The 48,153-nt window shown below is 60.3% G+C and carries 46 protein-coding genes and 1 pseudogene (1 of these 47 cut by a window edge); 23 read left to right on the forward strand and 24 right to left on the reverse strand.

The features are described 5' to 3' along the window. The 15 genes from tssC to ACQ4OB_RS21855 form a co-directional block, all read left to right on the forward strand. Positions 1-991: the 3' portion of a type VI secretion system contractile sheath large subunit gene (gene tssC, locus ACQ4OB_RS21785; RefSeq protein WP_430956424.1), read on the forward strand. It extends 485 nt beyond the left edge of the window; 991 of the gene's 1,476 nt are visible here — the last part of the coding sequence; its start codon lies off the left edge, out of view; its stop codon occupies positions 989-991. A gap of 12 nt (positions 992-1,003) precedes the next feature. After that, positions 1,004-1,411 carry a type VI secretion system baseplate subunit TssE gene (gene tssE, locus ACQ4OB_RS21790; RefSeq protein ID WP_074872010.1) on the forward strand — a complete coding sequence of 136 codons (408 nt, stop codon included), beginning with the start codon at positions 1,004-1,006 and terminating at the stop codon, positions 1,409-1,411. Between the two features lie 19 nt (positions 1,412-1,430). Then, complete coding sequence (tssF, locus tag ACQ4OB_RS21795) at positions 1,431-3,218, forward strand: type VI secretion system baseplate subunit TssF (protein ID WP_430956425.1); 1,788 nt, start codon at positions 1,431-1,433, stop codon at positions 3,216-3,218. Next, positions 3,182-4,189 carry a type VI secretion system baseplate subunit TssG gene (tssG, locus tag ACQ4OB_RS21800; protein WP_074872007.1) on the forward strand — a complete coding sequence of 336 codons (1,008 nt, stop codon included), beginning with the start codon at positions 3,182-3,184 and terminating at the stop codon, positions 4,187-4,189. Before tssF ends, tssG begins: the two co-directional genes overlap by 37 nt. A gap of 13 nt (positions 4,190-4,202) precedes the next feature. Further along, positions 4,203-6,851, forward strand: a complete 2,649-nt coding sequence (gene tssH / locus ACQ4OB_RS21805; RefSeq protein WP_430956426.1) for a type VI secretion system ATPase TssH — start codon at positions 4,203-4,205, stop codon at positions 6,849-6,851. Positions 6,852-6,861: 10 nt separating this feature from the next. Then, positions 6,862-8,382: a sigma-54 interaction domain-containing protein gene (locus tag ACQ4OB_RS21810; RefSeq protein ID WP_074872003.1), complete on the forward strand. Its 1,521-nt coding sequence runs from the start codon at positions 6,862-6,864 to the stop codon at positions 8,380-8,382. A gap of 270 nt (positions 8,383-8,652) precedes the next feature. Further along, the gene (locus ACQ4OB_RS21815) at positions 8,653-8,793 is read left to right on the forward strand and encodes a type VI secretion protein (protein WP_430956427.1); all 141 of its coding nucleotides are present in this window, start codon (positions 8,653-8,655) and stop codon (positions 8,791-8,793) included. A gap of 17 nt (positions 8,794-8,810) precedes the next feature. After that, complete coding sequence (gene tagH / locus ACQ4OB_RS21820; protein ID WP_074872001.1) at positions 8,811-10,007, forward strand: type VI secretion system-associated FHA domain protein TagH; 1,197 nt, start codon at positions 8,811-8,813, stop codon at positions 10,005-10,007. Positions 10,008-10,012: 5 nt separating this feature from the next. Further along, positions 10,013-10,513, forward strand: a complete 501-nt coding sequence (gene tssJ / locus ACQ4OB_RS21825) for a type VI secretion system lipoprotein TssJ (RefSeq protein ID WP_074871999.1) — start codon at positions 10,013-10,015, stop codon at positions 10,511-10,513. A 2-nt stretch (positions 10,514-10,515) separates the two neighbouring features. Next, the gene (gene tssK / locus ACQ4OB_RS21830; protein WP_430956428.1) at positions 10,516-11,847 is read left to right on the forward strand and encodes a type VI secretion system baseplate subunit TssK; all 1,332 of its coding nucleotides are present in this window, start codon (positions 10,516-10,518) and stop codon (positions 11,845-11,847) included. Positions 11,848-11,852: 5 nt separating this feature from the next. Next, complete coding sequence (gene icmH / locus ACQ4OB_RS21835) at positions 11,853-12,722, forward strand: type IVB secretion system protein IcmH/DotU (protein WP_430956429.1); 870 nt, start codon at positions 11,853-11,855, stop codon at positions 12,720-12,722. A gap of 13 nt (positions 12,723-12,735) precedes the next feature. Then, positions 12,736-16,239 (forward strand): type VI secretion system membrane subunit TssM, encoded by a 3,504-nt coding sequence (gene tssM / locus ACQ4OB_RS21840; RefSeq protein ID WP_430956430.1) that lies wholly within the window; start codon positions 12,736-12,738, stop codon positions 16,237-16,239. Continuing rightward, positions 16,239-16,967, forward strand: coding sequence for a PP2C family protein-serine/threonine phosphatase (locus ACQ4OB_RS21845; RefSeq protein WP_430956431.1), 729 nt, complete (start codon positions 16,239-16,241; stop codon positions 16,965-16,967). The genes tssM and ACQ4OB_RS21845 overlap by 1 nt, the downstream gene beginning before the upstream one ends. Beyond that, entirely contained in the window at positions 16,964-17,989 is a 1,026-nt protein-coding gene (locus ACQ4OB_RS21850) for a serine/threonine-protein kinase (protein WP_430956432.1), read from the forward strand. Before ACQ4OB_RS21845 ends, ACQ4OB_RS21850 begins: the two co-directional genes overlap by 4 nt. Before the next feature lie 298 nt (positions 17,990-18,287). After that, positions 18,288-18,677, forward strand: a complete 390-nt coding sequence (locus ACQ4OB_RS21855) for a helicase (RefSeq protein ID WP_134098462.1) — start codon at positions 18,288-18,290, stop codon at positions 18,675-18,677. Between the two features lie 266 nt (positions 18,678-18,943). On the opposite strand, the gene ACQ4OB_RS21860 is transcribed toward ACQ4OB_RS21855, so the two are convergent. The 6 genes from ACQ4OB_RS21860 to exbB all read right to left on the reverse strand — a co-directional run bounded on the left by ACQ4OB_RS21860 (position 18,944) and on the right by exbB (position 25,875). Continuing rightward, positions 18,944-20,344 carry an aminoacyl-tRNA deacylase and HDOD domain-containing protein gene (locus ACQ4OB_RS21860; RefSeq protein ID WP_430956433.1) on the reverse strand — a complete coding sequence of 467 codons (1,401 nt, stop codon included), beginning with the start codon at positions 20,342-20,344 and terminating at the stop codon, positions 18,944-18,946. 78 nt (positions 20,345-20,422) lie between these two features. After that, positions 20,423-22,498, reverse strand: a complete 2,076-nt coding sequence (gene recG / locus ACQ4OB_RS21865; RefSeq protein WP_430956434.1) for an ATP-dependent DNA helicase RecG — start codon at positions 22,496-22,498, stop codon at positions 20,423-20,425. Positions 22,499-22,507: 9 nt separating this feature from the next. Continuing rightward, entirely contained in the window at positions 22,508-23,437 is a 930-nt protein-coding gene (locus ACQ4OB_RS21870; RefSeq protein ID WP_008150125.1) for a hydrogen peroxide-inducible genes activator, read from the reverse strand. A gap of 276 nt (positions 23,438-23,713) precedes the next feature. Continuing rightward, on the reverse strand, positions 23,714-24,463 hold the full coding sequence (locus tag ACQ4OB_RS21875) for a TonB family protein (RefSeq protein ID WP_074871982.1): 750 nt from the start codon (positions 24,461-24,463) through the stop codon (positions 23,714-23,716). Further along, positions 24,460-24,888, reverse strand: a complete 429-nt coding sequence (exbD, locus tag ACQ4OB_RS21880) for a TonB system transport protein ExbD (RefSeq protein WP_074871980.1) — start codon at positions 24,886-24,888, stop codon at positions 24,460-24,462. Before exbD ends, ACQ4OB_RS21875 begins: the two co-directional genes overlap by 4 nt. A 6-nt stretch (positions 24,889-24,894) precedes the next feature. After that, positions 24,895-25,875, reverse strand: coding sequence for a tonB-system energizer ExbB (gene exbB / locus ACQ4OB_RS21885; RefSeq protein ID WP_430956435.1), 981 nt, complete (start codon positions 25,873-25,875; stop codon positions 24,895-24,897). Positions 25,876-26,064: 189 nt separating this feature from the next. On the opposite strand from exbB, the gene ACQ4OB_RS21890 reads away from it, so the two are divergent. Continuing rightward, positions 26,065-26,922, forward strand: a complete 858-nt coding sequence (locus tag ACQ4OB_RS21890) for an SDR family oxidoreductase (RefSeq protein ID WP_430956436.1) — start codon at positions 26,065-26,067, stop codon at positions 26,920-26,922. A gap of 51 nt (positions 26,923-26,973) precedes the next feature. Here ACQ4OB_RS21890 and ACQ4OB_RS21895 read toward each other — a convergent pair whose 3' ends face one another. The 7 genes from ACQ4OB_RS21895 to ACQ4OB_RS21925 all read right to left on the reverse strand — a co-directional run bounded on the left by ACQ4OB_RS21895 (position 26,974) and on the right by ACQ4OB_RS21925 (position 33,079). Further along, positions 26,974-27,708, reverse strand: a complete 735-nt coding sequence (locus ACQ4OB_RS21895) for a hypothetical protein (RefSeq protein ID WP_074871974.1) — start codon at positions 27,706-27,708, stop codon at positions 26,974-26,976. 77 nt (positions 27,709-27,785) lie between these two features. Next, the gene (locus ACQ4OB_RS21900; RefSeq protein ID WP_074871972.1) at positions 27,786-28,526 is read right to left on the reverse strand and encodes a hypothetical protein; all 741 of its coding nucleotides are present in this window, start codon (positions 28,524-28,526) and stop codon (positions 27,786-27,788) included. 57 nt (positions 28,527-28,583) lie between these two features. After that, entirely contained in the window at positions 28,584-28,964 is a 381-nt protein-coding gene (locus tag ACQ4OB_RS21905) for a RidA family protein (RefSeq protein WP_003229509.1), read from the reverse strand. Positions 28,965-28,989: 25 nt separating this feature from the next. After that, entirely contained in the window at positions 28,990-31,095 is a 2,106-nt protein-coding gene (gene spoT, locus ACQ4OB_RS21910; protein ID WP_033059343.1) for a bifunctional GTP diphosphokinase/guanosine-3',5'-bis pyrophosphate 3'-pyrophosphohydrolase, read from the reverse strand. Between the two features lie 56 nt (positions 31,096-31,151). After that, entirely contained in the window at positions 31,152-31,415 is a 264-nt protein-coding gene (gene rpoZ, locus ACQ4OB_RS21915; protein WP_007894670.1) for a DNA-directed RNA polymerase subunit omega, read from the reverse strand. A gap of 167 nt (positions 31,416-31,582) precedes the next feature. Further along, positions 31,583-32,203 carry a guanylate kinase gene (gmk, locus tag ACQ4OB_RS21920; protein ID WP_076029287.1) on the reverse strand — a complete coding sequence of 207 codons (621 nt, stop codon included), beginning with the start codon at positions 32,201-32,203 and terminating at the stop codon, positions 31,583-31,585. Between the two features lie 12 nt (positions 32,204-32,215). Then, complete coding sequence (locus ACQ4OB_RS21925) at positions 32,216-33,079, reverse strand: YicC/YloC family endoribonuclease (RefSeq protein WP_008150145.1); 864 nt, start codon at positions 33,077-33,079, stop codon at positions 32,216-32,218. 269 nt (positions 33,080-33,348) lie between these two features. On the opposite strand from ACQ4OB_RS21925, the gene rph reads away from it, so the two are divergent. After that, positions 33,349-34,071 carry a ribonuclease PH gene (gene rph, locus ACQ4OB_RS21930; RefSeq protein ID WP_074871968.1) on the forward strand — a complete coding sequence of 241 codons (723 nt, stop codon included), beginning with the start codon at positions 33,349-33,351 and terminating at the stop codon, positions 34,069-34,071. Positions 34,072-34,099: 28 nt separating this feature from the next. After that, positions 34,100-34,468 (forward strand): DUF4870 domain-containing protein, encoded by a 369-nt coding sequence (locus tag ACQ4OB_RS21935; protein WP_074871966.1) that lies wholly within the window; start codon positions 34,100-34,102, stop codon positions 34,466-34,468. Positions 34,469-34,649: 181 nt separating this feature from the next. On the opposite strand, the gene ACQ4OB_RS21940 is transcribed toward ACQ4OB_RS21935, so the two are convergent. Next, entirely contained in the window at positions 34,650-35,429 is a 780-nt protein-coding gene (locus ACQ4OB_RS21940; RefSeq protein WP_007934608.1) for an exodeoxyribonuclease III, read from the reverse strand. A gap of 82 nt (positions 35,430-35,511) precedes the next feature. On the opposite strand from ACQ4OB_RS21940, the gene pyrE reads away from it, so the two are divergent. Beyond that, the gene (gene pyrE / locus ACQ4OB_RS21945; RefSeq protein WP_074871964.1) at positions 35,512-36,156 is read left to right on the forward strand and encodes an orotate phosphoribosyltransferase; all 645 of its coding nucleotides are present in this window, start codon (positions 35,512-35,514) and stop codon (positions 36,154-36,156) included. A gap of 157 nt (positions 36,157-36,313) precedes the next feature. Here the strand turns inward: pyrE and ACQ4OB_RS21950 are convergent, their stop codons facing one another. The 7 genes and pseudogenes from ACQ4OB_RS21950 to coaBC form a co-directional block, all read right to left on the reverse strand. Beyond that, on the reverse strand, positions 36,314-36,697 hold the full coding sequence (locus ACQ4OB_RS21950) for a hypothetical protein (RefSeq protein ID WP_074871962.1): 384 nt from the start codon (positions 36,695-36,697) through the stop codon (positions 36,314-36,316). Beyond that, complete coding sequence (locus ACQ4OB_RS21955; protein ID WP_430956437.1) at positions 36,684-37,256, reverse strand: hypothetical protein; 573 nt, start codon at positions 37,254-37,256, stop codon at positions 36,684-36,686. Before ACQ4OB_RS21955 ends, ACQ4OB_RS21950 begins: the two co-directional genes overlap by 14 nt. 18 nt (positions 37,257-37,274) lie before the next feature. Beyond that, complete coding sequence (locus tag ACQ4OB_RS21960; protein WP_074871958.1) at positions 37,275-37,487, reverse strand: hypothetical protein; 213 nt, start codon at positions 37,485-37,487, stop codon at positions 37,275-37,277. 191 nt (positions 37,488-37,678) lie between these two features. Next, a complete protein-coding gene (gene argB / locus ACQ4OB_RS21965; protein ID WP_074871956.1) occupies positions 37,679-38,584 on the reverse strand; it encodes an acetylglutamate kinase in 906 nt (301 codons plus the stop codon). 25 nt (positions 38,585-38,609) lie between these two features. After that, positions 38,610-39,986, reverse strand: a pseudogene (locus tag ACQ4OB_RS21970) (phosphomannomutase/phosphoglucomutase); the annotation flags it as partial. A 350-nt stretch (positions 39,987-40,336) separates the two neighbouring features. After that, on the reverse strand, positions 40,337-40,792 hold the full coding sequence (gene dut, locus ACQ4OB_RS21975) for a dUTP diphosphatase (protein ID WP_007894692.1): 456 nt from the start codon (positions 40,790-40,792) through the stop codon (positions 40,337-40,339). 5 nt (positions 40,793-40,797) lie between these two features. Beyond that, positions 40,798-42,006, reverse strand: coding sequence for a bifunctional phosphopantothenoylcysteine decarboxylase/phosphopantothenate--cysteine ligase CoaBC (gene coaBC, locus ACQ4OB_RS21980; RefSeq protein WP_074871951.1), 1,209 nt, complete (start codon positions 42,004-42,006; stop codon positions 40,798-40,800). 136 nt (positions 42,007-42,142) lie between these two features. Here coaBC and radC point away from each other — a divergent pair, with 136 nt between their 5' ends. Then, the gene (gene radC / locus ACQ4OB_RS21985) at positions 42,143-42,817 is read left to right on the forward strand and encodes a RadC family protein (RefSeq protein ID WP_074871949.1); all 675 of its coding nucleotides are present in this window, start codon (positions 42,143-42,145) and stop codon (positions 42,815-42,817) included. Positions 42,818-42,944: 127 nt separating this feature from the next. On the opposite strand, the gene ACQ4OB_RS21990 is transcribed toward radC, so the two are convergent. Beyond that, positions 42,945-44,531, reverse strand: a complete 1,587-nt coding sequence (locus ACQ4OB_RS21990) for an ABC transporter substrate-binding protein (protein ID WP_430956438.1) — start codon at positions 44,529-44,531, stop codon at positions 42,945-42,947. Between the two features lie 445 nt (positions 44,532-44,976). Here ACQ4OB_RS21990 and rpmB point away from each other — a divergent pair, with 445 nt between their 5' ends. Together rpmB and rpmG are read left to right on the forward strand one after the other, a co-directional pair. Continuing rightward, entirely contained in the window at positions 44,977-45,210 is a 234-nt protein-coding gene (gene rpmB, locus ACQ4OB_RS21995; protein ID WP_007894701.1) for a 50S ribosomal protein L28, read from the forward strand. 11 nt (positions 45,211-45,221) lie between these two features. Then, positions 45,222-45,377: a 50S ribosomal protein L33 gene (gene rpmG / locus ACQ4OB_RS22000; RefSeq protein ID WP_008150173.1), complete on the forward strand. Its 156-nt coding sequence runs from the start codon at positions 45,222-45,224 to the stop codon at positions 45,375-45,377. Between the two features lie 84 nt (positions 45,378-45,461). On the opposite strand, the gene ACQ4OB_RS22005 is transcribed toward rpmG, so the two are convergent. Both ACQ4OB_RS22005 and ACQ4OB_RS22010 read right to left on the reverse strand, forming a co-directional pair. Next, positions 45,462-45,746: a hypothetical protein gene (locus ACQ4OB_RS22005; RefSeq protein ID WP_074871946.1), complete on the reverse strand. Its 285-nt coding sequence runs from the start codon at positions 45,744-45,746 to the stop codon at positions 45,462-45,464. 185 nt (positions 45,747-45,931) lie between these two features. Next, complete coding sequence (locus ACQ4OB_RS22010) at positions 45,932-46,294, reverse strand: cupin domain-containing protein (RefSeq protein WP_076029296.1); 363 nt, start codon at positions 46,292-46,294, stop codon at positions 45,932-45,934. A 237-nt stretch (positions 46,295-46,531) separates the two neighbouring features. On the opposite strand from ACQ4OB_RS22010, the gene ACQ4OB_RS22015 reads away from it, so the two are divergent. Next, positions 46,532-48,025 (forward strand): aldehyde dehydrogenase, encoded by a 1,494-nt coding sequence (locus tag ACQ4OB_RS22015; RefSeq protein ID WP_074871942.1) that lies wholly within the window; start codon positions 46,532-46,534, stop codon positions 48,023-48,025. The last annotated feature ends 128 nt before the right edge of the window (positions 48,026-48,153 follow it).

The raw sequence follows: 48,153 nt of genomic DNA on the forward strand, positions 1-48,153 counted from the left end.
CTTCATGTCTCCAAGCTCGCCGGACGTGAAACTGATGCAGTACGTCTCCAGCGTTGCCTGCATGTCCCACGCGCCGTTCATCGCCGCGGCCGGCCCGAAGTTTTTCGGCCTGGAAAGCTTCACCGGCCTGCCGGACCTGAAGGATCTGAAGGATCACTTCGACGGCCCGCAATTCGCCAAATGGCAGAGCTTCCGCGAGTCGGAAGACTCCCGTTACGTTGGCCTGACCGTGCCACGTTTCCTGCTGCGTAACCCGTACGACCCGGAAGAAAACCCGGTCAAATCGTTCGTGTACAAAGAAACCGTCGCCAACAGCCACGAGCACTACCTGTGGGGCAACACCGCCTACGCATTCGGCACCAAGCTGACCGACAGCTTCGCCAAATTCCGCTGGTGCCCGAACATCATCGGCCCGCAGAGCGGTGGAGCGGTTGAAGACTTGCCGTTGCACCACTTCGAAAGCATGGGCGAAATCGAAACCAAGATTCCGACCGAAGTATTGGTCAGCGACCGTCGTGAATATGAACTGGCCGAGGAAGGCTTCATCTCCCTGACCATGCGCAAAGGCTCCGACAACGCGGCGTTCTTCTCCGCCAGCTCGGTGCAGAAGCCGAAGTTCTTCGGCATCAGCGCGGAAGGCAAGGCCGCAGAGCTGAACTACAAGCTCGGCACCCAATTGCCGTACATGATGATCGTCAACCGCCTGGCTCACTACTTGAAAGTGCTGCAGCGCGAGCAACTCGGTTCGTGGAAAGAACGTACCGACCTCGAGCTGGAACTCAACAAGTGGATTCGCCAGTACGTGGCCGACCAGGAAAATCCGAGCGCCGAAGTGCGCGGCCGTCGCCCACTGCGCGCCGCCCAGATCATTGTCAGCGATGTTGAAGGCGAGCCGGGCTGGTACCGCGTCAGCCTGAACGTGCGCCCGCACTTCAAGTACATGGGGGCCGATTTCACCCTGTCGCTGGTTGGCAAGCTGGACAAAGAGTAAGCGGAGCGACTCATGACCGGATACGGCAGCCTTTTCGAACGCCTGGGTGGCGATGCCGACAAACGCGTCGGCTGGAGCCTCGAGGTCTGCGCCATGGCGTCCGTGGCTGCCCATCTGGCCAAGATGCTCAGTACCCGGGCGGGCAGCGTGCAAACACTGTCCGATTACGGGCTACCCGATCTCAATGACATGCGCCTGAGCCTGCACGACTCCCTGAGTCAGGCCCGTTTGGCCATCGAAAAATTCATCGAAGCCTACGAGCCACGCCTGAGCAATGTGCGTGTCATTTCCCTGCCGCGTGACCACGATCAGCTTCGCCTGTCCTTCAGCATCGAAGGCCTGCTGGAAGTCGATGGTTTCAAGCGTCAGGTCAGCTTCGCCGCGCGCCTGGATGGCAGCGGTCAAGTCAACGTCAGTTAACGACAAACAGGTATTGCGCGTGTCCTTTAACCACTACTACCAAAGCGAACTCACCGCACTTCGCCAGTTAGGTCGTCGATTCGCCGAGCGTAGCCCGGCGTTGGCGCCTTTCCTGGGTCAGTCCGGGCGGGATCCGGACGTGGAGCGGTTGCTGGAAGGCTTTGCATTCCTGACCGGCCGCCTGCGTCAGAAACTCGATGACGAGTTGCCGGAACTGAGCCATTCGCTGATGCATCTGCTGTGGCCCAACTACATGCGGCCGCTGCCGGCGTTCAGCATTTTGCAGTTCGATCCGTTGACGCGATCCGGGCCTGCGGTAATGGTCGAGCGCGACACGCCGGTCGAGAGCATGCCGATCGATGGCGTGCGTTGCCGTTTTCGCACCAGTTATCCGACTGAGGTGTTGCCGTTGGATCTGGCCGCGCTGACTTACTCGGTGAAGGGTGACGGTTCGCTGTTGAGCCTGCGTCTGGAGATGAGTGCCGACGGTCATCTCGGCGAGCTGGAACTGAGCCGTCTGCGTCTGCACTTCGCCGGTGAGCGCTACATCAGCCAAATGCTGTACCTGAGCCTGTTGCGCAACCTGGAAGGCATCGAGCTGATTCCGCTGGACGGCTCCGGCACACCAGTCAACGGCGTGAACGGCACGCCGATGGCATTCAAGATGCCGGGCGACTGCGTGCAGCCACTGGGTTTTGCCGAAGAAGAAGCATTGATCCCGTATCCGCTGAACACCTTCCGTGGTTATCGCTACCTGCAGGAGTATTTCGCCTTCCAGGACAAGTTCCTGTTCGTCGACATCAACGGTCTGGACCTGCTCAAGGCCCTGCCGGAAGACACGCTCAAGCAGATGCGTGGGCTGGAGTTGCGCTTCGATATTCGCAAAAGCGGCATTCAGCGCCTGCGCCCGACGCTGGACAATGTGAAGCTCTACTGCACACCGATCGTCAACCTGTTCAAGCACGATGCGTTGCCGATCCGTCTCGACGGCACACAGGACGAATACCTGCTGCTGCCGGCCAAGTTCGACTTGGAAAACTGTGGCGTGTTTTCGGTGCAAACCGTCACCGGCTGGAAGCCAGGCGGCGTCGGTTATCAGGAATACGTGCCGTTCGAATCGTTCGAGCACGACCCGAGTTTTGACGTGCCCAACAGCCGTCCGCACTACAGCATCCGCCAGCGTTCGTCCTCGTTGCACGATGGCCTCGACACGTACCTGAGCTTCGGCATTCGCCACACCGAAGGCCACGAAACCCTGTCGATCGACCTGATGTGCACCAACCAGAACCTGCCGCGCAAGCTCAAGCTCGGCGACATCTGCCTGGGCTGCGAAGAGACGCCGGAGTTCCTGCGTTTCCGCAACATCACCCCGGCCACCACAAGTTATGCGCCGCCGCTGAACCGTGACTTCCTCTGGAAGCTGATCAGCAACATGTCGCTCAACTACCTGTCGCTGGCCGACGTCAATGCGTTGACGGTGATTCTCGAAACCTACGACCTGCCGCGCTACTACGACCAACACGCGGAAAAAGTCAGCAAGCGCCTGCTGGGCGGGCTGAAGTCGATCAAACACCAACACATCGACCGCTTGCACCGAGGGTTGCCGGTACGCGGGTTGCGCACCGAGCTGACTATCGACCCCCAGGGGTACATCGGCGAGGGCGACCTGTTCGTTTTCGCTTCGGTTCTCAATGAGTTTTTCGCGCTTTACGCCAGTCTCAATTCGTTCCACGAGCTGCGGGTAAAAAGTACACAGGGAGAGGTGTACCAATGGACACCACGCATGGGCCTGCAGCCCCTGCTTTAAGCAGGCTGACCCGGGTAATACGCGAATATTCGCTGTTTCAGGCTGTTTTGCTGGTAGTCGACCGGCTACGCGAGGCGCACCCGTGCCTCTGCGAAGACGATCTGTACGACCAGCTGGAATTCCAGGCCAATCCGAGCCTGGGTTTCCCTGGCAGTGACGTCGATCGCGTGGAGTTTTTCGAAGAGCACGGGCAAATGCGTGCGCGTTTGCGTTTCAACCTGATTGGCCTGGTGGGTTCCGGCTCGCCACTGCCGGCGTTCTACGGCGAACAGGCCCTGGGCGATAGTGAAGACGGCAATCCGACCCGCAACTTTCTCGACCTGTTCCACCATCGCCTGCAACGGCTGATGCTGCCGATCTGGAAAAAATACCGTTACCGCGCAAGCTTCCAGAGCGGCGCCCTCGACCCGTTTTCATCGCAGCTGTTTGCGTTGATCGGCCTCGGCGGCGAAGAGATCCGCAAGGCTCAGGAACTGAACTGGAAACGCCTGTTGCCGTACCTCGGCTTGCTCAGCTTGCGGGCGCACTCGGCGGCGTTGATCGAAGCGGTGCTGCGTTACTACTTCAAGCACGCCGAACTGACCATCGAGCAATGCATCGAGCGCAGCGTCGAAATCCTCGACGAGCAGCGCAATCGCCTGGGGCGCGCCAACAGCGTGCTCGGCGAAGACCTGGTGCTGGGCGAACACGTGCGTGATCGCAGCGGCAAATTCCGTATTCACATTCGCGAGCTCGACTGGCAACGCTTCCACGAATTCCTGCCGATCGGTTTCGGCTACCAGCCGCTCTGCGCGCTGGTGCGGTTCACCCTGCGTGACCCGCTCGATTACGACATTCGCCTGGTGTTGCGCCAGGAAGAAATCCGCGAACTGCGCATCGGCGAGCAGAACGCCTGCCGCCTGGGGTGGACCAGTTGGCTGGGCCGCGAACAAGCGGACGGTGTGGTGACCCTGGGCAGCAAAATTCATTAAGGACAGATGACCAATGATCAACGTAGACCTGCAACAACTTATCCAGGCGCTGGACGCCGAAACCCGTCGTGACCTGGAAAGTTCGGCCGAACGCTGCGTCGCCCGTGGCGGCAGCAAGATCCTCGTTGAAGACTTGCTGCTGGGCTTGCTGGAGCGCCCGCAAGGCTTGCTCGCCCGAGCGTTGCAGGATGCTGAAGTGGATGCCGGCGAACTGAGCGCCGCGCTGCAATCGCGGGTCGAGCACAGCGCCTCGCGCAACCCGGTGTTCGCCCCGGAGCTGGTGCAGTGGCTGCAAGACGCCTTGCTGGTGGCCAACCTCGAATTGGGTCAGAGCCAGGTCGAGCAAGCGGCGTTGATCCTCGCATTGCTGCGCAATCCCATGCGCTATGCCGGCAGCCGCTACCAGTCGTTGCTGGCCAAACTGAACATCGATCGCCTGAAAGAGTTCGCCCTGTCGCAGCAAGAACAACCAGCCACCGGTAAGCCCGCCGTGCCCGGCGAATCGCTATTGCAGCGCTTCACCCACAACCTGACCCAACAAGCCCGCGACGGCAAACTCGACCCGGTGTTGTGCCGCGATGGCGCGATTCGGCAGATGGTCGACATCCTCGCCCGTCGCCGCAAAAACAATCCGATTGTGGTCGGTGAAGCCGGCGTCGGTAAAACCGCGATTGTCGAGGGCCTGGCCTCGCGCATCGCGGCGGGCGAAGTGCCGCAAGTCTTGAAAGGCGTCGAGCTGCTATCGCTGGACATGGGCCTGTTACAGGCGGGCGCCAGCGTCAAAGGCGAGTTCGAACGTCGCCTCAAAGGCGTGATCGATGAAGTCAAAGCCTCGCCGAAACCGACCATTCTGTTCATCGACGAAGCTCACACACTGATTGGCGCGGGCGGCAATGCCGGCGGTTCCGACGCGGCCAACCTGCTCAAGCCAGCCCTGGCCCGTGGCGAGTTACGCACCATCGCCGCTACCACCTGGGCGGAGTACAAGAAGTACTTCGAAAAAGACCCGGCCCTGGCCCGTCGTTTCCAACCGGTGCAACTGCACGAACCGACCGTCAGCGAAGCGGTGACCATCCTGCGTGGCCTGGCTCAGGTCTACGAGAAGAGCCACGGCATCTATCTGCGCGATGACGCGGTGGTTGCGGCGGCCGAGCTATCTGCGCGTTATCTCGCGGGTCGCCAGCTGCCGGACAAGGCCGTTGATGTGCTCGACACCGCCTGCGCTCGCGTGCGCATCAGCCTCGCCGCTGCACCGGAAAGCCTTGAACGCCTGCGGGGTGAACTGGCTGAAGGTGGCCGTCAGCGTCAAGCCCTGCGTCGGGATGCCGAAGCCGGCTTGCTGATCGATCACGAAGCGCTGGACGCTTTGGAAGATCGCCTGGCTGCCGCCGTAGAGGAAAGCGCCGCGCTGGAAACCCTTTGGACCGAGCAGAAAGAACTGGCCGAGCGCCTGCTGGAGCTGCGTCAGCAACTGGCCCAGGCCCGCGAAGCTGCTGCGGTCGAGCCCACTGTCACGGTTGAAGAAGATGCCGAAGGCCGCGTGATCGAAACGCTGGCAGTGGACGAAGTGCAAAACGTCGAAACGCTGGAAAGCGCACTCAACGAAACTCACAACGCGCTGACCGAACTTCAGCTCAAAGAGCGCCTGGTGAGCTTCGAAGTTTGCCCGCGCCTGGTCGCCGAAGTGATCAGCGCCTGGACCGGCGTTCCACTGACGCAATTGGCCCGTGAGCACAATTCCAAGGTCGCGAGTTTCGCCACCGACTTGCGCACCCACATCCGTGGTCAGGAGCAAGCCATTCACGCATTGGATCGCTCGATGCGCGCCACGGCAGCCGGCCTGAACAAACCGGATGCGCCGGTCGGCGTGTTCCTGCTGGTCGGCCCGAGCGGCGTCGGCAAGACCGAAACTGCGCTGGCCCTGGCGGACTTGCTGTACGGCGGTGATCGTTTCATCACCACCCTCAACATGTCTGAGTTTCAGGAGAAGCACACTGTTTCGCGTCTGATCGGCGCGCCGCCGGGCTACGTCGGTTATGGCGAGGGCGGCATGCTCACCGAAGCCGTGCGCCAGAAACCGTACTCGGTGGTGCTGCTCGATGAAGTCGAGAAAGCCGACCCGGACGTGCTCAACCTGTTCTACCAAATCTTCGACAAAGGTGTGGCCAACGACGGCGAAGGGCGCGAGATCGATTTCCGCAACACGCTGATCCTGATGACTTCGAACCTGGGCAGCGAGCGCATCGCCGAGCTCTGTGAAAACGGCGCGCGGCCGTCGGCCGAAGTCCTCGAAGAAACCATTCGCCCGGTGCTGAGCCAACACTTCAAACCGGCGCTGCTGGCGCGGATGCGCGTGGTGCCTTACTACCCGGTGGGCGGCCCGGTGTTGCGCGAGCTGATCGAAATCAAACTCGGGCGTTTGGGCGAGCGCCTGAACCGTCGTCAGCTGGATTTCACTTACTCGCAAGACCTCGTCGATCACCTGGCAGATCGCTGCACCCAGAGCGACAGTGGCGCGCGCCTGATCGGCCATTTGCTCGACCTGCACGTGCTGCCGCTGGTGGCTGACCGTTTGCTCGATGCGATGGCCATCGGCGAAAGCCTCAAGCGTGTCCACGCGACGCTCGACGGCAACGCCCGCGTGATGTGCGAGTTCGCCTGAGTTGGGTGTGATGTTCACTCAGATGCCGCAACCGCTGGTCTACGCCGAAGCCTTGTTGGCGCAGTTCGCCAGCTTGTCGCGCGCCGCGGACGGTGCCGCGCTGCTGGGTGACTTCGTCCGCGGTCTGGCCGAGCTCAGCGGTTGCGAGTTGACGCAGTTGTACCTGCTGGACGCGACTCACACGTGCCTGGGGATGAACGCCGAATGCCTAAACGGCATCCTGCAGCCCCGGGAAGCGGCGAGCCTGCCGGCGGACTACAACGGTGAGCAACTGCTGCAATTCGCCCTGTGCCAGAACCGCGTGGTGTGTCTCAGCGAGCTGAGTGGCAGCTTGCACGAAACCAGTTTCCTGCCGCCGCAGGCCATGCCTTGGCAATCGCTGCTGTGCGTGCCGCTGGTCAATCAGCAGAAAGCCGTCGAAGGCTTGCTGCTGTGCGCCACTCGCCGGCACATCGACCTGCAAGGCTTTGCTGATTCTCTCGGCCAACTCGGCTCGTTCGTGCTCGGCCAACTGCGTTTGTTGCAGCGTTTGCGTCAGCCAATCGGTGATGCACGACTGGCGAAAGTCAGCGTCCCGAGCGCCAGTGGTTACGGTTTGATCGGCAAAAGCTCGGCCATGCGCCAGACCTATTCGCTGATCAGCAAAGTCCTGCACAGCCCGTACACCGTGCTGCTGCGCGGCGAAACCGGTACCGGCAAGGAAGTGGTGGCGCGGGCGATTCACGATTGCGGCCCGCGCCGTTCTCAGGCGTTCGTCGTGCAGAACTGCGCGGCGTTCCCCGAGAACCTGCTGGAAAGCGAACTGTTCGGCTACCGCAAAGGGGCGTTTACCGGTGCTGATCGCGACCGTGCCGGGCTGTTCGACGCGGCCAACGGCGGCACCTTGCTGCTCGATGAAATCGGCGACATGCCGTTGTCCCTGCAAGCCAAGCTGTTGCGGGTTCTGCAGGAAGGCGAGATCCGCCCGCTGGGTTCCAACGACACCCACAAGATCGACGTGCGCATCATCGCCGCGACTCACCGGGATTTGTCGGTGCTGGTCAGTGAAGGCAAATTCCGTGAGGACTTGTACTACCGCCTCGCGCAGTTTCCGATCGAGTTGCCGGCCCTGCGTCAGCGCGACGGCGACATCCTCGACCTGGCCCGGCACTTCGCCGACAAGGCCTGCTCGTTCTTGCAGCGCGATGCGGTGTGTTGGTCCGATGCGGCGCTGGATCACCTGTCCGGTTATGCCTTCCCCGGCAACGTGCGTGAACTCAAAGGCCTGGTCGAACGCGCGGTGTTGCTGTGCGAGGGCGGTGAGTTACTGGCCGAGCATTTTTCCCTGCGCATGGAGGCCATGCCGGAAGACAGCAACAACCTGAACCTGCGCGAACGCCTGGAACAGGTCGAGCGCAGTCTGCTGCTCGATTGCCTGCGCAAAAACGACGGCAACCAGACCCTCGCCGCCCGCGAACTCGGGCTGCCCCGGCGCACGCTGCTGTATCGCCTCGGGCGCCTGAACATCACTTTGGGTGACTTCGATGGTTAACCCAATGCCGAGTCATGCACGGCCTGTGGCGAGGGAGCTTGCTCCCGCTGGGCTGCGAAGCGGCCCCAAAACCATGTGCCTCGGAGCCTCAGTCAGGCCGCATCCACTGATTTACGACTGCTGCGCAGCCGAGCGGGAGCAAGCTCCCTCGCCACAGGGGGTTGTGCCAAGGCCGCTGACTAGAGCGCTCGGCTTCACCTCATTCGCTTTTGATAGCGCCGCCCAACCGGGTCGGCGCTTTGCACTTTGTCTACCCTTGGAGACCCTCTGATGCCTGTTCGTCACTGGCAAGCCGTCCTGCTGGCCCTCGTCGTTCTATGCGGCCTCGGCGGCTGTAGCGGCAATTACAAATACAACGACAACACCTATCGCCCATTGGGTGATCCGCAGGCGGTCAATCGCGGCAAGTGACCGCAAGGAGTCTCACCATGGAACTGGTTTTCGACATGCTCGGCACCCAGCAGTTCGTGCCCACGGGTTTGCGCAGCAAAACTTTCAAACAGGCCGGTGGCGTGATCGGGCGGCGCAAGGATTGCGACTGGATCATTCCGGACCGCAAGCGTCACCTGTCCAACCACCACGCCTTGATCAGCTACCACGAAGGCACGTTTTTCCTGACCGATACCAGCAGTAATGGCATCCGGGACAGCGAAAGCGGTGCGAACCTGCGCAAGGGCACAGCGACGCGCATCGAGCACGGCAGTGTCTACGTGCTGGGTGGCTTCAAGATCCGTGCGCGACTGGTAAGCGACCCGGCGACATTCGACGTTGAAGTCGGCCGTCCGCAGGCAGCCGGCAGCATCATTCCGGACAACGCGTTTCTCGAACTCGATCCGCTCAATGCCCTCGATCAGCAAGAGCGCGTGTTTTCGGAAATCGACGAACTGATCTCCCCGAGCACGACCCTCTCAGACTCCCGCCAGCGTGCCGACTATGCACGCATCGACATGGAAAGCCTGATAGTGCCGGAGCTGATCAACGCCCCGGCAGAGCCAGCCCCCGCGCCACTGCCCGAAGTGGTCGAGCATCAGAGTGAAGGTTTCTGGGAGCACTTCGGTGCCGCGTTGGGCGTGGACCTCAAAGGCCTCGATCACGACGCCCGCGAAGCGCTGGCACTGAACGCCGCGCGCCTGCTCAAGCAAAGTGTGGGTGGTTTGCAGCAGAGCCTGCGCACCCGCAGCGAACTGAAAAACGAACTGCGCCTGGCTCAAACCACCGTGCAAGGCACTCACAAGAACCCGCTGAAATTTGCCGTCGATGCCAGCGAGGCGCTGGGCATTCTGTTGCAGCCGAGCAAGCCGGGTCAGTGGCCGGCCGAGCAGGCAATCTCCCGTGCGTTCCGCGATTTGCAGGCGCATCAGGTGGCGTTGCTCACCGCCAGCCGCGCTGCCGTTCGCGGCACCCTGGAGCACTTCTCGCCACAGCAATTGACCCTGCGTTTCGAGCGCGACAACAAGCCGTTGCTCGCCACGTCCGGCAGTCGCTGGAGAGCTTACGGGCGTTATCACCAGGCCCTGCGTCAGGACGATGACTGGAGCGAACGCCTGCTGGCCCGCGACTTCGCCCAGGCCTACGAAGAACAGATTCGTCTGATTTCCACCCTTCACACCGACCACCAAGGATGATGCGCATGTCTCGCTGCTCGACCGCTTTTTTCAAAACGCTGACGGCCTTCGCGACCCTGGTGCTGCTGGCCGGTTGCTCGTCGCTGTCGCCGTATTCTCATGTCACCAAGCTCAACCTGAAGCTGACCGCCAGCGATCAGCTGAACCCGGACCTCAACGGGCGTCCGTCGCCGATTGTGGTGCGTCTGTTCGAGCTCAAGCATCCAGTGACGTTCGAGAACGCTGACTTCTTCAGCCTTTACGAGCGCGCCAAGGAATCCCTGGCCCCGGACCTGGTGGCCAGCGAAGAAATTGAGCTGCGTCCTGGTGAAACCGTGGAGATGAAACTCAGCGTGAAGGAGGGCAGTCGCTACGTCGGCATCCTCGCCGCCTATCGCGATCTGCCGGAAACCAGATGGCGCTACACGGTGCAAGTCAGCCCGATGGAAGTCACCCACGCTGATCTGACACTCGACCAGGCCGGTATTCGCAAAAGCAACGGAACGCTCGCCAGGGCGGATGACTGATCATGAATTCCCATAAAGTGATTTGGCAGGAAGGCATGCTGCTGCGCCCGCAGCACTTCCAGCACAACGATCGTTACTACGACCACCAGATGAAGACCCGTACCCGGTTGCTGGGCAGCTACATCTGGGGCTTCCTCGACCTGGACATCGACTTGCAGTTTCTCAACATGGGCAAGTTGGTGATCAGCCAGGCCTCGGGGATTCTGCCGGACGGCAGCCTGTTCGACCTCGGCGGCAACACCGAGCCGTTGGCCCTGGACGTGCCGCCGAACACCGGTAACACGCCGATCTACCTGGCACTGCCGCTGGTCACCGGTAATCACATCGAGTCCCGTCGTCCTGAGCAGTCCGACGTGCTGGCGCGTTACACCGCGTACGAAGCGGAAGTCGCCGACTCCAACGCCGGCGACAATTTTGCCAGCCAGGTCAGCTGCGGTCGCCCGGACTTCAAACTGTTGCTTGGTGAGCAGCAGAGCGACCAGGCCTACGTGAAACTGAAGATCTGCGAAGTGCTCGACACCACGCCCGACGGCGTGATCAGCCTCGACCCGGACTTTGTGCCGACCTACATTCAGGCGCATTCGTCCAGTTATCTGCTGTCGTGCCTGAAAGAAGTGATCAGCATGCTTGGTCACCGGGGCGACACCATCGCCGAGCGGATCGGCTCCAATGGCAAGGTCGGTGGCGCGGAAATCGGCGACTTCATGATGCTGCAGTTGATCAACCGCACCGAAATGCTGCTACGCCATTACCTCGGTCTGGAACAGGTTCACCCGGAAGCGTTGTATCGCACGTTGCTGACCATGCTCGGCGAGCTGGCGACGTTTTCCAGCGAGAGCAAACGCCCCCGTCTGGACAGCCGTTACCAGCACAGCGATCAGGGCGCGAGCTTCCGCAAGCTGATGGAAGCGATTCGCCAGGTGCTGTCGATGGTGCTCGAACAGCACGCCATCGAACTGGTCCTGCAAGCCCGTCAGTACGGGATCATCGTCTCGCCATTGCACGATCACAAACTGTTGGGCTCGGCCTCGTTCGTGCTCGCCGCCAGTGCCAACTGCGACTCCGAAGAACTGCGCCATCGCTTGCCGGCGCACCTCAAGGTCGGTCCGGTGGAGCGTATCCGCCAACTGGTCAACCTGCATCTGCCGGGCATCAAGGTCAAACCATTGCCGGTGGCCCCGCGGCAGATCGCGTTCCACTCCAACAAAACCTATTTCATCCTCGAACTCAATTCCGAAGACCTGGCGCAACTCGAGCGCTCCGGCGGCTTTGCGTTCCACGTGTCCGGCGAATTCGCCGAGCTTGAACTGAAATTCTGGGCCATCAGGAACTGACCGACATGACCAAGGACATGGAACAAAATCAGGACGACAAAACTGTTCTGCTCGACCGTCAGGGCAACGGCCCGGCGTCGAGTCCGCTGACGGACTCCACGGCACCGCCGCGTATCGAACAGTTGGAACAACGGATGATTTACGCCGCGCGTTTGCGCCCGGCCGAAGTGTTCAACATCAGCCTTAATTCACTGGTGTCGGCGGCGTCCGACTTGCTGTCGGAAGTGGTGCGACTCAAGCACAGCGGCAACCGCGAAGACCTGTACGCGCTCAACGAGCGACTGACCGCCAGGCTCAAACTGTTTGAAGTACAAGCGCTGCGCAACGGCGCCGAAAGCAGTCAGATGATGGCCGCGCGTTACGTGCTCTGCACCGTGGCCGACGAAGCCGTCGTGACCACATCGTGGGGCAATAAAAGCGAGTGGTCGCAGATGAGCCTGCTCAGCAGCTTCCACAACGAAACCTTTGGCGGCGAGAAGTTTTTCCAGCTGCTGGATCGCCTGTCGAAAAACCCGGCCAAGCACCTGCCAATGCTGGAGCTGATGTACTTGTGCCTGTCCCTCGGTTTTGAAGGCAAGTACCGGGTGCAAGCCCGCGGCGTGCTCGAACTCGAAGGCCTGCGCGACGCCTTGTATCGGCAGATTCGTCAGTTGCGCGGCGACGTGCCGCGCGAACTGTCGCCCCATTGGGAAGGCTTGAATGATCAGCGCCGCAACCTGGTGCGCATCGTGCCGGCGTGGATGGTGGTGCTGTTCACCGTGGTTTGCCTTGCGGTGATGTATTCAGGCTTCGCCTGGGTACTGGGCGAACAACGCGAAACCGTTCTGCAACCCTATCAGCCGCTTGATTCGGCGGCGGTTCAGCCGCAGCTGTAAATAGAGACCTGTGATGAAAAAGCTTTTCAAGAAAGTCGGCGCATTCTTGCGCCAGACCTGGGTTTGGACCTTGCTGCTGGTGCTGTTTATCGCGCTGCTGGTGTGGTTTGTCGGGCCGCTGCTGGCGGTCGATGATTACAAATTCTGGGAAGGCTCGACTTCGCGCTTGCTGACCAGCAGTGTGCTGTTCCTGGTCTGGGGCCTGACCATGGTCTTCGTCAGTTGGCGCGCTGGCGAACGCAAGAAAGCCTTCGAAGGCAGCGAAGCCGGTCAGGTTCGTATCCGCCGTGACGAGTTGATCGACAAAGACCGGAAAGAGCTTCACCTGCGCTTCAAGGATGCGTTGCAAACCCTGAAGACTTCGAGTCTCTATCGCGGTCGCAGTGAACGCTGGCGCAGTGATTTGCCTTGGTACTTGCTGATTGGCCCGCAGGGCAGTGGCAAGACCAGCCTGTTGGACTTCTCGGGCCTTGAGTTTCCGATCAACAGGATCGATCGACTGTCCCGCAACTCCCAGGGCACTCGGCATTGCGACTGGTATTTTGCCGACCACGGTGTACTGATCGACACCGCCGGGCGTTACCTGACCCAGGCGGATGCCGAAGTCGATGGCAGCGCCTGGAGCCTCTTGCTCGACCTGCTACGCAAGCGTCGGCGCAATCGCCCTTTGAACGGTGTGCTGGTGACCATTCCAGTAGAAACACTGCTGGACAATACCGAGGACGAACTCGACTCCCTGGCTCGGCTGGTGCGTGTGCGTCTGCAAGAGGTGCATCAGAAACTGCACGTCGATTTGCCGGTGTATCTGGTGTTGAGCAAGGCTGACAAGCTGCTCGGTTTCGACGAGTTCTTCGATCAACTGACCCGCGAAGAAAGCGATCAAGTGCTCGGTACCACCTTCGGCAAAGAGCAGGGCGACGCCGACGTAGCCGTCCTGCGCGGCGAGTTCGAAGCGCTGCTGCATCGCCTGAACAGCCAGGTGATCATGCGCATGCACCAGGAGCGCAACACCCAGCGCCGCGGTCGTATCCTCGACTTCCCGCATAAACTGGGGCAAATCGGCGAGCGTCTGTGCCTGTTCGTCGATAAGGCGTTCACTGGTAACCGCTACCAGCGTTTCAGCCAGTTGCGCGGTTTCTACCTGACCAGTGCGCCGCGCCTGACTCAAGAGATGGACCAGACTACCGCTGACGTACTACCGACCTTGCACAGCGGCCGTTCGCGCTTCATTCATCATCTGTTCAGCCGGGTGATTTTCCCCGAGGCCGATCTGGCCGGTCTGGACAAGCGCGAGCGCCGCCGCATCCATTGGGGGCAACGTGCCCTGTACGTGGGCGCATTGGCGGCACTGGTGCTGTTTGGCATGCTGTGGGCGGGCGGCTTCTCAGCCAACTACGAGCGCCTGGAAAACCTGCGTAACCTGACGCAACACTGGACCCAACAACGCTCGGCCCTGACCGCGCGTGATGATTCCATGGCGGCGCTCAAGACCCTCGACACCCGTTACGCGGCGACTCAGGTCTTCCCGAAAAAAGGTGACGTGTCGTACCACGAACGGGGTGGTCTGTACCAAGGCGAAGAGGTCAATCCGGTGGTCGAGGAGGCCTACGAGCGTGAGCTTGAAGCGCAACTGTTGCCACGGGTCGCGACGCTGCTGGAAGGGCAGATCCGCGCCAACATGAAGGACCGCGAACGCTTGCTCAACAGCCTGCGTGCGTACCTGATGCTGAACATGAAAGATCGCCGCGATGCGGACTGGCTCAAGACTTGGGTCGCCACTGACTGGTCCCTGCGTTACGCCGGCAACACGTCAGTGCAGAACGGTTTGAATACGCACTTCGAGCGTTTGCAGCAGCAGCCGTTTATCTACCCGCTGGACGATCGACTGGTGGATCAGGCGCGTCAGGTGTTGCGCAGCGAGTCGCTGGCCAATGTGGTTTACCGGATGCTGCGCGAGCAGGCCCGCCATCTGCCGGACTATCGTTTGAGCCAACACATAGGCCCACAAGGTGCGCTGTTTGTCGGCACCGAATACGTGATCCCGGGTTTCTATACGCAACAGGGTTATCAGCAGTATTTCTCGATCCAAGGCACTGCGCTGATCACCGATATCCTGCGTGACAACTGGGTGCTGGGCGAAGGCTCGGGCATCAGCGGCATGGACTTGCGTCGCCTGATGGTCGAACTGGAGCAACTGTACTTCCGCGACTACGCCAACTTCTGGAGTGAAGCGGTCGGCCAGGTTGCCTTGCCACCGATCAACGACGCCGGTGAAGGCGCCGAGCAATTGGCGAGCCTGACCTCCGCCAACTCGCCAGTGCTGCAGCTGCTGGTGGAAGTGCGCGAGAACACCCGTTTTCCTGTGCTCGCCGACAGCGCCGGTGACGCTGTTGAGTCGGCTGGCAAACTCGGCGAGAAGGGCGGCAAGCTCGGAAAACTCGCAGCAGCTGCGGCTGGCAAAGCCGCAGACATGACCGCTCATATGGCAAAGCAGCTGCCCGACACCGCGAAAAAATCCCTGCAACGCCGTTTCGAACCGCTGCACCGTTTGCTGGATGACAACAATGGCCCGGCCGCTGATTTGGCCCCGGCCCTGGCGGCACTCAACGAACTGCAACTGCAACTGGCGAGCCTGGCGCGTGCCAGTGCGCCGGAACAGGCTGCATTCGAAATGGCCAAGACCCGCATGAGCGGCCAGCGTGATGCGCTGAGCAACTTGCGCCATGCGTCTAACCGTCTGCCGCGCCCGGTCAGCGTGTGGTTCAACGTGCTGGCCGAAGACAGCTGGCGCCTGGTGCTCAACGATTCCTACCAGTACCTGAACCAGCGTTATCAGAGCGAGCTGTACAGCTTCTATGGCAAGGCGATCAACAAGCGCTATCCGTTCAGCGCCCACAGCACCAGCGATGTTGCGATCAGCGACTTCCGCGAGTTCTTCAAGGCGCAGGGCATCAACGATCGCTTCTTTGATACGTACATGCGTCCGTTCGTGAGTGGCGATCCAGGCAACTACCGTCTGCGCAGCATCGACGGGCACAGCATGCCGATCTCCAAGGTCTACCTCGACCAGATGGCCGCGGCAAAAGTGATCCGCCAGAGTTTCTTCTCGATCAATCCGGCCGAGCCGCAAGTGCAATTCAGACTGGAGCCATACACCCTCGACCCGGCCGTCAGCCGTTCCGAGTTCAAGTTTGGCGACAAGACCATCGAATACCGTCACGGCCCGATCGTGCCGGTGTCGTTCAAATGGCCGACCGATGCTGAAGACGGTCGCACCAGCCTGGTCCTCGACAAAATGGCTGGCCGCCCGATCGGCATCGAGAAAAACACCGGTCCATGGTCGCTGTTCCGTCTGTTCGACTTGATGCAGACCGAGTACCTGAGCGGTCGCGACGTGCTGGTGCTCAAAGCTGACGTGGGCGGCCTGCGCGCCAATTACTTGCTGTCGAGCCAGCGCACGCCGAACCCGTTCGACATGGGTGTGCTGCGTACTTTCCGTATGCCGGTGCAACCCTGATGCGGGTTGCCAGCCCCTGGCGCAGCGCTGCGAGTACCGATCCGGGCAAGGTTCGGGCGCGCAACGAAGATGCTTTTCTCGACTGTCCGCAGCAGGGGCTGTGGGTGGTCGCGGACGGCATGGGCGGTCATCAGGGGGGCGACATCGCCAGCCAGTTGATCGTCGCCAGCCTGGCGGAACTGCCCGTGCAAGACGACTTCGACGAACGACTCAACGGTATTCGCCAGTGCCTGCACTGGCTCAACCGTCGCTTGGGCCAGGAGTTGACCGTCACCGCCGGGCGCCACGACAGCATCATGGGCAGCACCGTGGTGGCGCTGCTGCTGGAAGGCAATCGCGCGGCGTGTATCTGGGCCGGCGACAGCCGTTGCTACCTGTGGCGTGGCCAGCGTTTGTATCAGCTGTCCAAGGATCATTCGCTGCAACAGCAACTGATCGACGAGCAAAACATGAGCATCGAAGACGCCCGCGCGCATCCTTCAGCTCATGCGTTGACCCGCGCGGTCGGGGCTGCCGAGCAGCTGACGCTGGAGGTGTTGGAACTCGAGGTTTATCCCGGCGATGCGTTTTTGTTGTGCAGCGACGGCTTGTATCAAGGGCTGACCAGCGATGCCATTGGCAACGCCCTGAGCCTGACCGCGCCGCACGTTGCGCTGGAACGTCTGTTCGACGCGGCTCTGCGTGGCTCGGCCCGGGACAATCTGACGGCGGTGGTGATCCGCCAATGACTGAATTCATGTCACCGACCGATGACCTGCTGGTGAGCGAGGAAGAAGCCAATAACCTGACTTACTTTGCGTTCGCCAAGCCTCTGAACGCAAAGCCGCATAAGGCCGTGCCGGCGCAGTCCCGGGCCAGGGTCGGTGAACTGCCCGACGTACTCGCAGGCCGTTACCGCATCGAGCGCCTGCTGGGTGCTGGTGGCATGGGTGCGGTTTACCGCGCACGGGATTTGCTGAGCGAACAGTTCGGCGACCCCGACCCTTACGTCGCGTTGAAAATCCTCAGCGAAGAATTTGCCGAATCGCCGGACGCCAGTGCCTTGCTCTACAGCGAGTTCGCCCTGACCCGACGACTGCGCCACGACAACGTGCTGCGTTTGCACAGCTTTGAAGTGGACACCGACTGCCAGCGGGCCTTCATCACCATGGAATTCATGCGTGGGCTGACCCTGGACAAACTACTCTGCGAGCGGCCCCTGGGCCTGCCGTGGAAAGAACTGCGCGACATCGCGCTGCCGCTGCTCGACGCGTTGGCCTACGCCCACGCTCGCGGCGTGTTGCACGGCGACATCAAACCGAGCAACGTCATGCTCAGTGAAGAAGGCGTGCGCCTGTTCGACTTCGGTCTGGGCCAGGCCGAGGAGGGCATCCTGCCCGGCCTGCCGCACCTGAGTCGCAACCGCTTCAACGCCTGGACCCCCGGCTACGCTGCTCCCGAACTACTCGAAGGCCAACCGCTGTCGGCCCGTGCGGATGTGTACGGCGTGGCCTGCGTGTTGTACGAATTGGCGGGCGGCAAACACCCGTTCCGCCGCTTGCCCTCGACCGAGGCCCGCGATGGCCACCTCGACCGCCAGTTGCACGCCCCCGGGAATCTCCCGAAACATTGCTGGCCAGCCCTGCGAACGGCGTTGGCTTTCGATGTGGCAAAGCGGACCGTTACTGCCGCGCAACTGCGTGACACATTCGCGCGCACCGCCATGGGCGGCATTTCGCCTTGGCTGCAACGTCTGCGACTGCGGGCGTAATGGCTGACTGCGCGTGGCGTGTTGAAGGAAATGTCCGAGAGGTTTGGGGGGATCAAGGATTGGGCTTCTTCAGGTGTAGGGACGGTATCGGGAAGTGACGCGGAGCGTCACGGGATGCATTCCCACGCGGGAGCGTGGGAACGATCTGGTACGCGGGGGGCGGTGGTTGGAAAATGTGACTTGGCGGTCATCATGCGGGAAAAGTAGTTCATCTTCTTCTAACGTAAGCAGATAGTGGCGTTCTTGCATGAAGCCGCTACACTGCGCCGGCCGTTCACTTTTCTCTGAGGCTGTGCGCATGAAATTTCGTTTTCTTCTGTGGATGCTGGGTTTGTTGATGGGTAAGGCCAGTCGGACTAATCCTGCGTTTCAGCAGCAGTTGGGTGATAAGGAGCTGGTGTTTCAGCTACAGACCCTGGATGGGAAAGTGGCGCGGCATTTCTTTGTGAAGGATCAGCGCATCACCAGCAAGTCCGGCGTGTATGCCGAGCCAGCGTTTGCGATTGCCTTTAAAGATGCGGCATATGGCTTTGCCACGATGCAGGCGAAGAACAAGCAGTTGGCGTTCATGACGGGGATTCAGGACAAGTCTATCCAGATCAAGGGTAACCCGGCGCTGGTGATCTGGTTCCAGGGGTTGACCAAGTATTTGAAGCCGAGGAAGGCGAAGGCTAAAACCAAGGCTTGAGGTTGATGATTAACCCTGTGGCGAGGGGACTTGGCGAAGCGTCGCACCGCCCCGTTGGGCTGCGAAGCGGCCCTGAAGCCTGAGACCTTGGGTGTATCTGACATACCGTGTTGGCTGGGTTTGCGACTGCTGCGCAGTCGAACGGGGACAAGTCCCCTCGTCACAGGGGTTGGTGGTCAGTTAGACCGAGGTGGATTCATCGCGGGCAAGCCTCGCTCCTACAGGGTTTTGGTGATCCGTAGGAGCGAGGCTTGCCCGCGAAGCTTTTAGGCTTGGGAGAACTGCGAAGCCAATTCCCGCAGCAGCACTTCTGCTTCCAGAACCTTGCTGACCACGTCGTTGGCCTTGTCGCGCGTCAGCCCCACACGCTCCAGCAACGCATCCGGGATGTCTTCATCCGGCCCGGACCCGACTCCGCGACTACGCAGCAAGCGCACCGCCAGGCACACGAGGTTCGGGTACTCGGCGTAATCGCCGTCGTAACTCGGGTCGTGCTGGAAGCGCAGCGCGGTGGCCAGTTCGTCGGGCATGTCCCAGTAGCGCATCAGCCACGAGCCGATCTGTTCACGGCTGATACCCAGCAAGTGCTGCTCGACGTAGCTGTGGCACAGGTGCGGGTTGACCTCCAGGTGGCGGCAGATCAGCGAGAAGTGCGGTGGGAACACGTGGGCCAGCAGCAAGTAGCCGAAGTTGTGCAGCAGGCCGGCGAGGTAGGTCAGGCCGGCTTCCGGGCGCTGGGCGCGGGGCATGGCGCGGGTCAGGCCTTCGATGACGGCGGCGGTGTAGATCGATTGCTGCCAGTACGGCGTGGTGTGTTGCGGATGGTCTTTTGGCAGGCTCAGGGTTTTGCCCAGAGCCAGGCCCAGCGCCAGGTTGATCACCAGGTCGAAACCCAGCACCCGCACGATGGCGTCTTCTACTGAACGAATCTTGCCCGGCGACGCGTAGTACGGCGAGGCTGCCCAGCTCACGACTTGTGCGGCCAGGGCAGGGTCGGTTTCGACGACGCCGGTGATGTCGTCGATGGTGGCGTTGGGGTCGACGCGCAGTTTGATGATTTTCTGCGCGGTCTCGGCCAGCGGCGGAATTTCGATGGTCTCTTCCAGGCGTTGCTGGATGCGTCGCGCGGTGAACGCTTGAACGGCCTGGGTGATTTCCTCGCGGTCATCGTGAGGGCGGTCCAGGTTCGGGCGAATGCTGGTCAGGGCTTCGCCGAAGTTGGCGGCGCTGGCCTTGGTGAGCATGGTCTTGAAGTCTTCGCTGGTGATCTCCAGCAACACGCCCGGCTCGCCCGAGTTGATCAGCAACTTCGGCTCGCGCAGCAGGCATTCTTCATACAGGCACGGTGTACTGGTAAGCGCCGGCATGCCGGGCAGCAGGCTCAGATTGTGTTTGCCGAGCATTTTTACCAGCCGTTCGGTCGACACGGCGGTGAGGCGGCGGCCCGTCAATTCAGCGAGGCTGTTGAGGTCCAGCAATTGGTTCTGCGGGAACAGCACCATGAGGGTGCCCACGGCGTCATCGAGCAGAACAGCCTGCACTTTGCGTGCGGCGTTCAGGCCGTGATGGTCGATGACTTCTTCGTAGGCGATACCCAATTTGCCCAGCATCAGCCGAATAACCGACGGAGCGTGCGGGGTGGCGGGTGCGAGGGCAACTTCGGTCATGGTCTGTATCCGTTGTAAAACAATGGCAGGAGTATAACCAGCTTGCTCAGAACGGTGGTTCAGAAACTGCGACGGTGCTCACACTTGGCCGTATTGCTGCCCATGACGTAGCCAGCGGTCGAGCAGCGGGCTGACGTGATCCGGCCAGCGCTCCAGCAACGCCTGGGCGGCGTCGCGCACGGCGGGCAGCAGATCGGCGTCGCGCATCAGGTCAGCGACCTTGAATTGCAGCAGGCCGGTCTGGCGCGTACCGAGCATTTCGCCGGGGCCGCGCAGCTCAAGGTCTTTCTCGGCGATGACAAACCCGTCGTTGGTTTCGCGCATGATGCCCAAACGCTGACGACCGATCTGGGACAGCGGCGGATGGTAAAGCAGCACGCAATGACTGGCCGCGCTGCCCCGACCGACACGACCGCGCAGCTGGTGCAATTGCGCAAGCCCGAGGCGTTCCGGGTTTTCGATGATCATCAGGCTGGCGTTGGGCACGTCGACGCCGACTTCAATCACCGTGGTGGCGACCAGCAGTTGCAGGTTGCCGGCCTTGAATTCGGCCATGACCGCGGCTTTCTCGACAGGCTTCATGCGCCCGTGGATGAGCCCGACCTTCAGCTCGCCGAGGGCGGCGGTGAGGTCTTCGTAAGTAGTTTCGGCGGCCTGGCAGGTCAGCTCTTCCGACTCTTCAATCAGCGTGCACACCCAATAGGCCTGGCGCCCTTCAGCGCAAGCGCTGCGTACCCGCTCGATGACTTCGACGCGCCGGGTATCGGTGATCAGCACGGTGTTCACCGGCGTCCGGCCGGGCGGCAGTTCGTCGAGGATCGAGGTGTCGAGGTCGGCGTAGGCGCTCATGGCCAGCGTTCGGGGAATCGGTGTCGCGGTCATGATCAGTTGGTGCGGACACATCCGCCCGCCGACGCCTTTCTGCCGCAATGCCAGGCGCTGCTGCACGCCGAAGCGGTGCTGTTCGTCGATGATCGCCAGCGCGAGGTTTTTGAACTGCACTTCGTCCTGAAACAGCGCGTGGGTGCCGACCACCATGGGTGTGCCGTTGGCAATCTGCTCCAGTGCGGCCACGCGGTTCTTGCCTTTGAGCTTGCCGGCCAGCCATGCGACTTCAATGCCCAGCGGTTCGAGCCAGCGCTTGAAGGTGATGAAGTGCTGCTCGGCGAGGATTTCGGTGGGCGCCATCAGCGCCACTTGATATCCGGCCTCCAGCGCCTGCAACGCGGCGAGGGCAGCGACCACGGTTTTACCCGCGCCGACGTCGCCCTGAATCAACCGCAGCATCGGCTCGTGCTGACTGAGATCGTAGGCGATTTCGTTGCCGACCCGTTGCTGAGCGCCGGTCGGAGTGAAGCCAAGGTTGGCCAGATACTGCGCCGGCAGCCGGGTGGCTTTTGGCATCGCCGGCGCGCGCAGGGAGCGCATGCTCTCGCGCAGGCGCTGCTGGGACAGTTGATGGGTCAGCAGTTCTTCAAAGGCCAGACGGTGCTGCGCCCAGTGATGACCGAGGGCGAGTTCGTCGACATCGGCATCGGCCGGCGGGTGGTGCAGGTAGCGAATCGCATCGGCCAGCGGCGCCAGTTGATAGTCACGCGCCAGTTCGGTCGGCAGCCAGTCGGGCAGGCTGGTGGGGCCGAGCATCGTCAGGGTTTGCATGCACAATTGGCGCAAGCGCTGTTGAGTCAGGCCTTCAGTGAGCGGGTAAACCGGGGTCAGGGTTTCATCCACCGGCGGCGGCTCGTCGCCGGTGATGGCGCGGTATTCGGGGTGGTAGATTTCCAGCCCCGATGCACCGGGCCGTGCTTCGCCGTAGCAGCGAATGCGCGTGCCGCGTTTGAGGCCTTCTTTCTGGGCGTTACTGAAATGGTAGAAACGCAGGCTGAGCCCGCCAGTGCCGTCCTGCAGGCGCACCACCAGGCTGCGGCGGCGGCCCATGACCACGTCGGCGCCGCTGACGGTGCCTTCGATCACGGCGTCTTGCCCGGGACGCAAATGGCCGATCGGAACCACGCGAGTGCGGTCCTGATAGCGCAGCGGCAGGTGGAAAAGCACGTCCTGGAGATTCTCCAGGCCGACCTTGGCCAACTTCTCGGCCATGGCTTCGCCGACACCCTTGAGTGCCGTCACCGACACTTGCGACAACTCGGTCATGGCAGCGACTTAGGCCGCAACCACCGGTGCTTGCGGCTTGGCCACCGAGCACAGGCGAATGGAGTCAGCGAGGATTTCAATCGCCTTCGGCCGCGGAAAGCTCGCGCGCCAGGCGATGGCCACGGTGCGGAACGGCACCGGCGGCGTCAGTGGGCGCACTTCGATCACACCGGGAGCGTAGTGATGGCTGTCCACCGCCGACAGCGGCAGGATCGAGATACCCAGGCCGGACGCAACCATGTGGCGGATGGTTTCCAGGGAGCTGGATTCCACCGTGGTGTGCTTGGCGCCGTCATTGCCTTTGGCCAGGGTCGGGCAGGCTTCCAGCACTTGATCGCGGAAACAGTGGCCTTCGCCGAGCAGCAGCAGGCTCTTGTCGTTGAGCAGGGCGGCGTCGATGGATTCTTTTTGGGTCCACGGGTGCTGGGCCGGCATCAGGACGTAGAACGGTTCGTCGTAGAGCTGGAGGGTCAGCACGTCGGCTTCGTTGAACGGCAGGGCGATGATGATCGCGTCGAGCTCGCCGTTGCGCAGTTTGTCGCGCAGCACGTGGGTGAAGTTTTCTTCGATGTACAACGGCATCTGCGGGGCGACCCGGTGCAGTTGTGGAATCAGGTGCGGAAACAGGTACGGGCCGACGGTGTAGATGGCGCCGACTTTCAGCGGTGCGGTCAGCTGGTTCTTGCCGGCCTGGGCCAGTTCGCGAATGCCTTGGGCCTGTTCCAGCACTTTCTGCGCCTGGGCGACAATGCCTTCGCCGACCGGGGTCAGGCGCACGGCACTCTTGCTGCGCTCGAAAATCAGCACACCGAGTTCGTCTTCAAGCTTTTTCACGCCCACCGACAGGGTCGGCTGGCTGACGTGGCAACGCTCGGCGGCGTGGCCGAAGTGCTGCTCTTGGGCGAGGGTAACGATGTAGCGTAATTCTGTAAGAGTCATAGCAAGCGTCCATGAAGTTGCGGGCCAAGCATACCGGCTGCAATCGATAGACGCACGTTATCAGACTGAGTGCGTTGAGTGACACAGGGCAAAGCAGGTTTGCCGCTGGCGGATATGCAAAAGGCACCTTTCGGGTGCCTTTCACAGATATTCCTGCTGCCGGAGATCTCTGTGGGAGCGAGCCTGCTCGCGAAAGCGGTGTATCAGTCAACATGGATGTTGGATGTGATGGCCTCTTCGCGAGCAGGCTCGCTCCCACAATGGTTCGGCGGTGGTTTAACGCCGGCGTTTTTCCAGCGAGTAAACAAACGGTGCAACGATTTCGATGGCGCCGTTGGTCAACATGTCCGCCGGTGGCTTGGGCAGTGGCTGGGCGCGGCGGATCATTTCCAGGGTCGCCCGGTCCAGATCGGCAGTACCAGAGCCGCCCACCAGTTCGAACGACAACACGTTACCTTCCCCATCCACCACGAAGCGCAGACGGTTCATGCCTTCCTTGCCCCGCGCCTGCGCACTGGCCGGGTACTTCTTGTACTTGGCCAAGTGAGCGAGCAGGGTGCCTTGCCAGCTGGCCTTGGCCGCTTGCTGCGCCGGTGATGGGCCCGGTGCCGGCTGAGCGGATTTCTCCGTTGGCGCCCGAGTCGGTTGCGCGTCGCTCGGTTTTTCCTCGGACGGCTTCTCTTTAGGCGGCTCCGGCTTTTTCTCCACAGGCTTGGGCGGTTGAGGCTTTGGCTTGGGTTTGACCGGTTTCGGCACCGCGATCTCCGCCTTTGGCACTTCAGCCAGCTTCGGTATCGGCAGTTCTTCCACCGGGGCGGGTGGCTGTGGCGGCGTTATCACCTTCGGCGGTGCCGGCGGTGGCGGGGCCGGAACCGGCGCCAACTCGACCATCATCGCCTGCGGCGGCAGCTCGATCGGTGGGCGCGAGGTCCAGTTCAGCGCCAGCGCAACGGCCAGCGCATGGACGCCCAGCACCACGGCCAGGCTCGTGCTGTAACGCGTCAACTTTTGGCGCGTCGTGATCATTTCTTGACTGCCGTCTCGAGTCCGACCAGACCCACCTTCAGGTAACCGGCAGCGCGCAGGTTGTCCATCACGCTCATCAAGTCGCCGTAATCCACGCCTTTGTCAGCCTGGAAGAAGATCGTCGTGTCTTTCTTGCCTTGGGTCCTGGCGTCGAGGGTGGCACCGAGTGCTTCGGCCTTCACTTCGTCTTCGCCGAGGAACAGGCGCTGGTCAGCCTTGACGCTGAGGAACACGGGTTTCTCTGGTCGTGGCGCCGGTTTGGCGCTGGAAGCAGGCAGGTCGACCTTGATGTCCACGGTGGCGAGCGGGGCCGCCACCATGAAGATGATCAACAGCACCAGCATCACGTCGATGAACGGTGTGACGTTGATTTCGTGGTTCTCGGCCAGATCGTCGTCTGCGCCTTCTTTCAAATGCAAGCCCATGGCTGATTACCCTACTTTGACCATGTGGGGTTGCACGGAGCGCTCGGTGGTCGGCAGGTGATCGAGGTCACGGCTAACCAGCAGCAGGACTTCAGCCGAGGCATCGGAGACTTGTGCCTTGTAACCGGCAATCGAGCGGGCAAAGACGTTGTAGATCACCACGGCAGGAATCGCTGCAACCAGACCCAGCGCGGTTGCCAGCAGGGCTTCGGCGATGCCGGGAGCCACCACGGCGAGGTTGGTGGTCTGGGTTTTGGCGATGCCGATGAAGCTGTTCATGATGCCCCACACGGTACCGAACAGGCCGACGAACGGCGCGGTGGAACCGATGGTGGCGAGTACGCCGGTGCCGCTGCTCATGTTGCGACCGCAGGCTGCAACCAGGCGCTCGAGACGGAAGGCAACGCGTTCCTTGATGCCTTCTTTCTCGCGACTGTTGACCGACAAACGCATCTCTTCCAGGGCGTCATGCACCAGCAAATTGGCGAGGGTGCCTTGCTTGGTGGCTGAAGCGCTGGCTTCTCTGAGCGTGGTGGCTTTTTTCAGGTGGACGATTTCGGTGCGCAGGCGACGTTTGGCGCCCATCAGCTCGAAACCCTTGGCGATCCAGATGGTCCAGGTGATGATCGAGGCGATGGCCAGGCCGATCATCACGATTTTCACGATGATATCGGCGTTCTGGTACATGCCCCACGGCGACAGGTCATGGGCCATGCCCAGGGAGTTGTCGGCCTCGAGGACTTGCGGAACGTCTTCGCCGGTAGCGTCTACGGCTTGGGCCGGATCGGTCGCAGCCGGCGTAACCTGAGCGGCTGGAACTGGAACTGGAGCTGGAGCTGGAGCAGCGGTGGCGGCCGGAGCGGCGGGCGCTTGTGCGTCAGCGAAAGTGGCGGTCGGCGCCAGCATCAGGCTGAGCAGCAGGGCGGCCACTGCGCTCCAGGCGCGAGGTCGTTTGGTTGGCGAAGCGGGGAATTGATTGCGTGTCATGCTGGCCGGACCTGAGAGAAAAAGACGGTAAATGTTCTTCCAGGCCTCGTGAGGCCGAGAACAAAAGTGGCGGGCATTATTGCAAGTAATTCTTGTTAACAAAAGTAATAGAGTATCTTTTTTTCCTTCATTGCTAGCCGCTCGTCCATTGCCAGCGCTAGTCTGTGCCTTTCTGATGGGAGTTTTCTGATGTCTGCGCCTTCTGTTTTGATCGCCGGCTGCGGTGATGTTGGCAGTCGTCTGGCTACGCAATTGCTTGCTGGCGGGTGGGAAGTTCATGGCCTGAGGCGTGACGTCTCACGCCTGCCCGCGGGGGTAATTGGCGTTGCCGGTGACTTGTTCAATGAAGACTGTCCAGCGACCTGGCCAGTCGGTGCGGTGGACTACCTGGTGTATTGCGCAGCCGCCACCGATCACGATGAGGCGGGTTACCGCGCTGCTTATGTGCAGGGTTTGCAGCATGTGCTGGAGTGGCTGAACGACTATGGGCAGGTGCCTAATCGCCTGCTGTTCGTTTCCAGCAGCAGTGTGTATGGCCAGCAGGAGGGCGAGTGGGTCGATGAGACCTCGCCGACCATTGCAACAGGCTATTCGGGTCGATTGATGCTGGAGGCGGAGCAAGTGGCGCTCAATAGTGGCATCCCGGCCAGCATCGTACGTTTGACCGGCATTTACGGCCCAGGTCGCGAATGGCTGCTGACTCAGGTTCGTCGGGGTTATCGCGTGGCTGTCGACCCACCGTTGTACGGCAATCGAATTCACGCCGACGACGCGGCTGGGTTGCTGACGTGTCTGCTTGAAGCGGATCGTCGCGGTGTAGCGCTGGATGACATCTACATTGGTGTAGACGACGCGCCTGCGCCGCTGGCCGAAGTGGTGGGCTGGTTGCGTGAGTATCTGGGCGTGACCGAATGGGCCGAAGACGCAAGCGTGCGCCGCACTGGCAGCAAGCAATGCAGCAATGCCCGGGCGAAAGCCTTGGGCTGGACACCGAAGTATCCGAGCTATCGCGAAGGCTACGCCGCGATACTTGCCCAAGGGAGTTGAGCTGAGCGAGCCTCTAAACAACAGGCGCCTGCGGGCGCCTTTGTTTTTGGGTCATTGTTTTACCAACAGCCACTGGCGTTGGCCGGGGGTGAAGTGGGGGATTTCGTCTGGCCGGGATTGATTGATTGCCCGGAAAATCTCCAGTTGCTTGCCTTTGCGAACGAAAATCCATGTGTCACTCAGGTCGCCCGTGCCCAGATACAAGGTGTCATTGCCTGCACCTTGGCTGGCGCAATCACCGTCCAGGCATAACTCGTATCGATCGGTTCCCGGTAACCCCGAAACGTGGCCATCTTCCGTAAACACGACCATTTGGCCTGTTCCGTGACTGTCGATGATTTCCCACTGTCCGCCCATGTAAGCAGCGTTCAAGGCGCTCCGGAAGGTATCAACCCACCCTGTTTTCGTTTTGGCGGTCTTGCTGGGGCGACTGAACACCTGCTGGGGGACTTGCTCCTTGGCCAGTTGAGTCAGTCGCTTGCCATCCAGGCGCAGCTCGTCAGTGCCGTAGCCGTTGTAGTCGACGGTCCAGGCATTGGGTGACTTTTGCAGCAGTTGGCCCGCACCCACCTCAAAACCGCTGCTCACTTGCGCCTTGCTGGTGTGGGTATTGATGTCCCATTCCAGATTCCGACCATGGGTGTTCAGGGCTTCACGTAAAGACTGGCCTTGGGCCGCTGCATCGATGGCCGCCTGATTGATCCAGATACCGCTGATATCCGTTTCTGCGGGCATAGAGGTACAGCCGCCGAGCAGCAATAGGCCAAGGATAAGCAGTGGACGCATGATCAATCCTTGAGGGGGCAAAGAATTCGACGGTGCAGGCTAAAGAAAAAGGAGCCCGTAGGCTCCTGTATTCTGTATCACTGTTTTTCCAGCAACCACTTGCGATTACCCGGGGTGAACTGTGGCATTTCATCCGCCTGTGCGGTGTTCACTGCCTGGAGGATTTCCAGTTCCTTGCCCTTGCGCGCAAAGATCCAGGTATTGCCCTGACCATTCGCCTGTAACCACATATTGTCATTACCGCCGCTCATCGACGCGCAATCGCCTGCCAGACACAAGGCATAACGATCCGCCCCCGGCAGGCCGGCAACCTGGCCATCAGCCTGGAATTGCACGGTATTGCCTTCACCGGGACCGCTGACGACTTTCCAGCTACCGCCCATGTAGGCCGAGTACAGTGCGCGTTCAAAACTGGCACCTATCGGTGCGCCGTCCGGCACCGTAACTTGCGCGCGGTCGAAGACTTGCTCCGGCTCATTGTCGCTGGCGACCTGGCTCAGTTGCTTGCCATCACGCTTGAGCTCACTGGCGGAGCTGCCATAAAAGTCGACCTTCCAGGCGCCGGACTCTTCGCCCAGCAGCTTGCCGTCGACATTTTCAAAACCGTTGGTGTAGCGGGCCTGGCCGGCCTTGGTATTGACGTCCCATTCCAGGTTCGGGCCATAAGCCTGGAGCGCTTCGCGTAGCGGGCCGCCTTTGGCTGCAGCATCGATCGCCGCCTGATTGATCCAGGTGCCGCTGATATCACGATCGGCAGGGTTGCTGGCACAACCGCCCAAGAGTAGGGCGACCAGCGAGAGAGCTAGCGCTTGGCGCATGGTGGAATCCTTTCAAAACAAGATCGGCGCAGCCTTTGGAAGGCTGCGCCGGACACATTACTCGATGACCAGAATGGCATCCATCTCAACCTGCGAACCCTTTGGCAGGGCTGCTACGCCGATGGCGGCGCGGGCAGGGTAAGGCTGGTCAAAGTACTTGCCCATGATCTCGTTGACCTTGGCGAAGTGGCTCAGATCGGTGAGGAAGATGTTCAGTTTGACGATGTCCTTGAACGAACCGCCAGCGGCTTCAGCCACGGCTTTGAGGTTCTCGAACACCTGGACGGTCTGGGCTTCGAAGCCTTCAACCAGTTCCATGGTTTTTGGGTCCAGAGGAATTTGACCCGACATGTAAACGGTGTTGCCGGCCTTGATCGCCTGGGAGTAAGTGCCAATGGCGGCCGGGGCCTTGTCGCTGGTGATAACTGTTTTGGTCATGAATGACTCCTTGTAATGGGGTGGCTTAGGCACGCATGCGGGTGATGCGAATCACCCCGGTCAGTGCACGCAGTTTCTTGATTACGCGGGCCAGGTGTACGCGGTCGTGCACGCTGACCACCAGTTGGACCACGCTGATGCGGCCATCGCGTTCGTCCATGCTGATTTTTTCGATATTGCCGTCGGCCGCGTTGACGCTGCTGGCCAGCAAAGCGATCAGGCCGCGCTGGTGTTCCAGCTCGACGCGCAGTTCGACATTGAATTCGCCGGTGACATCCTTGGCCCACGAGAGCTGGATGCATTTTTCCGGGTTGTGGCGGATTTCGCTAATGTTGCGGCAGTTGTCCAGGTGCACGACCATGCCTTTGCCCGCGGACAGGTGGCCGACAATCGGGTCGCCGGGGATCGGCGTGCAGCACTTGGCGTAACTGAGCACCAGGCCTTCGGTGCCGCGAATCGCCAGCGGGCCTTCCGCGCTCGGCAGTTGCTCGCCTTCACCCAGCAGTCGGCGGGCGACTACGTAAGCCATGCGATTGCCCAGACCGATGTCTTCGAGCAGGTCTTCGATCAGTTCCAGGCGGTACTCGGTGAGCATCGCCTTGACGCGCTCGGCGGCTACTTTCTCCAGCGAGCTGTCGAAACCGTTGAGAACCTTGTTCAGCAGGCGTTCGCCGAGGCTGATGGACTCGGAGCGGCGCTGCAGTTTCAACGCATGGCGGATGTGAGTCCGCGCCTTGCCGGTGACCACGAAGTTGAGCCACGCCGGATTCGGTCGCGCGCCGGGAGCGCTGACGATCTCGACCGTGGAGCCGCTTTGCAGCGGTTCGGACAGCGGTGCGAGACGACGATTGATCCGGCAGGCAATGCAGCTGTTGCCCACGTCGGTATGCACCGCGTAAGCGAAGTCGACCGCCGTGGAGCCTTTGGGCAACTCCATGATCCGGCCTTTGGGCGTGAACACGTAGACCTCGTCCGGGAACAGGTCGATTTTCACGCTCTCGATGAATTCCAGCGAATTGCCGGCCCGTTGCTGCATCTCCAGCACGCCTTTGACCCACTGGCGGGCGCGGGCATGCGTGCCTTTTGGCTGCTCGTCGCCGCTGGATTTGTACAGCCAATGGGCAGCAATGCCGTTGTTGGCCATTTCTTCCATTTCACGGGTGCGGATCTGAATCTCGATCGGTACACCGTGCATGCCGAACAGCGTGGTGTGCAGCGACTGGTAGCCGTTGGCCTTGGGGATCGCGATGTAATCCTTGAAGCGCCCCGGCAACGGTTTGTACAAATTATGTACAGCGCCCAGCACGCGGTAGCAGGTATCGACCTTGTCGACGATGATCCGGAACGCATAGACGTCCATGATCTCGTTGAAGGCCCGACGCTTGCCGCGCATTTTCTTGTAGATGCCGTAGAGGTGTTTCTGACGACCGCTGACCTCACCCTGAATGCCGTCGATGGCCAGGCAGTGACTGAGTGACTCTTCGATCTTGTTGACGATTTCCTTGCGGTTGCCCCGGGCGCGCTTGACCGCCTGGTTGATCCGCGCGGAACGCATCGGGTGCATCGCCTTGAAGCCGAGGTCTTCGAATTCTATGCGGATGGCGTGCATGCCCAGCCGGTTGGCAATAGGCGCATAGATTTCCAGGGTTTCCTTGGCGATCCGTCGGCGTTTTTCGCCGGACAGGACTTCCAGGGTCCGCATGTTGTGCAGGCGGTCAGCCAGTTTGACCAGGATCACGCGAATGTCGCGGGCCATGGCCATGGCCATTTTCTGGAAGTTTTCAGCCTGGGCTTCGGCCTTGGTCTCGAAGTTCATCTGGGTCAGTTTGCTGACCCCGTCGACCAGTTCGGCCACGGTTTCGCCGAATTGCGCTTGCAGCGCTTCCTTGGCAATACCGGTGTCTTCGATCACGTCATGCAGCATCGCAGCCATCAGGCTCTGATGGTCCATGTGCATGTCGGCAAGAATATTCGCAACCGCGAGTGGGTGCGTGACGTACGCCTCACCGCTGCGGCGGCGTTGGCCGTCGTGGGCTTGTTCGGCGTAGAAGTACGCTCGGCGGACCAGGTTGACCTGGTCCTTGCCGAGGTAGGTCGATAAGCGATCGGCGAGGGCGTCTATGCTCGGCATGATGAAACCTGCCGTTCGCTTTGACCCCGCGCCGTGCTACGTCGACCAGGCATGGCTTAGACGGCCTCGTTGGACTCGTCCTCGAACGCTGCGAACAGCGGTTCGTCTTCGACGATTTCAGCGTTGGCGATGAACTCGTAGCTCATCAGGCCTTCAGCGATTTCACGCAAGGCTACAACAGTAGGCTTGTCGTTTTCCCACTGAACCAGTGGCTCTTTGCCTCCGGTGGCCAGTTGACGGGCACGCTTGGTAGACAGCATGACCAGCTCAAAGCGGTTTTCCACGTGGTTTAGGCAATCTTCAACGGTTACGCGGGCCATGGTATTCCTCGGAGCGAATGCAATATGCGCGCTGCCCGGTTGGGCGAGCGGACTCGACAGTTTAAAAAATCACCAGCGATTAGGGAAGCGCTGATTTTTTGACCAAGCCCTTCAACGCGCTGCAAGTGCCAATGTAAAGCCCTTGCAACGGTTTTGGGAAGAGCTGTTTAGCCGAGCAATTCGGCCAAAAGTTTTCCGTGCCGCTGCTGCTGGCGCTTCTGATGCAGCTGATTGGCGCGGAAAATCGCCTGCAAATCGCGCAGTGCGTGGGCGAAATCGTCGTTGATGATCAGGTAATCATAGTCAACGTAGTGACTCATTTCGCTGACGGCTTCGCGCATCCGGCCTTCGATGATCTCGTCGCTGTCCTGACCGCGATTGGTCAGGCGCTGGTGCAAGGCTTGCAGGGACGGCGGCAGAATGAAGATCGAACGAGCCTGGGGCATCAACTTGCGCACTTGCTCGGCGCCTTGCCAGTCGATTTCCAGAATCAGGTCGTGGCCTGCGTCCAGGGTCTGCTGCAAGTGGCTTTGCGAGGTGCCGTAGAGATTGCCGAACACTTCGGCGCGCTCCAGGAAGTCGCCATGTTCGCCCATCTTCACGAACGCTTCGCGGGAGACGAAGTGATAGTTCACGCCGTTCACTTCACCGGGGCGCATGGCGCGGGTGGTGTGGGAGACGGAGACGCGGATCTCCTGATCGGCGTCAGTCAAGGCCTTGACCAGGCTGCTCTTGCCCGCGCCCGAAGGGGCGGAAATGATGTACAGGGTGCCGGTGCTGTGGGTCATGTGGGGTTTGCCTTACTCAATATTCTGCACTTGTTCGCGCATCTGCTCGATCAACACTTTGAGGTTGACCGCCGCCTGGGTGCTGCGCGGGTCGAAGGCTTTGGAGCCCAGTGTGTTGGCTTCGCGGTTGAGCTCTTGCATCAGGAAGTCCAGGCGCCGACCGGCAGCGCCACCGGATTTGAGTACCCGGCGAACTTCGATGATGTGAGTGCTCAGGCGATCCAGTTCTTCGGCGACGTCGCTCTTTTGCGCGAGCATGACCATTTCCTGCTCCAGCCGCTGCGGGTCCATCTCGGCCTTCATGTCGGCGAAGCGGTCGAGGACCTTCTGGCGCTGGGTGGCAAGCATCTGCGGCACCAGTTCGCGCAGGGTCACCACGTCTTCCTCAATGGAGGTCAGGCGATCGTTGATCAACCGCGCCAGCTCCGCGCCTTCGCGCTCGCGGCCGGCCTTGAGTTCTTTCAGGCCTTCGTTGAACAGCGCCAGGGCTTCGGCATTCAGGGCTTGCGGGTCGGTCGCATCGCCCACCAGCACGCCAGGCCAGGCCAGGACTTCCAGCGGGTTCAGCGCGGCCGGATTTTTGATCAGGCCGGCGATGGTCTCTGCGGCGGCGACCAGTTGTGCGGCGCGCTCGCGGTCCACTTGCAGGGGTTTGTCGGTATTTTCTTCGGTGAAGCGCAAGGTGCATTCGAGCTTGCCCCGGGAGATTCCTTGGCGCAGGGCTTCGCGGACTGCGCCTTCGAGGTCGCGAAAGGACTCCGGCAGACGCAAGTGCGGCTCCAGGTAACGGCTGTTGACCGAGCGCAGTTCCCAGCTAAGGGTGCCTTGGGCGCCGGCTTTCTCGACGCGGGCGAAGGCGGTCATGCTGTGCACCATGGAGGTACCTCGCAATGCAGGTCCATGCGTTACCAAAGGTTTCGCAGGCCTGATCTATATGAATTTAAGCCCAGAGGCAGCAAAGGCGCAGGATTGTAGCGCAGTGGGGCGAATGCGCCCAAACACACGAAGTGACAAAGGGCTGCAGGCCGTCGGTAAAGCGCTATTGCGGGCCTTCAGTCGTCGGGGGATTTTTTAGAAGTGCCCACTCGTGGCCCTGCGGCTCTATAATGCTCCGCAGTTTTCCGTCCCCCGTACAGGTATTCCCTATGAAACGTCCAAGTGGTCGCGCTGCCGATCAGCTCCGCTCGATCCGCATTACCCGCAACTACACCAAACACGCCGAGGGATCCGTACTGGTCGAGTTCGGTGATACCAAAGTCATCTGCACCGTCAGCGTCGAGAACGGCGTGCCGCGTTTCCTTAAAGGTCAGGGCCAAGGCTGGTTGACCGCTGAATACGGCATGCTGCCGCGCGCCACTGGCGAGCGTAACCAGCGTGAAGCGAGCCGCGGCAAGCAAGGCGGCCGCACCCTGGAAATCCAGCGTCTGATCGGTCGTTCCCTGCGCGCTGCGCTGGACATGTCCAAGCTGGGCGACGTCACCCTGTACGTCGATTGCGATGTGATCCAGGCTGACGGCGGCACCCGCACCGCGTCCATCACCGGCGCCATGGTTGCACTGGTCGATGCCTTGAAAGTGATCAAGAAGCGCGGCGGCCTGAAAGGCGGCGACCCGCTGAAGCAAATGATTGCTGCCGTATCGGTGGGCATGTACCAGGGCGAGCCGGTACTCGACCTCGACTACCTGGAAGACTCGGCCGCCGAGACCGACCTGAACGTGGTGATGACCAGCACAGGCGGCTTCATCGAAGTCCAGGGTACTGCCGAAGGCGCTCCGTTCCAGCCAGAAGAACTGAACGCTATGCTTGAGTTGGCGAAGAAAGGCATGACGGAAATCTTCGAGCTGCAAAAGGCTGCACTGGCTGACTGATCGGACTATTCCACGCAAGGAGGACGCTATGAGTGACGAGCAACAGCTGCTTCCCACACCGAGCAAAGAGGTTCGGCAGTGGGCAATGTTTTGTCACCTGTCCGCCTTGCTGGGGATCTGGATTCCGTTCGGTACGCTGATCGGCCCGCTGATTCTCTGGCAGATGAAGCGCGAGATGGACCCCTTTGTTGATGCTCAAGGCAAGGAGGCGCTGAACTTTCAGATCACCGTCGCCATTGCCTCCGCCATCTGCTTCCTGCTGATGCTGGTGATCGTCGGGTTCTTCCTGTTTGGTCTTGTCGCGATTGGTGCACTGGTGCTGACAATCATTGCCGGGGTGAAAGCCAATGAAGGGGTGCCTTACCGGTATCCGTTCACTTGGCGGTTGATCAAGTAAGCCACGCAACACAGGTCCCCCTGTGGGAGCGAGCCTGCTCGCGATGAGGCATTCACATTCAACATTAATGTGACTGGTCTACCGCTATCGCGAGCAGGCTCACTCCTACCAAGAGCCAGAAATCAGCGTGCACAAAAAAGCCGACAGCGATGTCGGCTTTTTTGCATCTGCGAAACGACGCTTAGATAGTCAGCGTCCAGTCGTAGTCCACGATCAGCGGTGCATGTTGCGAGAACCGTGGCTGACGAGGCAGGCGCGCGCTACGAACGAAGCGACGCAAGCCTGGTGTCAGTAACTGATAGTCGAAACGCCAACCGAGGTTGAGCATTTCAGCCTGTTCGTTATCCGGCCACCAGCTGTACTGGTCGCCTTCGCGGCTGACTTCACGCAGGGCATCGACATAGCCCATGTTGCCGACAATCTCGTCCATCCAGGCACGTTCAGGTGCCAGGAAGCCCGGGGATTGCTGGCTGTCGCGCCAGTTCTTGATATCCAGCTTCTGTTGCGCCACGTACAGCGAGCCACAGTAAATGTACTCGCGACGTTTGCGTCGCTGTTTATCCAGATAACGGGCGAAATCGTCCATTAGCTTGAACTTCTGGTTCAAGTCTTCATCGCCATTTTGCCCCGAAGGGAGCAGTAAGGTCGCGATGCTGACCTTGTCGAAATCGGCTTGCAGGTAGCGCCCGTAGCGGTCGGCCGTCTCGAAGCCGAGACCGCTGATGACTGCCTTCGGTTGCAGCCGCGAATACAAAGCCACGCCACCTTGGGCGGGAACTTCGGCTTCGCAGGCATAAAGGAAGTAGCCATCCAGTTGGAAGGCTGGATCGTCCAGTTCAAAGGCGGAGGCGCGGGTGTCCTGCAGGCAGATGACGTCGGCATTCTGTGCTTGCAGCCAACTGAGCAACCCTCGCTCCACTGCAGCCTGAATACCATTGACGTTCACACTGATGATCCGCATAAATGGCCCCAAAAATCGCGTGCGTGTATGATACACGGCGTCAACCTAATTAGCTAAATCCGTGGTATTTGGGGTTTTTTTCATGCAAGCGTATCAGCGCGATTTCATTCGTTTTGCCATCGATCGCGGCGTTTTGCGCTTCGGCGAGTTCACCCTGAAGTCCGGACGCACCAGTCCTTACTTCTTCAATGCCGGCCTGTTCAACTCAGGGAAGGCCCTTGCGCAGCTGGGGCGTTTCTACGCGGCAGCCATCGTCGAGAGCGGTATTTCGTTCGACGTTTTATTCGGTCCGGCCTACAAAGGCATCCCTTTGGCGGCGACCACCGCAGTGGCCCTGGCCGAGCATCATGACCGTGATTTGCCATGGTGCTTCAACCGCAAGGAAGCGAAGGCTCACGGCGAGGGCGGCAGTCTGGTCGGCGCACCGTTGACCGGCGACGTGCTGATCATCGACGACGTGATCACCGCTGGCACCGCCATCCGCGAGGTGATGCAGATCATCGCTTCCCAGAACGGCGCCAAGGCGGCGGGCGTGTTGATCGCCTTGAACCGTCAGGAGCGTGGCAACGGTGAGTTGTCGGCCATCCAGGAAGTGGAGCGTGACTTCGGCATTCCGGTGATCAGCATTGTTTCGCTGAACCAGGTGCTGGAATTCCTGGCGGATGACCCGCAGCTCAAGCAGCACCTGCCAGCGGTTGAAGCCTACCGCGCCCAGTTCGGCGTCTGACCACAATCCCCCTGTGGGAGCGAGCCTGCTCGCGATGAGGTCTTTACATTCAAAGTTGATGTGACTGAAAGACCGCTATCGCGAGCAGGCTCGCTCCTACAGGGATCGCAGGCAAAAAAAGACCTCGCTCAGACTGGCTGAACGGGGTCTTTTTTTGTCAGTGCAGTCTTCGCCATTTCCCTATCAGTTTGAATGCCAATCCCAGATTGAACAGCGCAAACACCAGCAGCGCCAGGACGACTAGCACGTAGAGCGTGCGATCCACATCGAAATCCCACAGATCCAGCGTGCTGCTTCCCATGATCCTCACGGCGGCAGGGAAATTGACGTAAAACAGCGCCATGAAGGCGGCCGTCAGCGGTAGAGCGCGGCCGAACAAAGCGTTCATTACTGTTTTCCGGCTGCGTTTTCTGGCGAGTGGACCTGGTTGTTTTTCATCCAGTTCCAACGCTTCATGCAACCTTGGCCAGGCCAGGTTGAACATGAAGGTGGTCAGGGTCAGCAGCAATCCACTGACCGCGACGATGTCACTGAACGGCATTCAGGCCCAGTGTCAGGCATAACAGCGCGTGGGAATCTTCACTGATTTCGAACTGCCCGGCGCTGCCTTTGCGTTTTGTAATGGGTTTGAAAGTCGGCTCGTTCTGGGTAATCAGCATGTTCAGCTCATCACGGATGACGTCGGAGCTGATCACGACCAGATAAACCGCCTGCGCATGCTCTGCCGTCTCAATCACGGCCCTCATGCTGTGTTGAAGGATTTCGTCCGGCTGATTGCGAAAGCGCGAAACCGTGTTTTTCAGCAGGGTTTTGCTTTGGCTCTGGGTCAGCTGAAAAATCGTAGATATCTGAGATTCGGTCGGCAATGTCTGCCCGAAGTAGCTTTGAATCAGATATAGCAGGCGATCCTGCTTCGCTTCATCGGCCCGACTCGGCATCCCGCCTTCAACCAGCATTTTCAAGTATTCGGTCAGGCTCGCCTTGGCGATTCGCTGCAGGGCGTGGGCGATTTCGTGGTCGGAAATCTTCAGGGTCTTTTTGACCGGCTCCTTCTGCTCCTGCTCGAAAGCCTGGGCGTCGATCGTGAACGAGATCTGCATTTTTCAGCCCCCTCGGGATTACTTGGAAGGCTTGTTTGGATACGGATCTGCCACGGCGTCACCCTGGCCGGTCAGGATATTCCAGCCATTGAGTACGTGGGTGCTGGGTTTGAAGTCTGGACACGGCGGGAGCGAAGTCTTTGACTGATTGGTGTATTCGCGCCCGCAGTCTGCGCACTCGTAAGTGCCGGCTGAAACATCACTGCCGTAGGGAACGTGGTCTTTTTTCATGGGGAAGATCTCCTGTGGATACAGGGAAGATCCTAGGCGGACGAATGCTAGTTGGATGTCGGACGTTTCGCTTAATCAAGTCAGACATTTCCTGCGCGCATAAAAAAGATCGCAGACTTCGTCAGCTCCTACGGAATATTCGTACATCCGTAGGTGCTGCCGAAGCCTGCGATCTTTTAAGGCTTTATCAATCAGGGACGCTTGCGATTGCTGATCAAGGTACCCACACCGGTATCGGTGAAGATTTCCAGAAGAATCGCGTTCGGCACCCGGCCGTCGATGATCAACGAGCTGCCCACACCGCCTTGAACCGCTTCCAGCGCGCAACGAATCTTCGGCAGCATGCCGCCGTAGATGGTGCCATCGGCGATCAGGTCGTCGACCTGTTGAGTCGTCAGACCGGTCAGAACCGTGCCCGACTTGTCCATCAGGCCGGCGATGTTGGTCAGCAGCATCAGCTTTTCAGCTTTCAGCGCTTCGGCGACTTTACCGGCCACCAGGTCAGCGTTGATGTTGTACGACTCGCCGTTGGAACCGACACCGATTGGCGCGATCACCGGGATGAAGTCACCTTTGACCAGCAGGTTCAGCAAGTCGGTGTTGATCCCGACCACTTCACCGACCTGGCCGATGTCGATGATTTCCGGTTGAGTCATCTCCGGCGTCTGGCGGGTCACGGTGAGCTTTTTCGCGCGAATCAGCTCGGCATCTTTACCGGTCAGGCCGATGGCGCTGCCGCCATGACGGTTGATCAGGTTGACGATGTCCTTGTTGACCTGGCCGCCGAGGACCATTTCCACCACGTCCATGGTTTGCGCGTCAGTCACGCGCATGCCATCGATGAAGTGGCTCTCGATCGACAGGCGCTTGAGCAGGTCGCCGATTTGCGGGCCGCCGCCGTGAACCACCACCGGGTTGATGCCGACGGCTTTCATCAGCACGATGTCGCGGGCGAAGCCGGTTTTCAGCTCCTCGCTCTCCATCGCGTTGCCGCCGTATTTGATCACCAGCGTCTTGCCGACATAGCGGCGAATGTAAGGCAGCGCTTCGGACAGGACCTTGGCGGTGTTGGCGGCGGCTTCGCGTTCGAGGGTCATTCAGGGCTCCGGGTGCTTCAGAAAATCAAAACGGTAATTGGAGATCGGGGGCAACACGCTTCAACTGGACTTTGAAAACGTCCTTGATGCGTTGCAATTCAGCCTCGTCATCGGCCTCGAAGCGCAGCACCAGCACCGGTGTGGTGTTGGAGGCGCGCACCAGGCCCCAGCCTTTGGCGTAGTCGACTCGCACGCCGTCAATGGTGGTCAGGTCGGCGCCTTCGCCCCACTTCGCGTCGTGCAGAGCATCAATGATGCTGAATTTGCTCTCTTCGGTCACATGGATATTGATTTCCGGCGTAGAAATATCGTTCGGGAAGGTCGCAAACAGCTCTTCCGCGGTGGATTTTTCCTTGCTGAGGATCTCCAGCAGGCGCGCGGCGCTGTAAATGCCGTCGTCGAAACCGAACCAGCGTTCCTTGAAGAAGATGTGCCCGCTCATTTCGCCGGCCAACAGCGCGCCAGTCTGTTTCATTTTCTTTTTGATCAACGAGTGACCGGTCTTCCACATTAGTGGACGGCCGCCGTATTCCTTGATCAGCGGTGTCAGACGACGGGTGCATTTGACGTCGAAGATGATCTCCGCGTCTGCGTTGCGCGCCAGCACGTCACGGGCGAACAGCATCAGCAGGCGGTCGGGGTAGACGATGCTGCCGGTGTTGGTCACCACGCCGACGCGGTCGCCGTCGCCGTCGAAAGCCAGGCCCAGGTCGGCGTTGGTTTCCTTGACCTTGGCGATCAGGTCGACCAGGTTTTCAGGCTTGCCCGGGTCCGGGTGGTGATTCGGGAAGTTGCCGTCGACGTCACAGAACAACGGGATGACTTCGCAGTTCAGGGCTTCGATCAGTTGCGGGGCGATCACGCCGGCCGCGCCGTTGCCGCAATCGACCACGACTTTGAGGCGACGAGCCAGTTTGATGTCCTGGACGATTTCGGTGTTGTAGCGGTCGAGGATCTCGACCTGGGTGATGCTGCCCTTGCCGCTGCTCAGGTTGTTGGTCTTGAGGCGTTCGTGCAGGGCCTGGATCTGTTCGTTGGCCAGGGTGTCGCCAGCGATGACGATTTTGAAGCCGTTGTAGTTCGACGGGTTGTGGCTGCCGGTGAGCATCACGCCGGATTTGCCGGCCAGCACGTTGGCGGCGTAGTACAGCGCAGGCGTTGGCACCAGGCCGACGTCGCTGACGTGGCAACCGCTGTCGGCGAGGCCTTTGATCAGCTGTTCGACCAGTTCCGGACCGGACAGGCGACCGTCGCGGCCGACTGAAACGTTCGGTTCGTCCTGGGCCAGGCTCTGGGAGCCGATGGCGCGACCGAGCCAATAAGCGGTTTCAGCGTTCAAGAATTCCGGGACGGTGCCGCGAATGTCGTAGGCGCGGAAGATGCTGTCAGGGAACTTGGGTGCGACTTGGACTGGGGTGCTCATCTGTAGGAATGCTCCATCTCGAAAGTGGCTGGACCTGCCGGCGAAAAACTCGTCGGCAGGCTCAAACTGAAGGGTATGACGGTGTTTTCCACCGAGAGTTCGTGGTGTGAAAAGGCCATGACCCCGACATCAGCGTGTAATGGAGCGGCCAATGCCTTGATTTTCAGTGATATACCTTTCAGATGACGTCTGTGCAATTTGTGACGAGGGAGCTTGCTCCCGCTTGAGTGCGTAGCACTCACAAAAATCGGTTATGACTCACAGAGTTTGGGGCCGCTTCGCTGCCCAACGGGGGCAAGCCCCTCGCCACAGGGTTGCCATCTTTCGGATCAGTGGCTGCCGGAGTGGCCGAACCCGCCCGTGCCGCGCTGGGTTTCGACGAACTCTTCAACCATTTCAAAATGCGCTTGAACCACCGGCACTAGCACCAATTGTGCCAGGCGTTCGCCTACCACCATGTTGAAGTCGGTCTGGCCACGGTTCCAGCACGACACCATCAGTGGGCCCTGGTAATCGGAGTCGATCAGGCCAACCAGGTTGCCCAGCACGATGCCGTGCTTATGGCCAAGGCCCGAGCGCGGCAGAATCAGTGCCGCCAAGCCCGGATCGCCAATGTAGACGGACAGGCCGGTAGGGATGAGCAGGGTTTCGCCCGGTTTGATGACGGTGTCTTTTTCCAGCATGGCGCGCAGGTCGAGGCCGGCGGAGCCTGGCGTGGCGTATTGCGGCAGCGGGAATTCGGTACCGATGCGTGGGTCGAGGATCTTGGCTTGCAAAGCGTGCATGTAAATTAAACCTGGTTCAGACGTTCGGCGATAAAAGTGATCAGCTGGCGAGCGATTTTGCTCTTGCTGGTCTGGGCGAAAAGTGTGGCGTGTAGCTGGCGGTCGATCACGCTGCAGGCGTTTTCTTCGCTGTTGAAGCCAATGCTCGGGTTGGCGACGTCGTTGGCGACGATCAAATCGAGGTTCTTGTCTTTCAACTTGCGCGCAGCGTAATCGAGCAAATGTTCGGTTTCGGCGGCGAAGCCGACACTGAACGGACGGTCGGGGCGAGTGGCAATGGTGGCCAAAATGTCTGGGTTACGCACCATCTGTAGCAACAAGCCGTCGCCGTTCGTAGGGTCTTTCTTGAGTTTCTGTGGGGCGACGACTTCCGGCCGGTAGTCCGCGACCGCAGCCGAGGCGATGAACAGGTCGCAAGGGATTGCGGCTTCGCAAGCGGCGAGCATGTCGCGGGCGCTGACCACGTCGATACGCGTGACGCGATCCGGGGTCGGCAGGTGCACCGGCCCCGTAATCAGCGTTACGCGGGCGCCGGCTTCCACCGCGGCTTCGGCCAGGGCAAAGCCCATTTTTCCGGAGCTGTGGTTGGTGATGTAGCGCACCGGGTCGATGTTTTCCTGGGTCGGACCCGCGGTGATCAGCACGTGTTTGCCGGTCAGCGCCTGACGCTGGAAGCAGTCCGCCGCACATTGGGCGAGGTCGGTGGCTTCGAGCATGCGACCCATGCCGACGTCGCCGCAGGCCTGGCTGCCGGAGGCTGGGCCGAAGCTTTTCAGGCCGCGGCTTTCGAGGGTTTGCAGGTTGGCCTGGGTGGCCGGGTCGCGCCACATGGCCTGGTTCATCGCCGGGGCAACGGCGACCACGGCGTCGGTGGCCAGCACCAGCGTGGTCAGCAGGTCGTCGGCAATGCCTTGGGCCAGGCGGGCAATGAGATCCGCGGTGGCGGGGGCGATCAGCACCAGGTCGGCCCATTTGGCCAGCTCAATGTGGCCCATGGCAGCTTCGGCCGCCGGGTCGAGCAAATCGAGGTGGACCGGATGCCCGGACAAGGCCTGCATGGTCAACGGTGTGATGAACTCGCTGCCGCCGCGGGTCATGACCACGCGCACTTCGGCGCCCTGGTCGATCAGGCGGCGAACCAGGTCGGCGCTCTTGTAGGCAGCGATGCCGCCGCCGACGCCCAGAACGATGCGTTTCCGATACAGCCGCTGCATAGGTCTGCCTTTCATTTCGTTGATGACTGCATGGCGATACCCCCTCCCCAGGGATGAAATCGCCCGCAAAAAAGATGGGCTACGATATCACAGCGACCGCAACGGAACAGCGGCGCCCACAGACCAGGGAGGTGCTATGAGTATTCGCGATTGGCCAGCGGCGGAACGGCCGCGGGAGAGGTTGCTTGAGTTGGGCTCGGGGAGCCTTTCGGACGCCGAGCTGTTGGCGATTTTTTTACGAACGGGTGTGTCGGGTAAAAGCGCGGTAGATCTGGCGCGGCACCTGTTGAATCAGTTTGGCAGCCTGCGTTCATTGCTTGAGGCCGATCAGGAGGCGTTCAGCAGGCAGTTGGGGCTGGGGCCGGCGAAATTCGCTCAGTTGCAAGCGGTCCAGGAAATGAGCCGGCGGCATTTGGCCGAACGTGCGCGCCAAAAAAACGCGCTGGAAAACCCGCAGGCGGTTCGTGATTACCTCAAGTCAATGCTGCGCCATGAGCCTCACGAGGTGTTCGGCTGTCTTTTTTTGGATTCCAGGCATCAAGTGCTGACCTTTGAAGTGCTGTTTCGCGGGTCCATCGACAGTACGAGTGTCTATCCGAGACAAGTGGTTAAACGCGCATTGGCCCACAACGCCGCAGCGTTGATCCTCTGTCATAACCATCCGTCGGGAAATTCCAATCCCAGCCAGGCCGACCGAGTGCTGACCAAACGCCTGCAAGAGGCGCTGGACCTGATCGATGTGCGAGTACTCGATCATTTCATCGTCGGGGACGGTGATCCGCTGTCCATGGCCGAGTACGGCTGGATGTAAGTGGAAGGGCGGATTAAGCGAGCCCATGTGGGAGCGAGCCTGCTCGCGATGGCGTCGTGTCAGTCAAACTATTCGGTGACTGGCACTCGGCAATCGCGAGCAGGCTCGCTCCTACAAGGGGGGCGGATTACTTTAGGTTGACCTTCGAGTAGTCCTGCCGGCCAAACGGACTGACCTGGTAGCCCTGCACATCCTTGCGCGTCAGTGCGAAGGCGGTCGGGTGGGCCAGCGGCAGCCACAGCGCCTGCTGCTGGATCTGTGCCTGGGCCTGTTCGTAGAGCTTGGTGCGCACACCTTGCTCGCCGGTGGTCTTGCCGGCGCTGATCAGCTTGTCCAGGTCCTGGTTGCAGTAGCGCGCGAAGTTGGTGCCGGACTTGACCGCGGCGCAGGAAAACTGCGGCGTGAGGAAGTTGTCCGGGTCGCCGTTGTCGCCCGCCCAGCCCATGAACAACAGATCGTGTTCACCGGCCTTGGCGCGGCGAATCAGCTCGCCCCATTCGATCACCCGAATTTCCGCCTGAATGCCGATTTCCGCGAGGTCCGATTGCAGCATTTGCGCGCTGAGGCTCGGATTCGGGTTGAGCAGGCTGCCAGAAGGGCGGGTCCAGATGGTGGTCTTGAAACCGTCCTTGAGCCCGGCCTTCGCCATCAGTGCTTTGGCTTTTTCGACGTCGTGCGAGTAACCCGGCAGGCCTTTGGCATAGCTCCAGGTGTTCGGCGGGTATGGACCGTTGGCAGGTTCGGCGGTGTCTTCGAACACGGCTTTGACGTAGTTGGTCTTGTCGAAGGCGAGGTTGATGGCCTGGCGCACTTCAGGCTTGTCCAGCGGCGGATGCTGGCTGTTGATGCCAACGAACGCGGTCATGAAGGCGTCAGTCTTTTCCACTTTCAGGGTCGGTTCTTTCAGCGCTGCCTGTACGTCCAGAGGCTTGGGCGACAGGGCGATCTGGCATTCGTTGCGGCGCAATTTCTGCAGCCGCACGTTGGCGTCGGGGGTAATGGCGAAAATCAGCGGGTCCACCGAAGGCTTGCCACGGAAGTAATCCGGGTTGGCCTTGTAGCGAATCGAGGCGTCTTTCTGGAAACGCGTAAAGATGAACGGACCGCTGCCGATCGGCTGGCTGTTGAGCTTCTCCGGGGTGCCGGCCTTCATCAGTTTGTCGGCATATTCGGCGGAGTAGATCGAGGCGAAGCCCATGCTCAGGGTCGCGAGGAAAGTCGAATCCGGGTGGTCGAGGGTGAACCGTATGGTCAGCGGGTCCAGTGCGTCGATCTTCTTGATCAATGCCGGCAACTGCATCGACTGGGCGTGCGGGAAGCCGCTCTGGGCGACCTTGTGCCATGGGTTGGCCGGGTCGAGCATGCGGTCGAAGCTGAATTTCACGTCTTCGGCGGTCAGGTCTCGCGAGGGATTGAAGTACTCGGTGCGTTGGAATTTCACCTGTGGGTGAAGCTTGAACACATACGTCAGGCCATCGGGTGTGACTTCCCAGCTGTCCGCGAGGCTGGCGACCACCTTGCCACTGGCGGTATCGAAGTCCACCAGACGGTTCATCAGCACGTCGGCCGAAGCGTTGGTGGTGGTCAGCGAGTTGTATTGCACCACGTCGAACCCTTCCGGGCTTGCCTCAGTGCAAACGCTCAGAGCGGCGGCATGAGCCAACGGGCTCAGCAGAAGAGGGGCGAGCAATAGCGGTAGGGCAGCGAGGCGCATGGTCGGATTCCTTTACAGATCGAAGGCCCATCTGCAAGTGCAGTCTGGAAAAGGCTTACCCTAGTGGGCTCTTTTGCAAATGACTATCTCCTTTTTCAATTTAAGTGGACTATGTGCGCTTGTTTTCGGTGATGCGGGCCGAGGAAAACCCGGAATCGGTCGGTTGGCCGATTCTCTGCGACGAGCGGTCTTAATCGACGACAGCCTTTATCCAAGGCGCTCTGCGCGTGAAAAATGGGGAATTTACCAAGTCCGCGCACACGGAATGTTGTTGCTCTCCAGTCTTTCTGGTATAAAGCAGCGCTCTTTTCTAGGGGCCCGGTTCCTTCACTGTAGGTGTAGCCGGTAAGACCTCTAAAGAAACGCGGCGCCTGGCGCCAAATGACTGAGAGATTAAGCGGCCAACCCATGCCGGGTTGGGCATGTGGTTTTAGAGGGCTGAGGCATGTCGAGAGTATGTCAAGTTACCGGTAAGGGTCCGGTGACTGGGAATAACATTTCCCACGCAAACAACAAAACCCGTCGTCGTTTCCTGCCGAACCTGCAGCATCACCGCTTCTGGGTTGAAGAAGAGAAACGTTTCGTGCGTCTGCGCGTATCTGCCAAAGGCATGCGTATCATCGACAAGCGTGGCATTACTGTCGTGCTGGCCGAAATTCGCAAAGCTGGCAAGATCTAAGGGAGCTAATCATGCGTGAATTGATTCGAATGATTTCTAGCGCCGGTACTGGTCACTTCTACACTACCGACAAGAACAAGCGTACTACTCCGGACAAGCTCGAAAAGCGCATGTTCGACCCGCGCGTTCGCAAGCACGTGATGTACAAAGAAGGCAAAATCAAGTAATTGATTTTTCCCTCTTACGAAAAAGGCCCGTATCGCGAGATACGGGCCTTTTTTGTTGCCCCCAATAGTGGGGCCTGCGAATGATCAACCGCAGTAAATGGCAATAATATCCAGGTTTATATCGGTCCTGATTTGCAGGCGATTGTTGTCAGGGTCCAGGTCGCGAGAGTTGACTTTAATGCTGGTCGCCCGTGACTCCCTGAAGGCCTCATCGCGAACGGACCGAGACAGGTATTCGCCGATGAGGTACGTGACCCTCCGTGCATCGCATCGCTGCGCTGACTGTTCCGGTTCGTTCGCATGCGCCGACGTCAGCGTGACGGCCAGGAAAAGACCTGCCAGCAGGCCAGTGGTGAGAAAATTTTTCATGTTGATTCACTTCCTTGTGAGTGATGACGGTGAGGCTACTTTATTCGGGAGCGAGAACAGCATCCGGCAAGATCAGTGATTGAGTGCGGTAATTACCTATTTCACTTGGCATCTGGCCGTGCAGCCAAGCAAAAAAAAGGCCCATATCTTGCGATATGGGCCTTTTTGATGCCTTAACAAATTGCTCAGGTCTTTTGTTCAAACGCCACATAGATCTTGCGGCACGTCTCCAGCACTTCCCAGGTGCCTCGGAACCCGGCCGGGATGACGAAGCGGTCGCCCGCCCGAACGGTCTTGCTGTTGCCGTCGTTGTCGCGTAGCACGGACACGCCCTGGACGATTTCGCAGTATTCATGCTCGGTAAAGTTCACCAGCCACTGACCAATCGCACCTTCCCACACGCCGGCGTTCAACTGACCGCAAGGGCTGTTGTAGTGGTTGTACACTGCTTGCTCGGGGTCGCCCTTGAGGATTTTCGCCTGGTCTGGCCGATAGCGTTCGGGCTGGGTGGTGGCCTGGCTGAAATCGACGATGTCCTGGATGCTCATTGTTGTAATCCCCCGTAATTGCGGCGCAAGTGACTGGAAAGCCCAAAGTCTATGTTTATTAAAATGAACATCGCAAGGCCGTTTGCCAGCCTTTTGTCAAATATATTGAAACTTCCCCTGCCGCTGGTTTAGGGTGGCAGTTGCCTTGGGCCGAAAAAACAGGCTGGCTGGGCAGAATTCCTGAGACCGTCCGCGAAGACCGCGGGCGCTCGTATTCAATAAGAGGAGGACACTCGTATGACCACCCTGACTCGTGCCGATTGGGAACAACGGGCTCGCGATTTGAAGATCGAAGGCCGCGCCTACCTCAATGGCGAATATACCGATGCCGTCTCCAGCGAGACCTTCGAGTGCATCAGCCCGGTCGATGGCCGTCTGCTGGGCAAGATCGCCAGCTGTGACGCCGCCGATGCCCAACGTGCTGTTGAAAACGCCCGCGCCACTTTCAATTCCGGCGTCTGGTCGCGCCTGGCGCCGACCAAACGTAAAGCCACCATGATCCGTTTCGCCGGCCTGCTGAAACAGCACGCCGAAGAGCTAGCCCTGCTTGAAACCCTGGACATGGGCAAGCCGATCAGCGATTCCCTGTACATCGACGTTCCAGGCGCGGCGCAAGCCCTGAGCTGGAGCGGTGAAGCCATCGACAAGATCTACGACGAAGTGGCCGCGACGCCCCATGACCAGTTGGGTCTGGTAACCCGCGAGCCGGTCGGCGTCGTCGCCGCGATCGTGCCGTGGAACTTCCCGTTGATGATGGCCTGCTGGAAACTCGGGCCGGCGCTGTCCACCGGTAACTCGGTGATCCTCAAGCCGTCCGAAAAATCCCCGCTGACCGCCATCCGCATCGCTGCGCTGGCCGTTGAAGCCGGTATTCCGAAAGGCGTGCTGAACGTATTGCCAGGCTACGGCCACACCGTCGGCAAGGCCCTGGCCCTGCATAACGACGTGGACACCCTGGTGTTCACCGGCTCGACCAAGATCGCCAAGCAACTGCTGATCTACTCCGGCGAATCGAACATGAAACGCGTCTGGCTTGAAGCCGGCGGCAAGAGCCCGAACATCGTGTTCGCCGATGCGCCGGACCTGCAAGCTGCCGCTGAATCGGCGGCTGGCGCCATCGCCTTCAACCAGGGCGAAGTCTGCACGGCCGGCTCGCGCCTGCTGGTGGAGCGTTCGATCAAGGACAAGTTCCTGCCGCTGGTGATCGAGGCGCTGAAAACCTGGAAACCGGGCAACCCGCTGGACCCGGCGACCAACGTCGGTGCGCTGGTGGATACCCAGCAGATGAACACGGTGCTGTCCTACATCGAATCCGGCCACACCGACGGCGCCAAACTGGTGGCGGGCGGCAAACGCATTCTTCAGGAAACCGGTGGCACTTACGTCGAGCCAACGATTTTTGACGGTGTCAGCAACGCGATGAAAATCGCTCAGGAAGAAATCTTCGGCCCAGTGCTGTCGGTGATCACGTTCGATACCGCCGAAGAAGCCATTGCGATTGCCAACGACACCCCTTACGGCTTGGCCGCAGCGGTGTGGACCAAGGATATTTCCAAGGCCCACCTGACCGCCAAGGCACTGCGCGCTGGTAGCGTGTGGGTTAACCAGTATGACGGTGGCGACATGACGGCGCCGTTCGGTGGCTTCAAACAGTCCGGCAACGGTCGCGACAAGTCGTTGCATGCATTCGACAAGTACACCGAACTGAAGGCGACCTGGATCAAGTTGTAAGCCGTTAAAGGGGCCTGTCGCAGTAACAGGCCTCCCAAACGACGCAGATCCTGTGTGGGAGCGAGCCTGCTCGCGATTGCGGTGTGTCAGGCGACATCATCATTGAATGTTGTCCCCTCACCTCAAAA

The organism is Pseudomonas sp. ES4 (genome assembly GCF_050586665.1).
GTDB lineage: Bacteria > Pseudomonadota > Gammaproteobacteria > Pseudomonadales > Pseudomonadaceae > Aquipseudomonas > Aquipseudomonas frederiksbergensis.

Coding starts and splice junctions, on each gene's coding strand:
- ACQ4OB_RS21950 (WP_074871962.1), bottom strand. CDS start 36,697: ATGCCGTTCAGTGACATCGTCGCGGTCAGTGGATTGCTGCTGACCCTG.
- ACQ4OB_RS21890 (WP_430956436.1), top strand. CDS start 26,065: ATGTCTGCGCCTTCTGTTTTGATCGCCGGCTGCGGTGATGTTGGCAGT.
- ACQ4OB_RS21810 (WP_074872003.1), top strand. CDS start 6,862: ATGTTCACTCAGATGCCGCAACCGCTGGTCTACGCCGAAGCCTTGTTG.
- icmH (WP_430956429.1), top strand. CDS start 11,853: ATGACCAAGGACATGGAACAAAATCAGGACGACAAAACTGTTCTGCTC.
- gmk (WP_076029287.1), bottom strand. CDS start 32,203: ATGACCCACAGCACCGGCACCCTGTACATCATTTCCGCCCCTTCGGGC.
- ACQ4OB_RS21895 (WP_074871974.1), bottom strand. CDS start 27,708: ATGCGTCCACTGCTTATCCTTGGCCTATTGCTGCTCGGCGGCTGTACC.
- ACQ4OB_RS21815 (WP_430956427.1), top strand. CDS start 8,653: ATGCCTGTTCGTCACTGGCAAGCCGTCCTGCTGGCCCTCGTCGTTCTA.
- tagH (WP_074872001.1), top strand. CDS start 8,811: ATGGAACTGGTTTTCGACATGCTCGGCACCCAGCAGTTCGTGCCCACG.
- spoT (WP_033059343.1), bottom strand. CDS start 31,095: ATGCCGAGCATAGACGCCCTCGCCGATCGCTTATCGACCTACCTCGGC.
- ACQ4OB_RS22010 (WP_076029296.1), bottom strand. CDS start 46,294: ATGAGCATCCAGGACATCGTCGATTTCAGCCAGGCCACCACCCAGCCC.
- rpoZ (WP_007894670.1), bottom strand. CDS start 31,415: ATGGCCCGCGTAACCGTTGAAGATTGCCTAAACCACGTGGAAAACCGC.
- ACQ4OB_RS21925 (WP_008150145.1), bottom strand. CDS start 33,079: ATGGTGCACAGCATGACCGCCTTCGCCCGCGTCGAGAAAGCCGGCGCC.
- argB (WP_074871956.1), bottom strand. CDS start 38,584: ATGACCCTCGAACGCGAAGCCGCCGCCAACACCGCCAAGGTCCTGTCC.
- tssE (WP_074872010.1), top strand. CDS start 1,004: ATGACCGGATACGGCAGCCTTTTCGAACGCCTGGGTGGCGATGCCGAC.
- recG (WP_430956434.1), bottom strand. CDS start 22,498: ATGACCGAGTTGTCGCAAGTGTCGGTGACGGCACTCAAGGGTGTCGGC.
- tssG (WP_074872007.1), top strand. CDS start 3,182: ATGGACACCACGCATGGGCCTGCAGCCCCTGCTTTAAGCAGGCTGACC.
- ACQ4OB_RS22015 (WP_074871942.1), top strand. CDS start 46,532: ATGACCACCCTGACTCGTGCCGATTGGGAACAACGGGCTCGCGATTTG.
- ACQ4OB_RS21905 (WP_003229509.1), bottom strand. CDS start 28,964: ATGACCAAAACAGTTATCACCAGCGACAAGGCCCCGGCCGCCATTGGC.
- tssH (WP_430956426.1), top strand. CDS start 4,203: ATGATCAACGTAGACCTGCAACAACTTATCCAGGCGCTGGACGCCGAA.
- ACQ4OB_RS21875 (WP_074871982.1), bottom strand. CDS start 24,463: ATGATCACGACGCGCCAAAAGTTGACGCGTTACAGCACGAGCCTGGCC.
- tssM (WP_430956430.1), top strand. CDS start 12,736: ATGAAAAAGCTTTTCAAGAAAGTCGGCGCATTCTTGCGCCAGACCTGG.
- dut (WP_007894692.1), bottom strand. CDS start 40,792: ATGCACGCTTTGCAAGCCAAGATCCTCGACCCACGCATCGGTACCGAA.
- rpmB (WP_007894701.1), top strand. CDS start 44,977: ATGTCGAGAGTATGTCAAGTTACCGGTAAGGGTCCGGTGACTGGGAAT.
- ACQ4OB_RS22005 (WP_074871946.1), bottom strand. CDS start 45,746: ATGAAAAATTTTCTCACCACTGGCCTGCTGGCAGGTCTTTTCCTGGCC.
- tssK (WP_430956428.1), top strand. CDS start 10,516: ATGAATTCCCATAAAGTGATTTGGCAGGAAGGCATGCTGCTGCGCCCG.
- ACQ4OB_RS21845 (WP_430956431.1), top strand. CDS start 16,239: ATGCGGGTTGCCAGCCCCTGGCGCAGCGCTGCGAGTACCGATCCGGGC.
- ACQ4OB_RS21955 (WP_430956437.1), bottom strand. CDS start 37,256: ATGCAGATCTCGTTCACGATCGACGCCCAGGCTTTCGAGCAGGAGCAG.
- ACQ4OB_RS21935 (WP_074871966.1), top strand. CDS start 34,100: ATGAGTGACGAGCAACAGCTGCTTCCCACACCGAGCAAAGAGGTTCGG.
- ACQ4OB_RS21855 (WP_134098462.1), top strand. CDS start 18,288: ATGAAATTTCGTTTTCTTCTGTGGATGCTGGGTTTGTTGATGGGTAAG.
- ACQ4OB_RS21850 (WP_430956432.1), top strand. CDS start 16,964: ATGACTGAATTCATGTCACCGACCGATGACCTGCTGGTGAGCGAGGAA.
- ACQ4OB_RS21900 (WP_074871972.1), bottom strand. CDS start 28,526: ATGCGCCAAGCGCTAGCTCTCTCGCTGGTCGCCCTACTCTTGGGCGGT.
- coaBC (WP_074871951.1), bottom strand. CDS start 42,006: ATGCAGCGGCTGTATCGGAAACGCATCGTTCTGGGCGTCGGCGGCGGC.
- ACQ4OB_RS21940 (WP_007934608.1), bottom strand. CDS start 35,429: ATGCGGATCATCAGTGTGAACGTCAATGGTATTCAGGCTGCAGTGGAG.
- ACQ4OB_RS21960 (WP_074871958.1), bottom strand. CDS start 37,487: ATGAAAAAAGACCACGTTCCCTACGGCAGTGATGTTTCAGCCGGCACT.
- ACQ4OB_RS21870 (WP_008150125.1), bottom strand. CDS start 23,437: ATGACTCTTACAGAATTACGCTACATCGTTACCCTCGCCCAAGAGCAG.
- exbB (WP_430956435.1), bottom strand. CDS start 25,875: ATGACACGCAATCAATTCCCCGCTTCGCCAACCAAACGACCTCGCGCC.
- radC (WP_074871949.1), top strand. CDS start 42,143: ATGAGTATTCGCGATTGGCCAGCGGCGGAACGGCCGCGGGAGAGGTTG.
- exbD (WP_074871980.1), bottom strand. CDS start 24,888: ATGGGCTTGCATTTGAAAGAAGGCGCAGACGACGATCTGGCCGAGAAC.
- rpmG (WP_008150173.1), top strand. CDS start 45,222: ATGCGTGAATTGATTCGAATGATTTCTAGCGCCGGTACTGGTCACTTC.
- pyrE (WP_074871964.1), top strand. CDS start 35,512: ATGCAAGCGTATCAGCGCGATTTCATTCGTTTTGCCATCGATCGCGGC.
- ACQ4OB_RS21860 (WP_430956433.1), bottom strand. CDS start 20,344: ATGACCGAAGTTGCCCTCGCACCCGCCACCCCGCACGCTCCGTCGGTT.
- ACQ4OB_RS21990 (WP_430956438.1), bottom strand. CDS start 44,531: ATGCGCCTCGCTGCCCTACCGCTATTGCTCGCCCCTCTTCTGCTGAGC.
- tssJ (WP_074871999.1), top strand. CDS start 10,013: ATGTCTCGCTGCTCGACCGCTTTTTTCAAAACGCTGACGGCCTTCGCG.
- rph (WP_074871968.1), top strand. CDS start 33,349: ATGAAACGTCCAAGTGGTCGCGCTGCCGATCAGCTCCGCTCGATCCGC.